Source organism: Streptomyces sp. CNQ329, assembly GCF_000482585.1.
Window position 1 is genome coordinate 1 of the sequence record NZ_AXVU01000041.1, and the last position, 51,617, is coordinate 51,617.

37 protein-coding genes and 3 pseudogenes are annotated in these 51,617 nt (G+C 71.2%); 23 read left to right on the forward strand and 17 right to left on the reverse strand.

Annotated features, from left to right (window positions below; genetic code table 11):
- The coding region (locus tag I003_RS0123705) for a non-reducing end alpha-L-arabinofuranosidase family hydrolase (RefSeq protein ID WP_106966331.1) at positions 1–1,205 on the reverse strand (1,205 nt) is incomplete at its 3' end.
- A gap of 548 nt (positions 1,206–1,753) precedes the next feature.
- Between I003_RS0123705 and I003_RS0123710 the strand changes: the two genes are divergently transcribed.
- The gene (locus I003_RS0123710) at positions 1,754–2,737 is read left to right on the forward strand and encodes a glycoside hydrolase family 11 protein (RefSeq protein WP_027773792.1); all 984 of its coding nucleotides are present in this window, start codon (positions 1,754–1,756) and stop codon (positions 2,735–2,737) included.
- Between the two features lie 406 nt (positions 2,738–3,143).
- On the opposite strand, the pseudogene I003_RS0123715 reads toward I003_RS0123710, so the two are convergent.
- From I003_RS0123715 to I003_RS0123730, 4 genes and pseudogenes are all read right to left on the reverse strand, one after another.
- Positions 3,144–4,172: pseudogene (locus I003_RS0123715) on the reverse strand (endo-1,4-beta-xylanase); the annotation flags it as partial.
- Positions 4,173–4,275: 103 nt separating this feature from the next.
- Positions 4,276–5,208, reverse strand: coding sequence for a poly(ethylene terephthalate) hydrolase family protein (locus I003_RS0123720; protein WP_486584352.1), 933 nt, complete (start codon positions 5,206–5,208; stop codon positions 4,276–4,278).
- Positions 5,209–5,255: 47 nt separating this feature from the next.
- Complete coding sequence (locus I003_RS0123725) at positions 5,256–6,371, reverse strand: glycoside hydrolase family 62 protein (RefSeq protein WP_051368412.1); 1,116 nt, start codon at positions 6,369–6,371, stop codon at positions 5,256–5,258.
- 249 nt (positions 6,372–6,620) lie between these two features.
- Positions 6,621–7,337 carry a FadR/GntR family transcriptional regulator gene (locus tag I003_RS0123730; protein ID WP_027773796.1) on the reverse strand — a complete coding sequence of 239 codons (717 nt, stop codon included), beginning with the start codon at positions 7,335–7,337 and terminating at the stop codon, positions 6,621–6,623.
- A 493-nt stretch (positions 7,338–7,830) separates the two neighbouring features.
- Between I003_RS0123730 and I003_RS32995 the strand changes: the two genes are divergently transcribed.
- Complete coding sequence (locus tag I003_RS32995; RefSeq protein WP_051368413.1) at positions 7,831–10,281, forward strand: glycoside hydrolase family 95 protein; 2,451 nt, start codon at positions 7,831–7,833, stop codon at positions 10,279–10,281.
- Positions 10,282–10,359: 78 nt separating this feature from the next.
- On the opposite strand, the gene I003_RS0123740 is transcribed toward I003_RS32995, so the two are convergent.
- The 3 genes from I003_RS0123740 to I003_RS0123750 form a co-directional block, all read right to left on the reverse strand.
- Positions 10,360–11,970 (reverse strand): glycoside hydrolase family 43 protein, encoded by a 1,611-nt coding sequence (locus I003_RS0123740; RefSeq protein ID WP_027773797.1) that lies wholly within the window; start codon positions 11,968–11,970, stop codon positions 10,360–10,362.
- 27 nt (positions 11,971–11,997) lie between these two features.
- On the reverse strand, positions 11,998–13,644 hold the full coding sequence (locus tag I003_RS0123745; RefSeq protein ID WP_027773798.1) for a ricin-type beta-trefoil lectin domain protein: 1,647 nt from the start codon (positions 13,642–13,644) through the stop codon (positions 11,998–12,000).
- 157 nt (positions 13,645–13,801) lie between these two features.
- Positions 13,802–14,770: a glycoside hydrolase family 6 protein gene (locus I003_RS0123750; protein ID WP_027773799.1), complete on the reverse strand. Its 969-nt coding sequence runs from the start codon at positions 14,768–14,770 to the stop codon at positions 13,802–13,804.
- Positions 14,771–15,095: 325 nt separating this feature from the next.
- On the opposite strand from I003_RS0123750, the gene I003_RS0123755 reads away from it, so the two are divergent.
- The 9 genes from I003_RS0123755 to I003_RS33010 all read left to right on the forward strand — a co-directional run bounded on the left by I003_RS0123755 (position 15,096) and on the right by I003_RS33010 (position 27,660).
- Positions 15,096–16,106 carry a LacI family DNA-binding transcriptional regulator gene (locus I003_RS0123755; protein ID WP_027773800.1) on the forward strand — a complete coding sequence of 337 codons (1,011 nt, stop codon included), beginning with the start codon at positions 15,096–15,098 and terminating at the stop codon, positions 16,104–16,106.
- 304 nt (positions 16,107–16,410) lie between these two features.
- The gene (locus I003_RS36170; RefSeq protein ID WP_158689012.1) at positions 16,411–16,875 is read left to right on the forward strand and encodes a DUF5980 family protein; all 465 of its coding nucleotides are present in this window, start codon (positions 16,411–16,413) and stop codon (positions 16,873–16,875) included.
- 248 nt (positions 16,876–17,123) lie between these two features.
- Positions 17,124–18,707 carry a serine/threonine-protein kinase gene (locus tag I003_RS0123765; RefSeq protein WP_078564306.1) on the forward strand — a complete coding sequence of 528 codons (1,584 nt, stop codon included), beginning with the start codon at positions 17,124–17,126 and terminating at the stop codon, positions 18,705–18,707.
- A 390-nt stretch (positions 18,708–19,097) separates the two neighbouring features.
- The gene (locus I003_RS33005; protein WP_037721546.1) at positions 19,098–19,526 is read left to right on the forward strand and encodes an SSI family serine proteinase inhibitor; all 429 of its coding nucleotides are present in this window, start codon (positions 19,098–19,100) and stop codon (positions 19,524–19,526) included.
- A 692-nt stretch (positions 19,527–20,218) separates the two neighbouring features.
- Entirely contained in the window at positions 20,219–21,235 is a 1,017-nt protein-coding gene (locus I003_RS0123775; RefSeq protein ID WP_106966333.1) for a formylglycine-generating enzyme family protein, read from the forward strand.
- Positions 21,236–21,417: 182 nt separating this feature from the next.
- Positions 21,418–23,184 carry a sulfatase gene (locus I003_RS0123780; protein ID WP_027773803.1) on the forward strand — a complete coding sequence of 589 codons (1,767 nt, stop codon included), beginning with the start codon at positions 21,418–21,420 and terminating at the stop codon, positions 23,182–23,184.
- 159 nt (positions 23,185–23,343) lie between these two features.
- Entirely contained in the window at positions 23,344–25,356 is a 2,013-nt protein-coding gene (locus I003_RS0123785) for a sulfatase (RefSeq protein ID WP_051368420.1), read from the forward strand.
- A 61-nt stretch (positions 25,357–25,417) separates the two neighbouring features.
- On the forward strand, positions 25,418–27,265 hold the full coding sequence (locus tag I003_RS0123790) for a sulfatase-like hydrolase/transferase (RefSeq protein ID WP_027773805.1): 1,848 nt from the start codon (positions 25,418–25,420) through the stop codon (positions 27,263–27,265).
- Between the two features lie 47 nt (positions 27,266–27,312).
- Positions 27,313–27,660 (forward strand): SAM-dependent methyltransferase, encoded by a 348-nt coding sequence (locus I003_RS33010; protein ID WP_158689013.1) that lies wholly within the window; start codon positions 27,313–27,315, stop codon positions 27,658–27,660.
- Between the two features lie 404 nt (positions 27,661–28,064).
- Here the strand turns inward: I003_RS33010 and I003_RS0123800 are convergent, their stop codons facing one another.
- The gene (locus tag I003_RS0123800; RefSeq protein ID WP_158689014.1) at positions 28,065–28,451 is read right to left on the reverse strand and encodes a hypothetical protein; all 387 of its coding nucleotides are present in this window, start codon (positions 28,449–28,451) and stop codon (positions 28,065–28,067) included.
- A 665-nt stretch (positions 28,452–29,116) separates the two neighbouring features.
- Here I003_RS0123800 and I003_RS0123805 point away from each other — a divergent pair.
- Positions 29,117–30,004 carry an aminoglycoside phosphotransferase family protein gene (locus I003_RS0123805; RefSeq protein ID WP_027773808.1) on the forward strand — a complete coding sequence of 296 codons (888 nt, stop codon included), beginning with the start codon at positions 29,117–29,119 and terminating at the stop codon, positions 30,002–30,004.
- A gap of 206 nt (positions 30,005–30,210) precedes the next feature.
- Here the strand turns inward: I003_RS0123805 and I003_RS0123810 are convergent, their stop codons facing one another.
- Both I003_RS0123810 and I003_RS0123815 read right to left on the reverse strand, forming a co-directional pair.
- The gene (locus tag I003_RS0123810) at positions 30,211–31,014 is read right to left on the reverse strand and encodes an IclR family transcriptional regulator (protein ID WP_078564310.1); all 804 of its coding nucleotides are present in this window, start codon (positions 31,012–31,014) and stop codon (positions 30,211–30,213) included.
- Between the two features lie 76 nt (positions 31,015–31,090).
- The gene (locus I003_RS0123815) at positions 31,091–31,900 is read right to left on the reverse strand and encodes a phosphorylase family protein (RefSeq protein WP_486584353.1); all 810 of its coding nucleotides are present in this window, start codon (positions 31,898–31,900) and stop codon (positions 31,091–31,093) included.
- Between the two features lie 413 nt (positions 31,901–32,313).
- On the opposite strand from I003_RS0123815, the gene I003_RS0123820 reads away from it, so the two are divergent.
- From I003_RS0123820 to I003_RS0123865, 10 genes are all read left to right on the forward strand, one after another.
- On the forward strand, positions 32,314–33,063 hold the full coding sequence (locus I003_RS0123820; RefSeq protein WP_027773811.1) for an ABC transporter ATP-binding protein: 750 nt from the start codon (positions 32,314–32,316) through the stop codon (positions 33,061–33,063).
- A complete protein-coding gene (locus I003_RS0123825) occupies positions 33,060–33,899 on the forward strand; it encodes an ABC transporter permease (protein ID WP_027773812.1) in 840 nt (279 codons plus the stop codon). The genes I003_RS0123820 and I003_RS0123825 overlap by 4 nt, the downstream gene beginning before the upstream one ends.
- 33 nt (positions 33,900–33,932) lie before the next feature.
- The gene (locus tag I003_RS0123830; RefSeq protein ID WP_027773813.1) at positions 33,933–34,961 is read left to right on the forward strand and encodes an ABC transporter substrate-binding protein; all 1,029 of its coding nucleotides are present in this window, start codon (positions 33,933–33,935) and stop codon (positions 34,959–34,961) included.
- Positions 34,948–35,742: an ABC transporter permease gene (locus I003_RS0123835; protein WP_027773814.1), complete on the forward strand. Its 795-nt coding sequence runs from the start codon at positions 34,948–34,950 to the stop codon at positions 35,740–35,742. The genes I003_RS0123830 and I003_RS0123835 overlap by 14 nt, the downstream gene beginning before the upstream one ends.
- 49 nt (positions 35,743–35,791) lie before the next feature.
- A complete protein-coding gene (locus tag I003_RS0123840) occupies positions 35,792–36,769 on the forward strand; it encodes a dihydroorotate dehydrogenase (RefSeq protein WP_027773815.1) in 978 nt (325 codons plus the stop codon).
- An 81-nt stretch (positions 36,770–36,850) separates the two neighbouring features.
- Positions 36,851–37,432 (forward strand): hypothetical protein, encoded by a 582-nt coding sequence (locus I003_RS0123845; RefSeq protein ID WP_027773816.1) that lies wholly within the window; start codon positions 36,851–36,853, stop codon positions 37,430–37,432.
- On the forward strand, positions 37,429–37,911 hold the full coding sequence (locus tag I003_RS0123850; protein WP_027773817.1) for a hypothetical protein: 483 nt from the start codon (positions 37,429–37,431) through the stop codon (positions 37,909–37,911). Before I003_RS0123845 ends, I003_RS0123850 begins: the two co-directional genes overlap by 4 nt.
- Entirely contained in the window at positions 37,908–39,206 is a 1,299-nt protein-coding gene (locus tag I003_RS0123855) for a Zn-dependent hydrolase (RefSeq protein WP_027773818.1), read from the forward strand. Before I003_RS0123850 ends, I003_RS0123855 begins: the two co-directional genes overlap by 4 nt.
- Entirely contained in the window at positions 39,203–40,081 is an 879-nt protein-coding gene (locus I003_RS0123860) for an iron-sulfur cluster-binding protein (RefSeq protein WP_027773819.1), read from the forward strand. Before I003_RS0123855 ends, I003_RS0123860 begins: the two co-directional genes overlap by 4 nt.
- Entirely contained in the window at positions 40,078–41,418 is a 1,341-nt protein-coding gene (locus I003_RS0123865; protein ID WP_027773820.1) for a dihydroorotase, read from the forward strand. The genes I003_RS0123860 and I003_RS0123865 overlap by 4 nt, the downstream gene beginning before the upstream one ends.
- 491 nt (positions 41,419–41,909) lie before the next feature.
- On the opposite strand, the gene I003_RS37020 is transcribed toward I003_RS0123865, so the two are convergent.
- The 3 genes and pseudogenes from I003_RS37020 to I003_RS35115 form a co-directional block, all read right to left on the reverse strand.
- Positions 41,910–43,703, reverse strand: coding sequence for a WD40 repeat domain-containing serine/threonine protein kinase (locus tag I003_RS37020; protein ID WP_486584354.1), 1,794 nt, complete (start codon positions 43,701–43,703; stop codon positions 41,910–41,912).
- 921 nt (positions 43,704–44,624) lie between these two features.
- Positions 44,625–45,419, reverse strand: a complete 795-nt coding sequence (locus tag I003_RS0123880; protein WP_027773822.1) for a hypothetical protein — start codon at positions 45,417–45,419, stop codon at positions 44,625–44,627.
- 220 nt (positions 45,420–45,639) lie between these two features.
- Positions 45,640–45,822 (reverse strand): annotated as a pseudogene (locus I003_RS35115) (helix-turn-helix domain-containing protein); the annotation flags it as partial.
- Positions 45,823–46,161: 339 nt separating this feature from the next.
- Between I003_RS35115 and I003_RS36175 the strand changes: the two are divergent.
- Complete coding sequence (locus I003_RS36175) at positions 46,162–46,314, forward strand: hypothetical protein (RefSeq protein WP_158689015.1); 153 nt, start codon at positions 46,162–46,164, stop codon at positions 46,312–46,314.
- 49 nt (positions 46,315–46,363) lie between these two features.
- Here the strand turns inward: I003_RS36175 and I003_RS0123885 are convergent, their stop codons facing one another.
- The 3 genes and pseudogenes from I003_RS0123885 to I003_RS0123900 all read right to left on the reverse strand — a co-directional run.
- Entirely contained in the window at positions 46,364–46,963 is a 600-nt protein-coding gene (locus I003_RS0123885; protein WP_027773823.1) for a hypothetical protein, read from the reverse strand.
- Entirely contained in the window at positions 46,960–50,445 is a 3,486-nt protein-coding gene (locus tag I003_RS33020) for an RHS repeat-associated core domain-containing protein (protein ID WP_051368422.1), read from the reverse strand. Before I003_RS33020 ends, I003_RS0123885 begins: the two co-directional genes overlap by 4 nt.
- A 938-nt stretch (positions 50,446–51,383) precedes the next feature.
- Positions 51,384–51,617 (reverse strand): annotated as a pseudogene (locus tag I003_RS0123900) (hypothetical protein); the annotation flags it as partial.

Sequence of the window (51,617 nt, forward strand, 5' to 3'; positions counted from 1 at the left end):
CTGGTGGCCTGCGGGGTCCACGAACCGTTCAGGCTGGAGGACGTGAACGACCGGTAGTAGCGGCCGTTCGAGCCGATGGCTTCGACGATCATGAGGTACTGGTTCTGGCCGTCGACTTTGTAGACCTGTACCCCCTCGAAGAGGTTGTTCGTCGAGTCGGTCATGATCGTGGTGTAGGAGGAGCCGAAGTTGCCGGGGAAGTTCCCCAGGGGCATGCTCGCCCGGTAGATCCGGCCGTTGTCACCGGCGAAGAACAGGTACATGTTCTGGTCGTCGGCGATCAGGGTCTGGTCGATCGGTCCGGTGCCGGAGTCGGAGATGCTGCCGGTGAACAGCGCCTGCGGCGAGGACCAGCCGTTGGGGTTGGTGGGGTCGCTCGACGTGCGGTAGATGAAGGGCCACTGGCCCCACTGGTACGCCAGCACCCAGATGTCCTTGGGCGCGAAGTAGAAGAGAGTGGGCGCCACCGCGCCTTGGTTCATCCGGTTCTGGCCGGCGGACGCCATGTCCGACCAGTTCGTGAACGGGGTGAACACCATCGACCCGTAAGAGTCCCCCGCGGTCGTCCCGTAGACCAGGTGCTTGCCGTTGTGCACCACGCTGGTGAAGTCCTTCAGCGCGGCCCACCCGTTCGCCGGCTGCGCCAGCACGCCCGTCGAGGACCACCGGTACGTGGACGGGAGCCCGCACTGGTCGCCCGGCGTTCCGGACAGGCCGGTCCACTTCTGGTTGCTGCCGCCGTTGCACGTCCAGAGCACCACCTCCGTGCCGTTGGCCGTGGCGCCGCCCGAGACGTCCAGGCACAGCCCGGATTCCACGCCGACGATGGTGCCGTCGGAGTTCACCCGCCACTGCTGGTTCGCCTCGCCGTGGCAGGTCCAGATCTGGAGCCGGGTACCGGGCGTGGTGGCATGGCCCGGAACGTCCAGGCACTTGTTGCCGTACACGGTGAGCTGGTTGTTGTCCGTCAACGTCCACTGCTGGTTGGACCCGCCGGAGCAGTCCCAGATCTGCAGGTACGCGCCGTCGTCCTCGCTGGCGTCCAGCACGTCGAGACACCGGTCGGCTGCGACGGCGCGCAGGGCGCCGCTGCTCGCCGCCTGAGCCGGGTGGGCGACGAGCGCCGGCGCCAGGGCGATCAGAACCGCAACCGCGGTGGCGAGAACCACGAGCGGATGTCTGCTGCTGAAACTTCGTCTGCGCATGGGGCCTCCTCCTTGGGCGAAACCCATGTGTTCGTGATACCGAACGTGGGTCGAAGTATCGGGCAACCCTGGATGATAGAGAGGCGGCGAGCGGCGTCAACACCTCCCGCGTACTTCGCTACGCACGCCGAAACGTGCGCGGCGTCGGCATGGCATGCGACGTCTCGAACGCCGTCGGCCCTTGCGGCGGCTGACCTGGCGGTCTGCGAAACTTTCGGATCTCCGATGGGTTGAATTCCTGCTTTGTCGTGTCTCCGATGGATCGCGCGTGGAGCGGGATCCGCCGAGGTCGGTGGCAAGTCCCCAGTTCACACGCTTGTTTGAAGGATCTTCGAAATTTGCGATCCATCTACGGAAACTCTTGACACCCCAGAGAGGGCTCTGGAAACTGTCATGGCATCGACAGGGTTTCGCCCCTGTCGATTCGCGTCACCGTCGGGACGGGGTTCACCGGTCCGGGCCGTACGACGACCGCCCCCCATCCCGCTGACGTGCGTCGCGCCCCATCACGCTGTCTGCCCCTCTCCAGCCCTTGTCGAGGAGGAAGCATGGACACGCACCACGAACCCGCTCGCTCGCTCAGTCGAAGACGATTCGTCGCCGGCGGCGCCGGCACCCTGGCCGTGGCCGCATCGCCGCTGCTGCTGCCGGGCACGGCACACGCGCAGACCGTCACCACCAACCAGACCGGCACCCACAACGGCTACTACTACTCCTTCTGGACCGACGCGCAGAACACGGTCTCCATGACCATGGGATCCGGCGGGCAGTACAGCACCTCGTGGCAGAACACCGGCAACTTCGTCTGCGGCAAGGGCTGGAGCAACGGCGGCCGCCGCAACGTCACCTACTCCGGCAGCTTCAACCCGTCCGGCAACGGCTACCTCTGCCTCTACGGCTGGACCTCGAACCCGCTCGTCGAGTACTACATCGTCGACAACTACGGCTCCTACCGGCCCACCGGCGACAACCGGGGCTCGGTGACCAGCGACGGCGTGACGTACGACATCTACCACACGATGCGCTACAACGCGCCGTCCGTCGAAGGCACCCAGACCTTCCCGCAGTACTGGAGCGTCAACCGCGGCAGGCGCACCGGCGGCACGATCAACACCGGCAACCACTTCGACGCCTGGTCCCGTGCCGGGATGAACCTGGGCAGCTTCGTCTACTACATGATCATGGCCACCGAGGGCTACCAGAGCAGCGGCAGCTCCAACATCACGGTGGACGGTACCGGCGGCGGCGACGACGACCCCGGCGAGCCGGGCGGGTGCACCGCGACCCTGTCCGCGGGGGAGCGGTGGAGCGACCGGTACAACCTCAACGTCGCGACGTCGGGCTCCAGCAACTGGACCGTCAGGATGAACGTCCCGTCGCCCGCGAAGATCATCGCGACGTGGAACATCAGCGCCAGCTACCCCGACAGCCAGACGCTCGTCGCCAGCCCCAACGGCAACGGCAACAACTGGGGCGTGACCATCCAGGCCAACGGCAACTGGAACTGGCCCACCATCTCCTGCAGCGGCTGACGCCGCACCTCTGAAGCGGAAGCAGCCGCGGCGCGGGGCCAACCACCCCCGCGCCGCGGCCTTCCCGCCACCCCCGGGACCCCGGGGCGCCGCACGGATCCGGGCACGGGCATCCGCCGGCTTCTCCGGGCGCCGCAGGGCGTCAACCGGTCCGGGCCGCAGCGGTACAGGACTCCGGCCGGAGTCCGGGCCGCTGCCGAACTCGGGCGTGGAACCGCCCCGTCGTGGATCCACGCCGGCGCCGCACTCCCGCGGGCCGGCGTCAACCCGGCCGAGGCGCGCGGGGAGGCCCCGGCGCGGACGGCCCGGCGTTCTCCCGTCGGGCGGGGCGCCCTGCACCTGCGCCCGGCAGGGCCCTCCCGGGCGCCCCGCCCCGGCCCTGACGTCCGTCGTACGCCGGACGTCAGGCGTTGTTCAGCGCTTCCAGCACCGCGTCGTACGCCTGCTTCTTCTGGTAGTTGTCGTCGAACAGCAGCGGGGTGTCCTGGCCGCGCCAGGAGTACCGGTCGGTGATGCCCCACGTGGTGATGCCGGTGCAGCGGGACACCGCCACGCATGCCTCGGTGACCGTGCGGTAGGCGTTCGCCTGGGCGCTGCCCGAGCCGCCGATGTCCAGCTCGGTGATCTGCACGTCGACGCCGAGGTCGGCGAAGCGCTGCAGGTTCTGCCGGTAGCTGCTCAGGTCGGAGTTCGAGTCGAGGTGGGACTGGAAGCCGACGCAGTCGATGGGCACGCCGCGGGCCAGGAAGTCCTGGACCATGCGGTAGATGCCGTCGCTCTTGGCGTTGACGCCGTCGGTGCCGTAGTCGTTGTAGCAGAGCTTGGCGTTCGGGTCGGCGCTGTCGGCGGCGCGGAAGGCGTCCTCGATCCAGCCGTCGCCGATCTGCTGCTGGAGGTTGGACTGGCGGCGGCTGCCGTCCCATTCGAACGCCTCGTTGACCACGTCCCAGGAGTGGATCTTCCCGGCGTAGTGGCCGGCGACTCCGTCGATGTGGTTGAGCATCGCCCGGCGCAGGTTGTCGCCGGTCAGCCCCTGGGCCCAGCCGGGCTGCTGGGCGTGCCAGACGAGGGTGTGTCCGCGTACGGACATGCCGTTGTTCTGGGCGTGGGCGACGAGTTGGTCGCCGCCCTGGAAGTTGAACTGGCCCTGGTTGGGCTCGGTGGCGTCCCACTTCATGACGTTCTCGGCGACGACGCTGTTGAACTCGCGGTTCAGCGTGCCGGCGTAGTCGCCCTGGCCGAGGAGGTTGGGGGCCACGGCGGCGCCGTAGTACCGGCCGCTCTCGGCCGCCGCGGCGCCGAGGGTGTCGGCCGCGTGCGCGGTGCCGGAGAACGCCAGCAGGCCGGCTGCCGCCAGACCGGCGGACGTCGTGGCCGCGACGACCGCGGACCAGGCCCGGCGGCGCGGGTGCCGCGTGCGTGAGGTGCTGGACATGATCTCTCCCTGTGTTCCGGTGGAGGGTGACAGATGCCGTCCGGCTTCTGTCCGGAAGGGTGCCGGGGGCCCGGTGCGCCGGGGGCGCACCGGGCCCGGTGGTTCAGTCGAGGGCGGCTTCCCAGGTGGTGCCGGGTGCGGTGGCGCCACCGGGGAGGCGGTCGCGGGCGGTCGTGTCGCCGTACAGGCTCCAGCGGAACCAGTCCACCAGGGTGTTCTGGGTCTGGTCGAAGGTCGGGAAGCCCGGGTTGAGATACGCGGCGTGGTCCGCGCCGACGTGGGTGAGGAACGCCTTGGGGGCGGAGAGCTCCCCGTACGCCTGGCGGGCCAGGTCGTACCGGCACGTGGGGTCCTGGTCGCCGTGGATGAACAGCACGTGGGCGTCCAGCCCCGCCGGGTCGCCCATGTCCACGCAGGCGACCGGGACGGCGGCCTTGATCCGGTCGTCCGGCCACTGGGTCAGCAGGCCGTGGGTGGTCATGCCGCCCATCGAGTGGCCGGAGACGCCGACGCCGGCCGCGGTGTCGATCTGGCCGGCGAAGGGGCTGTCCGAGGCGTCGTTCAGCGCCAGGGTGCGGGTGATGACCTCGGAGACGTCCTTGGACCATTCGCCCCCGTACACGGAACCGATGTTGGTGTTGTCGCTGATCGAGGGGGCGGGGCAGATGAAGCCGGCGGACGCTATCGCGTGGGTCTGCGAGGCGTAGGAGTCGGAGTTGCCGTACGCGCCGTGGTTCCAGTGGGCGATGGGGAACACGCCGTCGGCGAGCGGGGCGTCGGGCACGGGGCTGCCGCCGGGGGAGCCGGTGGCGGGGTAGAAGATCTTGGTGAAGAGCGAGCGGTTGCCGCGGCTCCAGTGGTACTCCCGCACTCCGATGGCGAAGTCCTGGGCCGGTGCCTGCCGGGGGAGGGCGAGCCGGCGGGCCGGGCTGCCGGCGGCGGCCGGTGCGGCACCGTGCAGGGCGGCGGCGCCCGTCGTTCCGGCGATACCCAGACCCAGCACGGCACCCAGAGCGGTGCGCCTGTTCATGGACATATGAAGACACTCCTGTGGGGGGAATCCTTGCGGTGGCCGCCCGGTGTTCAGCAGGCGGAGGTGGTGTTGGTGGCGAGAGCCAGGCGCCAGGGGAGCTGGGAGTAGTCGCCGCCGGCGGCGGGGTCCATGCCCTGGTAGAGGAGCTGGATGCGGCAGGGGTCGAGGGTCATGGTCTGGTCGGGTCCGGTGCGGATCAGTTCGCCGTGGCTGATGTCCCGGGTCCAGGCGTCGCCGCCTTCGAAGCTGACGTTGTTGCTGCGGGCGAAGGGGTGGCTCTCGGTGTCGGCGAGCGGCTGCCACTGGCCGTCCAGGCTCTGCGAGGTGAAGGAGCGGTACCACCGGCGGCCGTCACTGCCGATGGCCTCCCAGATCAGCAGGTAGGTGCCGGTGTCCTCGACGCGGTAGACGGCGCCGCCTTCGAAGAGGTTGTTCTTGGTGTCCGACAGCACGATCCGGGTGTTGCCGAAGCCCTCCGGGAACTCGGCCACGGTGGTCTCGGAGCGGTAGACGTGGCCGTTGTCGTCGGCGGAGAACAGATAGCAGTCGGTGTCGTCGCAGATGACGTAGAAGTCGAGCCAGTAGCCGTCGCCGATGTTCTCCTCGACGATGTCCGGCACGCTGTCCATGAAGTTCCGCGGCGCCGACCAGCTCGTCGGGTCGTCCGGGTCGGTGGTGGTGGAGAACGAGGGCAGGCCGGTCTGGTAGACGAGATACCACTCGTCCTTCGGGGCGAAGTAGAAGGCGTGGGGCGCGGCCCGGTAGCCGGTACCGATGGCGGAGGCGGTCTCCAGATGGGTCTGCGGGGCGTCGGCGGCCTGGGACCAGTCGTCGAAGCTGGTGTGGGCCAGGCTCCAGTCGCCCGAGGTGTCGGCCGTGGTCATGAAGACGTGCCAGGTGCCGTCCTGGTCCTGGAGCACCGAGGGGTCCTTCACCGCCACCGAGTCGCTGCCGTCCTGGTGCGGTGAGATCAGCGGGCCGGTGGACGACCACTGGAAGGTCTCGGGCAACTTCTGTGCGGCGGAGGGCTCATGGTCCGACGCCGACGCGGACGGGTGCAGGGAAGAGGACTCGGCGGGGACGGCGAACAGGGCCAGGACCAGACCGAGGAGGACGGCGGCGGCCCGTATCGGACGCGGGCGTGGAGGATGTTTCGACAGAGGCATGGGGGTTCTCCATCGCGGCTCGAACGGACTGTGCGCGTGCTGCCGTGCGGTGGCTTGCCCGGTCGGGCAGGCCGAGGAGGCCCCGAGCGTTCGATATATCGAACTTTGGTCGAACTCTCAGACAAGGATGATTGGGGGGCGGCGGTGGCGCGTCAACCCCTTCACGGGTTGATTTCGATGTCAGAGGCGAAATTCTCGGCCGGCCGACCGGCCGGCGACACCCCGGCGATCCCCCGACACCACTGCGTTTCACGTTCCGTCCCCCGGGTGCGCCGCGCCCTCCGCGGCCGGCGGGAGGTGCTTGCGGAGCCATTCCTCGGTGGTGGCGACGTGGACGAGCGCGGCGGCACGGGCGAGCGCCGCGTCTCCGGCGGCCAGTGCGTCGTAGATCTCCTGGTGCTGGGCCAGTGTCCGGTCGGCGACGTTCCCGGCGACCATCCCGCGCCACACCCGGGCGCGGACCGTCCGCCCGGAGATGCCCTCCAGCAGGCTTGTGAGCGTCTGGTTGCCGGTGGCGGCGACGACGGCCCGGTGGAAGGCCGCGTCGTGCTCGTTGAGCAGTTCGACGTCGTCCCTGGCCGCGCGCATGGCTTCCAGGTGTCCGGCCACCCCGGCGAGTTGGTCGGCCGAGATGCGGGTGGCGGCCAGACCGGTGGCGACCGGCTCGAAGAGCCGGCGCACCTCGGTCAGCTCCAGCAGCGTGTCGCCCCGGAGGAGTTCGACCGCGGAGCCCAGCCCTTCCAGCAGCACCCCCGGCTCCAGCGTGGTGACGTACGTGCCGTCCCCCCGGCGGATCTCCAGCACCCGCGCGACGACCAGCGCCTTGACCGCTTCGCGCATCAGTCCCCGGGACAGGCCCAGCTCCGCGGCCAGTTGCTGCTCGGGCGGCAGCTTCGCACCCGGCGGAAGCTCGCCCGAAGCGATCAGCTCCCGGATGCGCCTGATCGCCTTGTCGGTCAGTGACATCGCTCGGCCTCCAGCCCCGGCCGCGGACCCGGACTGCCCTGCGGTCACCGGCTTTTCAGGTGGTGCGCAGCACCATACATCTGATGTCCAGGTCATCGAACCCCTTCGATGAGGCGTGAGCTTCCGCCGTGAGAACGGGCGTACGCGTACAAAAGGGCGGCCATTCCTTCCGTTGCCGTCGAAGTTCGAGCGCGAGGTCTTGCGTTGGTGTATCGGGACATTTAATGTCTCCGGCGTATGACGGGCCGAACATGGTCCGGTCCACCAGACACCGCGGGAGCGGGCCGCTGATGCGGTCGGAGGTGCCCGCCGGGGCCGCGCTGGTCGTTCCTTTCGCCGCACCGAGCCTCGCCGGCCGTGGCGGGCGGTACCGCGCCCCTGCTCGCCGGCGCGGGTCATCCGGGCCATGAGGGCGGCGATTCGCAACGGGCCGACCGCGGCACCGGGCGCCGGCGCGACCGCCGGCTCCGCCGGGACTCATGGGAGGATCACGATGCGGAGACTGACCCGCAGGCACATGATCAGGCTCGGCGCGGCGGGCACGGGAGCCGTCGTGATGCCCGTCCCCTGGGCGGCGGCCGCACGCGCCGCATCCACCGCGCCTCCGGAGGTGCGGGCGGTCGACGACCTGGCGCTGTGGTACGACGAGCCGGCCGGCTCGGACTGGCTGCGCGCCCTGCCGGTCGGTGCCGGCCGCCTCGGCGCCATGGTCTTCGGCAACGTGGACACCGAGCGGCTCCAGCTCAACGAGGACACCCTCTGGGCGGGCGGGCCGTACGACCCGGCCAACCCGGGGGGCGCCGACGCCCTGCCGCAGATCCGGCAACTGGTCTTCGACGGCCAGTGGGAGCAGGCGCAGTCGCTGATCGACCGGACGATGCTCGGAAGGCCGGCCGGTGAGCTGGCCTACCAGCCCGTCGGCGACCTCGTCCTCACCCTCCCCGGCGCGGGCGGAACGTCCGAGTACCGGCGGTGGCTCGACCTCACCACCGCCACCACCGCGGTGACCTACGTGGCGAACGGGGTGCGCTTCCAGCGCGAGGTGATCGCCAGCGCACCGGATCAGGTGATTGTCATGCACCTGACCTCCGACACGCCTGGCTCGGTCTCGTTCACGGCCACGTTCGCCAGCCCGCAGAACGCCTCGGCCTCCAGCCCCGACGCGACGACGATCGCCTTGGACGGAGTCTCGGGCAGCATGGAGGGCATCGCCGGCTCGGTCCGGTTCCTCGCGCTGGCCAGGGCCGTCGCCGAGGGAGGCACGGTATCCGGCTCGGGCGGCACGCTCCGGGTGGAGAACGCCGACAGCGTGACACTGCTGATCTCCATCGGCACCAGCTACGTCGACTACCGGACCGTGGACGGCGACTACCGGGGCATCGCCTACGAGCACCTCGACGCCGCCCAGGGCAGCACGTACGACGACCTCCGCAGCCGGCACGTGGCCGACTACCGGGAGCTGTTCGGCCGGACCACCCTCGACCTCGGCCGTACGGGGGCCGCGGACCAGCCCACGGACGTCCGGATCGCCCAGCACGGCGGTGCCGACGACCCGCAGTTCTCCGCGCTGCTCTTCCAGTACGGCCGGTACCTGCTGATCTCCTCCTCGCGGCCGGGCACCCAGCCGGCCAACCTCCAGGGCATCTGGAACGACCAGATGGCCCCGCCGTGGGACTCGAAGTACACCCTCAACGCGAACCTGCCGATGAACTACTGGCCGGCCGGCTCGACGAACCTCTCCGAGTGCCACGAGCCGGTGTTCGACATGATCGACGACCTCACGGCGACCGGCGCCCGTACGGCACAGGTGCAGTACGGCGCCCGCGGCTGGGTCACGCACCACAACACCGACGCGTGGCGGGGGACCTCGGTCGTGGACGGGGCGTTCTGGGGCATGTGGCAGACCGGCGGAGCGTGGCTCGCCACCCTGATCTGGGACCACTACCAGTACACCGGTGACGTCGGCTTCCTGCGCGCCCACTACCCCGCGATGAAGGGCGCCGCGCAGTTCTTCCTCGACACGCTCGTGACGGAACCGGACCTGGGGTGGCTGGTCACCAACCCGTCGAACTCGCCGGAACTCGCCCACCACTCGAACGCCTCCGTCTGTGCGGGTCCCACCATGGACATGCAGATCCTGCGTGACCTGTTCGACGGCTGCGCCCGCGCCGGCGAGATCCTGGGCGAGGACGCCGACTTCCGCGGCCAGGTCCTGGCGGCCCGGGAGCGCCTGGCCCCGATGCGGATCGGCGCCCGCGGCAACATCCAGGAGTGGCTCTACGACTGGACGGAGACCGAGCAGTACCACCGGCACGTCTCGCACCTCTACGGTCTGCACCCCGGCAACCAGATCACCAGACGGGGCACACCCGAGCTGTTCGAGGCCGCCCGCCGGACGCTGGAGCTGCGTGGTGACGACGGGACGGGCTGGTCCCTGGCCTGGAAGATCAACTTCTGGGCGCGCATGGAAGAGGGCGGCAGGGCGCACGACCTGATCCGCGACCTCGTGACGCCGGACAGGCTCGCGCCCAACATGTTCGACCTGCACCCGCCGTTCCAGATCGACGGCAACTTCGGTGCGACGTCCGGCATCGCGGAGATGCTGCTGCACAGCCACAACGGCGAACTGCACCTGCTGCCCGCCCTGCCGTCGGCCTGGCCGAACGGGAGCGTCGCCGGCCTGCGCGGACGCGGCGGGTACACGGTCGGCGCCGCCTGGACCGGGGGCCGGGCCACCCAACTCTCTCTCACCCCCGATCGCGACGGAAACGTGAAGGTCCGCAGCCAGATGTTCCGCGGTGGTTACGAAGTCCTCGATATGACGAGCGGCGATCCCGTGCAGCCGCAACAGACCGAGTCGGATCTGATCGAGTTCACCGCGCTGTCCGGGCACCCGTACCGTGCGAACGCCCTGGGATCGCGGCGTAGCGGAGAAGGCGTGTGAACGCCCGCCCGTCCGCCGCCTGAGGGCCGGGCCCCACACCCGCGAGCGTGCTGCGCACGCTCGCGGGTGTGTCGCAGGCTAGTCCGCCGCGAGTTCGAACCGCGCCACCCGGACGCTGCCTCCGAGCGCCCTGGTCGCGTGGTTGAAGATCGCATAGCGGTAGCCCATGAAGAACTGCCAGGCGTTGTTGAGCGTGAAGGCCGGCCCGAACTCGCTGAAGCCGCTGCCGTCGGTGCTGTACGAGAACCGGGCCTGCCGTCCGCTCCCGGGCCGGATGTCGGCCTGGACGCGCAGCCAGATCCGGCTGCCCGAGAAGCTTGTGCTCGCGCGCTCGGTGCCGGTGCCCGTGGTGTTCCAGTTGCCGTCCATGGTCAGGCCGTCGACCATCACCACCCGCGTCGTGCCGCCGTCGCGCTTGAGCCCGATCCAGGCGGAGGCGTCGCGCAGCATGGCGAGACCAGCGCGGTCGCCGTCGGCCATCTGGGAGCAGTCGAGTTCGACGGTGGCGGTGGAGCCGGGTCCCTGGATGCGGTGGGTCAGCGTGTTGCGGGCGCTGTACAGGTCGTTTGTCACGGTCGCGGTGCTCAGCGTCAGCCCGTCGCCGACCGAGAACCTGCCGGTGTCGGGGTTGTGGTTCCACTCCCACTGCGGGCCGAGCGCGCTGCCCTCGAAGGTGTCGACACCGGTCATGGGGGCGACCGGGCGCAGCGGCAGCGGTGCGGTGTACGACTGTCCCCAGGCCCCGCCCACGAGCTGGAGGGTGGGCCAGCCGTCCCAGCTCCACGTGATCGGGGCGAGCGCCGGGACCCGGCCGCCGGGGTAGGCGTCGATGAAGGCCATGTAGTGCCACTGTCCGTCCGGGGTGCTCACCAGGCCGCCCTGGTGCGGCACTCCGCCGCCGGAGATCGGTCCCGGCAGGTCGAGGAGCACCTGGCGCATCTCGTACGGGCCGAACGGGCCGGAGCTGGACTTCAGGATGTACTGGCCGTTGGCCGGGCGGGTCAGGAAGATGTAGTAGTTCCCGTTGATCTTGTAGAAGCGGGCTCCCTCCAGGGTGCCGACGCTCGACGGGGTGCTGAACACCTGCTGGGAACGGACCTGGCTGCGTGCGTCCGGCGCGAGCTGGGCGACGTGGATGGCGGTGTTGCCGTAGGCCACGTACGGGGTGTCGTCATCGTCGAAGAGCAGTCCGGCGTCGTAGTAGACCTCGCCGAGTGAGGCGTGTCTGGTCCAGGGTCCCTCGACGGACGCGGCGGTGTAGAGGTACGTACGGGCGAAGTCGATCTGGCCCAGCCAGTAGAACGTGCCGTTGCTGGGACGGTAGCCCAGCGAGGACGCCCAGATGCCGCGGACGTAGCCGCGGCCGCCGTTCAGGTCGTACTTGTCCCCGAAGTCCAGCACCGGCACCGAGTGGCCGGCGAACTCCCAGTTGACCAGGTCGTAGGAGCGCAGGATGGGTGCGCCCGGGGAGTAGTGCATGGTGGAGGCGGAGTAGTAGAAGGTGTCGCCGACGCGGATGATGTCGATGTCCGCGAAGTCCTGCCACAGCACGGGGTTGGTGTAGGTGTCCTGCGCGGCGGCAGGCCGGGCTTGCGCGGTGTGCGCGAGGGGCAGCGTGGTCGCGGCGGCCAGGCCGGTGGCGGCCGTGAGCACCTTCCGCCGGCTCCAGGGGCTCTGTGGGTCGGACATGGGGGGTCCTCTCCTCGTTCGTAGGGGTCAGGTGCGGGTCCACTGCTGGCCGGCCTGTCCGTCGCAGGCGGCCAGGACCAGCCGGGAGCCGTTCGCGGTGGCCCCGCCTTCCGGCTCCAGGCACAGCCCGGCGTGCACGTTGCGGATCGATCCGTCGGCGGCCAGGGTCCACTTCTGGTTGTCCTGGCCGTTGCAGGACCACGTGATCACCGGGGTGCCGGCGGTGGTTCCCTCGTTCTCCGCGTCCAGGCACTTGTCGCCGAAGACGCGGATCTCTCCGCCCGCCCACGTCGTCCAGAGCTGGTTGGCGGCGGTGTGGCAGTCCCAGAGCAGGACGGTGGCGCCGGGGGCGGTGGCGGCTTCCTCCACGTCCAGGCAGCGGCCGGAGCCGGTGCCGCGGATCCCGGCGGTCTCGGCGGCGAGCGGCGTACCGCCGGTGACCCGGAACGCCGTCACGCCGTGCGCCGGTACGCTCGCGGTGATCTCGCCGTCGGTGTCCGACGTGGCGCCGGTCCACAGGTCGGTGAGGGTGAACGGCCCGCCGGTGAGCCCGATCTGTGCGGGCGAGGTGCTGAGCGTGGCGGTGCTGTCGCCGCGGTTGAACAGTCCCACGGCGACCGAGCCGTCGGCCAGGGGCTTGGCGAAGACCTCGGTGGCGCCGTCGTCGCGTACCCGCCGCCCGCCGGCGCCCAGGGAGTCCTGGTTCACCTCAAGCAGCCGCTCGTTGCGCAGCACGGCGCTGACGTCGGCGGACATGGTGCGGATGTCGTTGCCCGCCATCATCGGCGCGGCCATCAGCGCCCACAGAGTGAAGTGCGAACGGGACTCGGTGAGCGACAGCCCCGGCCGGCCGACGACCAGCATGTCCGGGTCGTTCCAGTGGCCCGGGCCGGCCTGGGCGGCGAGCGGGGCGTTGACGTCGACGACGTTGCCGACGCCCATCGGGTAGCTGTTGACGTTGCCGTTCTGCCAGATGTCGAGCAGGTCCTCGGTGGTGCGCCACAGGTCGGCGACCTCGCCCCAGTTGTACGTGGGGCCGGTGATCGCGTGGAAGCTGTTGGGGTTGATGCTGAAGACGATGGGCCGGCCGGTGTCCCGCAGCGCGTCGCGCATCAGGGAGAACCGGGCCACCTGCTCGTCGCGGGTGCCGTCGGGCGAGCACCAGTCGTACTTGAGGTAGTCCACGCCCCAGGAGGCGAAGGTGCGGGCGTCCTGCACCTCGTGGCCCATGCTCCCCGTCGAGCCTGGGAACGTGCCGACGCGCTGCGCGCAGGTGCGCTCGGTGGGTACCTGGTAGATGCCGAACTTCAGGCCGCGGTCGTGGATGTAGTCGCCCAGCGCCTTCATTCCGCTGGGAAACTTCGTGGGATGGGCGCGCAGGTTGCCCTGGTCGTCCCGCTGCGGGTCGAACCAGCAGTCGTCGACGACCACGTACTCGTAGCCCGCGTCGCGCATGCCCGAGCTGACCATGGCGTCCGCCGCCTGGCGGATCGTCTCCTCGGTGACGCCGCAGCCGAAGCTGTTCCAGCTGTTCCAGCCCAGCGGCGGGGTGACCGCGGGGCTGCCGGGCGCGGCCACGGCGGCCGGCTGGTACGGCGCGGTGGCGGACAGCGTCAGCGCCGCGGCCGTGACCGCGAGCAGACGGGCCAGGCGCCTTCGTGAGCGGGTGAGCATGGCGGCTCCTTTCGCCGCGCCCGTCCCGTGGGTGTCCCACTCGTCACGGGACGGGCGGTTCCTTGCGGCAGTGAGGTGGTGGCAGGCGGAGTCGGTCTGTGCGGGCACGACCGCCCGGTCCGTGTACGGACCGGGCGGTCGTGCCCTGTGCCGGCTGTCAGTAGCCGTAGATCATCTTGTAGGCGACCTCGGGCAGGAACTCCCCGGCCGAGGAGCCCGATCCGACACCGCAGTCGCCGTCGGACTCCCCGGGGGTCTTGAGCCACAGGAGCATCTCGGCGCCGCCGCCCTCCTGCGTCGGCGTGCCGATCTTGCGGCCGCCGGGGTTGCACCACTCGCCGTTCGAGCCGTTGCCGTTGCGGCTGGTGTCCACGACGAACGGGCGGCTGTAGCCGTAACGCTGGCTCAGTGCCTGGTTGACGCCGCCGGCGTAGGACACGTTCTCCGAAGTGGGGAAGTAGTTCGAGACGTTGAGGGAGAAGCCCCTGGCCAGGCTGAGGCCCGAGGCGTTCAGACGCTCGGCCATGGTCGAGGCGTCGACCCAGCCGGGGTTGCCCGCGTCGAGGTAGAGCCAGGCGTTCGGCGCGGCGGAGCGGAATGTCGAGAGGGCGTTGGTGAGCATGGTCTGCCGCTCGTTGATCTGCTCCGGGGACATGCAGTTGTAGTCGCCCAGGGCGTCGGGCTCCAGGACGACGACGGCCGGGCGGCTGCCTATGCCGCGGGCGAAGGCGTCGATCCACCCGGCGTACTCGGACGGGGAGGAGGCCCCGCCGCCGGAGTGTCCGCCGCAGGCGTCACGGCCGTACATGTTGTAGGCGACGAGGAGCGGCAGCTTGTCGGCGGACTGGGCGGCACCGGTGTAGGAGCTGACGGCGGAGGAGATGTCGCCGCTCCAGGAGCCGAACCAACGGGCCATGGGGACGTTGGCGATGGAGTCGCGGATCGCGGCTGCCCGGCCGTCCCCGGGGTTGGCGGCCGACCAGACCGCGGGGCTGGAGTTCGGGTCGACGTAGAAGCCGCTGGTCATGGCGAGCGGGCCGGGCGTCGCCTGCGCAGAGGGCGACGAGGTCAGGAACAGCGGCAGAGCGAGGAGCGCTGCCACCGCCCCGCGGATGAGTGTGCGCATCGGTGAACCTCATTCAGGAAGGGGGGTACGCCGCCTGGCCTTCGTCCTGGGCCCGCGGCATGGAGGTGCGACGACGTCGAGCTGCGGCACTCTGAGCACGAGTGGCGCGCGGGAGCGATGAACTGGGAGCGCTCCCATATTGCGGCGGAGCTTCGCGCGTACTGCTGCCCATCGTGTCCGTGCTGATGGGGACCTGTCAAGAGTTGCCGCAGCCGCGCCCTTCACCGGAGCACGGGGAGTCGTTATGGTCCTCAGACTGGAAGCGCTCCCGGAAGCCGAGGGGGAGGCGACTTGTCAGCCACGCTCGGAGAGGGGCCGGGGGTCCATGACGCAGGAGCCGCGCCGGCAGCCCACGCTCGACGAGGTGGCCGAGCGTGCCGGCGTCTCCCGCTCGGCAGCCTCCCGGGTGCTCAACAACGCGCCCCACGTCAGCCCCGAGAAGCGTGCCGCTGTCCAACGGGCCATCAGGGAACTCGACTACGTGCCGAACACGACGGCGCGGTCACTGGCCACCCGCCAGCGGGGCGCGGTCGCGCTCGTCATCTCGGGCGAGGCTCCGTCGATCTTCGCGGACCCGTTCTTCGCCAAGGTGATCGTCGGCGCGTCCGCCGCCCTGGAGGAGGCCGACCTGCACCTGATGCTCTGCCTCGCGGCGAGCGACCGCAGCCGGCAGCGCCTGGCGGGACTCCTGCGCGCCCGGGGCGTCGACGGCGCGATGCTCATGGCCGTCCGCGAGCACGACCCCGTGCTGACCATCGCCCGGGAGGCCGAGGTCCCGGTCGTCTTCGGCGGGCGTCCGCCGGGCTGCGAAGCACCGTCGTTCGTCGACGTCGACAACGCCGGCGGCGCCCGCGAGGCCACCGAGCATCTGCTCGCCCGCGGACGGCGGCGGGTGGGCATGATCTGCGGACTGCCCGACACCGAGGTGGGCCGGGCGCGCCACCGCGGCTACCGGGAGGCCATGCTCCTCGCCGGACTGCAGCCCCTCCCGCCGGAGTACGGAGACTTCACCGAATCCAGCGGCGCCGCGGCGATGGCGGCGCTGCTGGAGCGGCAGCCGGAGCTGGACGGGGTGTTCGCCGCCAACGACAACATGGCGGCCGGCGCCCTGCGCGCGCTGCGCGGCGCGGGCCGCGCGGTACCCCGGGATGTCGCGGTCGTGGGCTTCGACGACCTCGACATCGCCCGGATCGCCGAACCGTCGCTGACCACGGTCCACCAGCCCATCCAGGCCCTCGGCAACGAGATGGCCCGCGTGCTCGTCGGACGCCTCGCCGGCGAGGAACCCAGCTCCCTGATACTCCCCACCCACCTCGTCGCCCGCGCCAGCACGTGATCGGCGCCCCCGGCCACGGCGCCCCCGGTCACGACGGCCGCGAGGCCGGCGCGGGCCACGCGGGCCCGGAGCCGCGGGAGGGGGCCCGGCGGGCGCCGGCCGTCGGCTCTGCGCACCTCAACCGCCGTACGCGGAGGACATATCGCATATACGCCGCGTTGTCACCGGCCGAGGCCGCTCGGCGGCTCAATTCCGCCTTGGGTAAAGGTATGTACCTGAGCGAAACTCCTGACGGTCTGGTCTCCCAGCAGCATTCCGCCGGGGTCCGGGCGACTCCTCCGCAGCCCCCACTAGGAGACACTTCATGAAAAGTCCTTACTTCGGCGCCGGGGTTCTTCTCACGCTGACCGCGGCGGGTGCGCTGGCGCTGACCGGCGTCTCATCGGCTTCCGCAGCACCCCCGGCCTTGTCGTCCTCGTCTTCCCCGGCTACGTCGGTCGCGTCCGCCACCTGGACGCTGGAGCAGTCGGACCAGGAGGTGTGCAGTCGCCCGGACACCGGTCCCCACAACTTCTACTTCCTTGCCCCGGTCACCGGATCCACCACGAAGCCCATCAACCTCGAACTCCAGAACCTGCCCGCCAACGTGACCAGCAAGGGCGGCACGATCCACCCCGGCGAACTCAACGAGAACGGCGAGTTCAACGGCTTCGTCCATGTGGCCATCGGGCCGACCCCGGCCGGCGAGTACGACATCGAGCTGGTGGCCTCGGACGGCACGGAGACCCAGAGCAGCCCGGCGCGGATCTCCATCAGGGCCGCTTGCTGACACTTCGGCAGAACGCACTCACGTGGCGCCCGGCCGGTCACGCCGGGCGCCACGGCGTGACCGGACTCCCCCCGCCGTGCCGCCCCATCCACCCCTCCAACCTTCCGCACCGAGCCGCGTGTTGCGGAACTGTGCTGACGCCCCGTCGGATTCGCGTACGCCGGATCGGCGGGGGCCGGACGGCTATCGTGTCGAGGTCACGACACCGGTGACGGTTCTGTACACGGGCACAGGGTGAGGAGCATGGAGTGGGGGACGACACGGTGGCCGACGGGCCCGGGCGGCTGATAGCGGGGCGGTACCGCTTGGTGGAGCGGATCGGCCGCGGTGGCATGGGCACCGTCTGGCAGGCCGAGGACGAGGTTCTCGGCCGGCACGTGGCGCTGAAGAAGCTGCACCTGCCGCCGCACCTGAAGGACGCCGAGCGCGCCACCCTCTTCGAGCGCACGAGGCGCGAGGCGCGCAGCGCCGCCCGGATCACTCATCCCCACGTCGTGGTGGTGCATGACGTGGTGGACGACGCGGGGCTGCCCTGCATCGTCATGGAGCACGTGCCCGCCCCCGCGCTCGACGAGGTGTTGAAGAAGGACGGCCCGCTGGCCACCGCCGAAGCGGTGAGAATCGGTCTCGGCGTGATCGCGGCGCTGCGGGCCGCGCATGCCGCCGGCGTCCTCCATCGCGATGTGAAGCCCGCGAACGTCCTGCTCGCGGCCGACGGGCGGGTGGTCCTGACGGACTTCGGAATCGCGGTCACGGCCGACACCTCCACCCTCACGCGCACCGGGGAACTGGTCGGATCCGTCGACTTCTGCGCTCCGGAACGCCTCAGGGGTGCGGACCCGGCTCCCGCGTCCGACCTGTGGTCCCTGGGGGCGACCCTCTACCAGGCCGTGGAGGGGCGCCCGCCGTTCCGCCGGGTGACGCTCCTCGAAACCGCCTACTCGATCGCCGCCGACCCACTCGAACAGCCGACCGGCGCCCAGCCGTTGGCCCCGCTGATCACGGAGCTGCTCGCCAAGAAGCCGGAGGACCGCCCCTCGGCGGCGGAGGTGGAGCGGCGACTGCGGCAACTGGCGGACGCCGGGCCTGTCGCGGACACCCGCCCCACCGTTCCCGAGCACCCTGCCCCCGCGCCGCTGCCACCCCCGGCGGCGTACGAAGGGGAGGCCGCCACCACCGATCACCGGCGCGGCCGGGGACGGCGCATGGGCGTCTGGGCGGCCGTCCTGGCCGTCACGGTCCCGGCGGCCCTGGCCGGCGTCTACCTCGCGCTGCCCGACGACGACAAGACTCCCGGCAAGGCCGACGGTAAGAAACCGTCAGTGAGCGCCACCCCCGAAAAACCCGGTCCGTCCCCCGTGCCCGAGGGCTACCACCTGGTGCGGGAGGAGGAGTTCGGCATCTCCTTCCCGGTGCCCGAAGGATGGACCCGCAAGGATCTGGACGAGGAAGGCGAGGGCATCGCCTACATCGACCCGACCGGAATGGCCGGTCTGCGCGTCGTCGCGCTCGACTACGCGAGCAGCGATCCTCTGCAGAACATGAAGGACAACGAGGCGAAGTCCATCCAGGAGGGGAAGCTGCCCGGCTACCACCAACTGCGCATGCAGAGCACGACTTACCGGGACATCCCGGCGGCGATCTGGGAGTTCACCTGGCAGGGCCGGGCCCGCGAGTGGCGCGCCCGCAACCTCGGGTTCGGACGGCCGGGCGAGAAGGAGTACGCGATCTACCTCTCCACGCCCAGCACGGACTGGGACCGCCACGAGCCGGTGTTCGACCACGTGAGCGAGGGAATGCGCCTCGGCGGCGACGCCCGGCAGGCACGCTGACCCGGCGCCGGCCCGGTCACCGCGCCAGGCCGTGGCGCGCCGGGCGACCGCGTCTCCCCATCCGTCGTCGGGAACTGACCGGGCGGGAGCCCCGGACCTTCGACGAGTTCCTGGCCGCACGGGCCGGGAACCCTTGAAACCTCGGGCGGCACGGGGCCTCATCGATCCCCCCGAGGCGGCGTGACAGGTCGTCTGGACCGGCCGCCTGCCCGCCCGGACCCGGCCGGATCCGCCCGGACCCGGCCGGGCGTAGCCGTTCGGTCCCGGCGGGGAGGGGGAAGAGAGGTGGGGAGACACCGGTCCGGTCCGCGGCGGGGACAGGGACAGCGGCCGGCCCGCGTGGCTCGTACCTCTTCCGTGAGGGGCCTCTACCAAGGAGGAAACACCGCCATGTCACCGTTACGGTCATCGCGCGCGGGTGCCGTCGCCGCCGCTGCCGTCGCCGCGCTCACCCTGTCCGCCGCCGCGGCCGGGGCCGCGCCCCCCGCCTCCGGCTCCGCCGCCGCGGCGGAGTCCGAACTGACGCTGTCGGTCATCCCCGAGAACCCGACTGCCGAGAACCCGCGCTCCATCGTCGCCCTCGACTGCGACCCGGACGGGGGCAACCACCCCGATCCGGCCTACGCCTGCCGGATCCTGGCCGGGGCCGGAGGGGTCTTCGAAGACATCCCGCCGTCGTCCTCGGGGTGTCCGGACGTGTGGGATCCGGTGACGGTCACCGCCACCGGCACCTGGCGCGGCCGCACCGTCGACTACAGCGAGACCATCACCAACCGGCTGTGTGCAGAGGTCGAGACGAACGACGTGTTCGCGTTCTGACACCCGCTCGCCCGCTCCGGCCCGACGCCGGCGCATGACGAGCCCCCCTGCCGTCCTCCGTTTCCGGAGGGCGGCAGGGAACTGCCGGGCGTGGCCTCTGCTTCGCGGCGCCTTTTCCCCGGTAGATACGGCATCCCGGCACGACACCCGGCACGGTTCCCCGGATGCGGCCGGTGCAGACGGCACAGCCCGGCGGAAAAACCCATTCCGCCGCCACCCGAAGCCCGCATTCCATTGCCGCAGCATGAAATCCGTATGACGCCTCGCCCTCGCGCCCGGTCCACCCCGGACGGTAATCACCGCAGGTCGCAGGCTGAATCGGCGGCGCCAAAAGACCCGTATCGCCCCCTCCCGGAACGCGGCTCGCCCATTCCGGCGTCCGGACATCCCGTTGACCGCCCTTTCGCGGCGTGCTCGTATTTCAGGCATGAGGAATAACCGCTCAGCTCACACGGTGCTTCTGGAGCCGTTCTGGCCCGGCCGCCGTGGCAACCACTTCGACGAGATCTGTCACTGAGCCACTTCTTCCTTTCCCGCGCAGCCTGCACCCCCCTCCGCGGGCGACGACCCTGAGCTGCCGCCCCTGTTTTCCCGGCCCGTCACGACCGGAGCGCTCCGGTGTGACGCGTCCGGACGTGGCGGGAATCGCCGTGCCGCCGGCGGACCCGACCACCCCGACCGTGGAGTCCCCGATGTCGTGCTGCACCCCCTCCGCCACCGGAGGCCACCACTTCGGCCACGCCGCCGCCCCCGCGGGCGGTGACCGGCTCATCGCCACCATCCCCACCGGTCCGCCCGGGCCCTTCCGCCCGGCCGCCGGAGAACGCGTGACGCGGAATCAGGTGCCGGTGCCCGGCGGCACGTTCACGATGGGCGACGGCTTCGCCGAGGGCTACGCGGCCGACGGCGAGGGCCCCGTCCACCAGGTCTCCCTCGACCCGTTCCTCATCGACGCGACGACCGTCACGAACGCCGCGTTCGCCGCCTTCGTCAAGGACAGCGGGTACGTGACCGAGGCCGAACAGCTCGGCATGTCCGCCGTCTTCCACCTCTCGGTGCAGGCCGATCCCGCCGACGTGCTCGGACGCGCCACGGGAACGCCCTGGTGGCTCGTGGTCCGCGGCGCCTCCTGGCGCCGCCCCGCCGGGCCGCTCTCCTCGATCACCGCGCTGCAGAACCACCCGGTGGTCCAGGTGAGCTGGAACGACGCACAGGCGTACTGCGCCTGGGCCGGCAAGCGGCTGCCGACAGAGGCCGAGTGGGAGTACGCGGCCCGCGGCGGCCTGGAGGGCCGCCGCTTCCCGTGGGGCGACGAGCTCCGGCCCCGGGGCCAGTGGCGGTGCAACATCTTCCAGGGCACGTTCCCCACCCGCGACACCGCCGAGGACGGGCACGCGGGCACCGCGCCCGTGCGGTCGTACCGGCCCAACGGCCTCGGCCTGTGGAACACGGTCGGCAACGTCTGGGAGTGGTGCGCCGACACCTTCGCGGCCGACACCTACGCCGCGCGCGCCGGCCACGCCCCCGTGCACGACCCGCGCGGCCCGCTGCACGACCCGGGCCCCACGGCCCGCCGGGTCATGCGGGGCGGTTCGTTCCTGTGCCACGACTCCTACTGCTACCGCTACCGGGTCGCCGCCCGCAGCGGCAACACGGCCGAGTCGGCGGCGGCGAACATCGGCTTCCGCTGCGCCAACGACGCCGGCTGACGCCCGCGCCGCGCTCGTCCCGTCCCGCACCCCCGCGTCCCGCGCCCTCGCCTCCCGTACACCCGCCCCGCACCTGCCCACCCGAACCCGCCACGTCCGGGCCCCGCCGCGCCCCGGCCCGTCATCCATGCGTGCCGCACCCGCACCCCGACCGCACCCGATCCCACCGGAGGAACCTCCCGATGACCAAGACGACGACCGCGAGGAAGAGATCCGCACAGCTCGGACTGCTCGCCCTCCCCGCGATCCTCACCCTGACCACGCTCGGCGCCGCCCCCGCCGCCGACGCCGGCCCGCCCGGCGGCGACTCCGCACCCGGGGGACCCGGAGGCCAGAGGCCCAACATCGTCTACGTCCTCGCCGACGACTTCGGCTGGACGAACCTCAGCACCGGCCTGACCAACGGCGGCAACGCGAACGACTACTACGAAACCCCCGCGCTGGAGCGGATCGCCCAGGAGGGCGTGGCCTTCGACAACGCCTACACCGCGGTCAACTGCACCCCGACACGCAACGCCCTGCTCACCGGGCTCCACGCACCCCGCCCGCAGAACAACGTCTACCTCGTCGGCAACCTCAACCGCGGCGGCGACGACACCCTGCTGTACGGCCCGCCCCAGGGCCGCGAAGACGGCTCCAACGCCCTGGACCCCGCGGCCGTCACCGTCGGCGAACGCCTCCAGGGCGCCGGCTACCGCACCGGGTACATCGGAAAGTTCCACGTGACCCGCAGCGGCGCGGACGTCACCTCGCTGCACGGCTTCGACGAGAACCTCGGCGGCACCGGCGCGGGCGCACCCGGGGCCTACCACGCCGCCGACGGTGAGTTCGTGCAGAACGTCGGGCCCGAACTGGACGCGTACGCCGCCGACTACACCCGGGAGTACGTGGACGAGAACATCCGGCCCTACAGCCAGGGCGTCGACCCGGCCGACCTGGACGCGCTGGTCGGTACGGACAAGCACGTCTCCGACGCGCTGGCGGACGCCACCATCGACTTCATCGACCGCGCCGGCGAGGACGGCGGCGACCCCTTCTTCGCGTTCCTCAGCACCTATGCCGTCCACACCCCGGTCGGCGACCGGCAGGCCCGCGCCGACCTGCTGGCCAAGTACCGGGCGAAGGAGCCGGGCACGGGTCCGTCCGTCCCGGCGTACGGCGCCCTCACCGAGGGTCTCGACCAGAGCGTCGCCCGCGTGGTGGACCACCTGGAGACCACCCCCGACCCGGACAACCCCGGCCACCCGCTGGCCGACAACACCGTTCTGGTCTTCCTGGGGGACAACGGCGGCGTGGAGCGGTTCACCGACAACGGCCCGCTCCGCGGGAGCAAGGGCGAGTTGCGCGAGGGCGGCATCCGCGTCCCGCTCATCGCCTGGAGCGCCAACCCCGAGCTGGTGGACGGCGGCCGGGTCGACCACACCCCCGTCTACGCGACCGACCACCACGCCACGATCGCCTCGCTCGCCGGGGCCCGCATCCCCCGCCACCAGCCCCTCGACGGGCTCGACCTGAGCGGCCTGTTCAAGGACCCCGGCGCCCGGCTGCACCGCGACGCCCTCTACTGGCACCTGCCCGGATACCTCATCGACGAGCACCGGGACCAGCGCCCGCAGTCGGTGATCCGCTCCGGCCGCTGGAAGCTCACCTACTCCTACGAGGACCGCTCCTGGGAGCTGTACGACCTGCAGAAGGACATCGGGGAGGCGCACGACCTCGCCGCGGAGCGGCCCGAGCTGGCAGGGCGGCTGGGGCGCGACCTGATCCGCTGGCTCGACGACCTCGACGCGCCGCTGGCGACCCTCCGCGAGGGCCGCGACCCGCTGGAGTTCACCGTCTCCGGCACCGCCTACGCCGACGGCGAGGTCACCCGGCACCGCGGCGAGACCCTCGTGGTCCGGCCGGGTGAGGAGGTGCCGCTGGTGCTCCCGTCTGCGGACCGCCCCTGACGTAGGGCGCCGCTACCGCCCCCGTCACCACCCCCGGACCCGGGTCCCCGGACCCGGGTCCCCGGACCCGGGTTCCGGCCCTCTGCTCCCCGGCCGCCCCGCCGCACCGCACCGCGGTGGGGCGGCCCGTCCCGCGCACCACCCCCCGGAGGTACCACCATGCCCAGACCAGCCCCGACCCTGACCCGGCGCGGATTCGTCGGCGGCGCCGCGGGCGCCGCCGCCGCGGGTCTCGCCGCCGCCCCCGGCGTCGCGGCGGACACCCGCTCCACGGCGGCCGGCGCCCCCGGGCGCCGCCCCGCCAACGTCGTCTTCGTCTCCATCGACGACCTCGGCTGGGACGAGATCGGCGCGTACGGCAACACGTTCAACGAGACGCCCCACATCGACCGGCTGGCCCGCGAGGGCGTCCGCTTCACCCAGGCGTACGCCGCCGCCCCCCTGTGCTCCCCGACCCGCGCCGCGCTCGTGACCGGCCTCTACCCGGCCCGCACCGGCATCACCGACTTCCTGCGGGGCGAGAACGCCGCGAGCGACAAGCACCTGCCGACCGCGTTCCGTACGGTCCCCGACGTGCTCCGCCCGCACGGCTACACCACCGGCCTGATCGGCAAGTGGCACCTCACCGAGACCTACAGCGGCCCGTACGCGGAACGCCCCGGCAACCCGTACGCCCACGGCTTCGACGAGGTGATCGCCTCCGAGCAGCGGTACATCGGCGACGGCGACTACTTCCACCCCTACGCCCACATGCCCGACCTCCCGGCCCGCGAGCCCGGCGAGTACCTCACCGACCGGCTCGCCGACGAGGCGGTCGACTTCCTCACCCGCCACCGCGACGAGCCGTTCTTCCTGCACGTCTCCAACTACGCCGTGCACACCGCGCTCGACGCCAAGCCCGAACTCGTCGCCAAGTACCAGGCGAAGCCCGGCGCCGGCACCGCGCCCAACCGCCCCGTGCTGGCCGCCATGCTGGAGAGCATCGACGAGCAGGTGGGCCGCATCGCCGGCACCCTCGCCGCGCTCGGCCTCGACCGCGACACCCTGCTCCTGGTGACCTCCGACAACGGCGGACCCAACCGCGAGGCCAACAAACCGCTGCGCGGCGGCAAGGGCGAGCTGTACGAGGGCGGCATCCGTGTCCCGCTGATCGCCCACTGGCCGGGCCGGGTGCGCGCCGGACGGGTCGAGGACGCGCCGGTCAGCACCATCGACGTGCTGCCCACCGCCCTGGAGCTGGCGGGCGGCAGTCCCGGGCGCCGGCGCTTCGACGGCGTCAGCCTCGCCCCGCTGCTGACCCGCTCGGCGCCGCTCAGGCGCGAGGAGCTGTACTGGGTCTATCCGCACTTCATCGGTGCCACCCACCCGCACGCCGCGGTGCGCTCGGGCCGGCACAAGCTGGTGCGGTACCTGCGCGACGGCCGCGAGGAGCTGTACGACCTCGCCCGCGACCCGGGCGAGACCACCGACCTCTCCGCGCGCCGGCCCGGCCGGGTGCGCGCGCTGGGCGCCCGGCTCGACAGGCACCTGGCGGAGGTCGGTCTCCTGCCCGCCCCGCCGGGCCGCGCGGCGTACCCCGTCGCCGAGCTGGAGGAGACGTTCGACGGCGACCTGGCGCGGTGGGACGTCCTGAACGTGACCGCGCACACGGGTGACGTCCACCTGGCCGACGGGCAGCTCGCCGTCAGCACCCAGGAGATGACGCACCTGGTGTTCCGGTCCGACGTGACGCCCGGCTCCGCGGAGGCGGCGGCCGTTCTGACCCCGGGCACCTTCGCCGGGGCCGGCACGCAGGACACCGTGTTCGTCGGCGTCGCCCGGGACGCGGACAACTACCTCCTCTTCCGCTACCACAACGGCCTGCGCCGTGTCGGCTGGGACCTGCGCGTGGACGGCAAACTGATCACGGCGGGCGCCGAGCCGGTGCACAACCTCGACGGCAGCGTGGACCTCACCGGCCCCGGCGCCCGCTACGCCTTCGTGCTCCGCGGCACCAGGGCCACCGCCTTCGCCGACCAGGGCGGCGGCTGGGAGTTCCTGTTCACCGCCGACACCGGCGGCGCGCTCGACCTGAGCGACCCGTCGGTGCGCCGGCAGTATCGCTGGGCGGCAGGCGTACGCCTCGACGACGGCACCCTCACCCTCGACGGCCTCACCGCACACCGGGCCTGAGGGACACCGCGGCCCCGGGGGTGACCCCGGGGCGTCCCACCCACACCCCAGGAGTCCTCACATGCCAAGCCGCCGTCGCTTCCTCGCAGCGGCCACCTTCGGGCTCGCCGCCCTGCCGGCGTTCCCCGCCGCGCAGGCCGCCGCGCCCTCGGGCGCGACCGCCCACCCGGCCGCACCCCGCCCGCGCGCCGTGCCCGCCGCCCCCGCCGCGGACGGCGACGGCGCCGGCCGCGGCGGGCGCCGCCCGAACATCGTCCTGGTGCTGGCCGACGACCTCGGCTACGGGCAACTGGGCGCGTACGGGCAGCGGCTGATCCGCACCCCCGTGCTCGACGAGCTGGCCGCCGGGGGCCTGCGCTTCACCCAGGCGTACTCCGCCGGGCCGGTCTGCGCGCCCTCCCGCGCCTCGCTGCTGACGGGGCTGCACAGCGGCCACGCCCGGGTGCGGCGCAACGGCGACCCGCGGGGCGTCGCCCTCGGCGACGACGACACCACCTTCGCCGAGGTGCTGCGCGCCCGCGGGTACCGGACGGGCCTGTTCGGCAAGTGGGGCTTCGGTCCGCAGCGCGCCGACCAGCCGAGCCACCCCAACTGGCGCGGCTTCGAGGAGTTCTTCGGCTATATCACCCACCGGCACGCCCACGAGTACTTCCCGGAGTACCTGTGGCACAACGGCGAGCGGGTCCCCTTGCCGGAGAACGCCGGCGGGCGGAAGGGCACGTACGCCGTCGACCTGATCGAGGAGCACGCCACCGCGTTCGTCGACGCGCACGCCGACGAGCCGTTCCTGCTGCTGCTCACCCCGAACGTTCCGCACGCGCCGAGCGACATCCCCGCGTACGACGACTACGCCGACCGGCCGTGGCCGGAAGCGGACAGGAAGCACGCCGCCCAGGTGACCCGCCTCGACACCCTCGTCGGCTCCGTCATCGCCGCCCTGCGGCGGCACGGCGTCGAACAGGACACCCTGCTGCTCGTCAGCAGCGACAACGGCCCCCACGAGGAGGGCGGCGTCGACCCCGACCTCTTCGACGCGGCCGGCCCGTTCAAGGGCTACAAGCGGAACCTCTACGAGGGCGGCGTCCGCGTCCCGCTCATCGCCTCGTGGCCCGGCACCCTGCGGCCCGCCGTGACGGACCGCGTCACCCCGCTGACCGACGTCCTGCCGACCGTGGCGGAGCTGGCTGACGCCCCCGCGCCGCGCGACATCGACGGCCTGTCGGTGGCACCCCTCCTCGCGCGGCGCCCGCGTCCCGCGCCCGCGCACGGGCACCTCTACTGGCAGCGCCTCGACGGCCACCGGACCTCCCGGGCCGACGCCGCCGACCGCGGGCGGCTCGGCCGGCTCGCCGAGGCCGTGCGCCGCGACGACTGGAAGGCGGTGCGGTTCGCCCCCGCGACCGACCGCTCCGCGCCCGACGAGCAGTGGGAGTTCGAGCTCTACGACCTGGCGGCCGACCCCGGGGAGACCACCGACGTACACGCCGAGCACCCCGGGGTGGTGGCCGGGCTCACCGCGCTGCTGCGCGAGTCCTGGGTGGAGACGTACCGGCGCGAGGGCTTCGGCGTCCGCGTGGCGGCGCCGGAGCCGGCCCGGCCGGGGGAGCCGGTCGCCGTCACGGCCACGTTCACCAACGCCTCGGCGCACGCCTGGGACGGCCCACGGCTCGGGCTCACCGCCCCCGCCGGCTGGCGGATCCGGCGCACCACGCCGGCCGGCCGGGGGCGGCTGGCACCGGGGGAGTCGTACGAGACCCGCTGGGAGGTGACGCCGCCCCCGGACGCCGGCGACGCCCCCGCCGTGCTCGTGGCCCGGGCCACGGCCCGCCACCACGGCGGCCCCCTCCGCTTCGACGCCAGAACCCCCGTGGCACCACCCGCCCCGGCCACCGCGGCCGAAGCCGCGTGACCGGCGCCCGGCGCCCCGTCGCCGCCCCCGGGGCGCCGGGGCGCCACATGCGATGCCCGCGAGCCGGGGAGCGGCCGGGAACCGCCTCGGCCGGCCGTAGGCCGGAGACGGCCAACAGCCGCGCCCGCGACCCGGAGGCGATCCTCGCCGCCGCCTCCCGCACGCTGGACTTCACGCGCCCCGTCGGGCTGATGATGCTGGGAGACCCGGGCAGCATCTGGGACGACGAGGAGGCGTACGCGATCCGCGACCGGCTGGTCGAGGCGCTGGCGCCGGGCAGTTGCCTGGTCTTCGAGGACGGCACCAACGCGATCAACCGCGAAGCCGCGGACGCCGCCGAGAAACCCGCGCCGAAGGCGGAGACCCGTACCGGCTGCGGGACCGCGAGCAGATGACCCAATTCCTCACCGGCCTGGAAGTGCTGCACCCGGCTTGGTCTCGGTATCGCGCCGGCGCCCCGAAGACAGCCGCTGGGCACCGCCGGACGAGGTCAACGCCTTCTGCGCGGTCGCGCGCAAGAGCTGACGCCCGCCCGCTCCCGCGGCGCGTCTGCCGGGCACAGCCGGCCGATGACGAGCCCCCGCCGAGCCGGTCCCGCTCCTGCGCGGACCCCGGCACCTGCCTACCCCCCTCAGCCCTCGGTGGCGAACTCCACCACCTCGGCTCGGCCTTCGACGCCGCCCGCCTGAACCGCGTGCACGACGCCCTGCGCGACCCCGCCACCCGGCAGCTACGGCCGGGTGCCTCGTGGATCGGCCGTCCCCGCCTGCCGAGGGACGAACAAGGGAATGACGACCCGTCAGTCCAGGCCCGCATAGATCCACTGAAAGGTGGACCGGCAGGACAAGGAGTCGGCGCGCCGCGCGGTGAGCCGGACGAACCGGCCCCCGCGCGCCACACCGCCGGTGACCTCCTGGTCTCCGGTGCCCGCGGTGATCGTGCCCTTGGCGACGGGCTTGCCGTCCGCCAGCAGCGACCAGTCCACCACGGCCGGGCAGTCCCGGACCTCTTGCTGCTCCTCGATGAACGTCCCTGCCTCCAGGCGGAACCAGCCTCGCCATTCCGTCCGGTCGTCGAGGTCTTCGCGTGTGAACCGCGTCCGGACGACGCCGGATGCGGGGATGTCCCATTCGAAGCCGGTCGGCGGGCAGGGGCCGGAGTCGGAGAAGCACACGGACTGCTTCATTTCCACGGGCGTATCGCCGGAGGCGTAATCCAGCCCCTCGGTGGGGTCCGATGCAACGGTGAAGTAGGCGAGGAGCGCGCACAGAGCCAGGACAAGGACCACACAGCCGGTCCCGGACGACCCGCCGTAGTGATACGGACCGCTATGCCCGGACACGTGCCCTCCCTCGGTCGTGCTGCCGTTGCTGACATGCAAGGGGGCACGCCTATGCGAACCGAACACTCACGAGAACTCCCCGAATCCGCTTTTCGGTCCGGCCCTCTTCTCGGCAGCAGGAATGGCAATCTGCCACCGGAGTACTACAGACTCCCCGGCGGCCATGGCGAACTCCCGGGCCCGCCAGTGGCAAGCGTGACGATCGCCGTGATGAGGAGCGCAAGAAGGAACGACCACAAGACGATCGCGAAGAGCTTTCCCCTCACCGCCCCTCCCGCTGCTACCTCCCGCTCCGTACGTGCAACACCTGATGCTACAGCCGCACTTCAAAGGATGCGCCCGGCCCGGGGGAGCCGTCCGGAAGCGGAAAGGGCGCCTTGTGACCAGTCGCAGGGCGCGGGCTGAGCAGCCTGATCCGCCGATCGCGGTGAGCTTCACGATCACGCTCGCAGAGGGTGGTGTGGACGATGACCGGCGAACCCGTGCGATCACGGGACTACGTTGGCGGTATGAGCCTCGAAGTCCCCGACCAGGTCCGCCGGACGGCCCTCGCCGACGGAAACGAATCCTGGCTGCACGAACTGCCGGGCGTGGTCGACTCGCTGGCCCGGGAGTGGTCTTTGGTGATCGGGTCCGGCATCGCGGGCGGTCACGCCGCCCTGGTCGTCGAGGTGACGCTTGCCGACGGAACTCCGGCCGTCCTCAAAATCGGTGTGCCAGGTCGGGACATCGGACCAGAGGCCATCGCGCTGCGCCTGGCGAACGGCGAGGGATGCGCGAAGCTGTGGGGCGAAGACCCGGATCGACAGGCCCTTCTGCTGGAGCGCCTCGGGGCCCCGATGCACGACACCCTCGCCGACCCCGCAAGCCGCCACAACTTGCTGTGTGACGTGGCGCTTCGCCTGTGGCGTCCGATCGGTCCCGACGCCGGCCTTCCCACCGGCGCGACGTTGGCCGAGCAGTACGCCGACCGGCTGCCGGAACTATGGGAGCAGGCGGGGCGTCCGTGTTCACCGGCCACCGTGGCGGACGCGCTGCATTGCATGGATCGCCGTCGCCTTGCCCACGACGATCGGTCCGCGGTTCTGGTCCACGGCGACATCCACGAGAGGAACGCCCTGCAGGCGACCGACGGCAGCTACAAGCTCATCGACCCGGCCGGGCTGCGGGCCGAACCGGCATGTGATCTCGGCACCATCGTCCGCTGCACCCCGGACCTCGGCGATGACCTCTGGGCACGGACTCAGCGACTTGCGTCTCGCACCGGCGTGGATGCCACCGCCATCTGGGAATGGCGAACCATCCACCGAGTCGTCAGCGGCGTCTACGCCTGCAGCATCGGCTTCCAGCCCTTCGGCGATCTGCTGCTGACCGAAGCGGACCGCCTCACGGCGTAGTCCCGCTTGGTCGTTCACCATAGACCTCAAAGCCGTGACGAAGATCGGCAAGCAGATGAGCGACGGATACCGGAGAAGATCATCACGTACTCATGGAACCGCAACCGGCGGCCTTCGTCGCCGACAACGTGTGAGACGGGAAAAGAACCCGCAGCCGTCGGTCGCCGGGTATGGGCTGCCCCCGCCTCGAAGGGTGGTCGCCGGTGCTATCCGGCGGGTTCGGGTGAGGAGCGATGCCGGGCGGGGGAGGCGGCGCCGGTGTAGCCCTGTTCCAACGAGAGTGCGCGGGCGGCCCGCAGGGCGGTCTCGGTGGCGCGGGTGCGGGCCAGGGGGTCCCGCACCCGCTGGCCCGCGGCGGCGAGGGTGATGCTGGACGTGGCCTGGCCGGTGGACCGGAACACGGGGGCGGACACTGCCCAGACGTCGTCGTCCAGTTCGTTCTCGCACACGTCGAAACCCTGCATCCGGACCTGGGCGAGATGGGCGGTCACCTGCTCCTCCGTGTGCGGGGTGTCCGCGGTGTAGGCCGTCAGCTCCTGTGCACGCAGCACCATGGCGACGGTCTCGGGAGTCTGGTACGCGAGGATGCTGCGTGCCGAGGCCGCCGCGTGCGGCGGCATGACCTGGCCCACCCGGACGAACAGGCGCAGCGGGTGCACACCCTCGACCAGGGCCACGCAGAGCAGGCGGGTGCCGGTCAGTTCGGTGAGGAATACGGTCTCGCCGCATTCCTTGGCGGCGTCCTGCATGGGGCGCGGTGGGCTGACCGCCGTGCCCTGGGAGGCGATGGCCATCGTGGACAGCTCGGTGAAGGCGGGTCCGAGGAAGTAGCGGCGGTTGCTGGGGGAGCGGGTGACGTAGCGTTCTTCGACGAGCGCGGCCATCACCCGGTGCAGGCTGCCTATCGGGATGCCCAGCTCTTCGTGTAGCTGTTGCAACGACATACCGCGCACGTGGGCCGCGATGACTCGCAGGACGCGCAGCGTTCTGGTGTAACTGTCGGTACTCAGCGGTCTGTCCGTTCGTTGAGGCCAAAGGACTGCCGGGCGGGGACAGCGGGACCGTACTGAGGCGCTGGCCACCTGTTCATGTCGTGACCGCGGTGCCCGCCGGGGGAGGGTCCTCGTCCGAGAGTAGCGCCGCGGCGCGCACCGCCACTTTCAGCATGGCGAGTTGAGCAGGGCGGTAGTCCTCCAGCCAGTCGTCGGTGGCGCGGTTGGCGTGCGCGACCAGAACGGCGCCTGCTCGCAGGCCGAGGGCCGCGGCCACGGCCAGCACCGTCTCGGTCTCCATCTCCAGTCCGTCGACGCCCAGTCCGCGCAGGACGCCCATCCTCGCGGCCGCGCGTTCTTCGTGTCCCGGAAGCGGTCGTCCCTGCCCGAGGTAGTACGAGTCGACCGTGGCGAGGGTGATCTCCGTGAGCGGTTCGTCCAGGTCGCGTGCCGCACGCCGGACGGCGGTCAGGACGGCTGGATGGGCCGCTGGTCCGGCCGCGTCGGCGGGATAGTGCGAGGCGGCGCCGCTGCCCGGCACCGCCCGGGTGGCCGAGCAGAGGGTGCCGGGGGCTATGCGGCTGGTCAGGGCGCCCATGCCGCCGGTGCGCAGCACGCTCCTGACTCCGAGCCGGGCGAGTTCGACGACGGCGATCTCGGTGGAAGGTCCTCCGATGCCGGTCGAGCAGACCGCGATTCGCCGGCCGCCGGGTGCGCGGCCGGTACCGATCCTGAACTCCCGGTTCTGGCCGAGGACGTGGAAGCCGTCGAGCACCTCGGCGGCCAGGTCGACTCGCGCGGGGTCTCCCGGGAGCAGGCAGACCGGTGGGAGGGCTTCTGCGGCGCCGACCGGGAGATGGGGCGGTGCCCCCCTGTGCCATGGATCCTGCGCGCTTCTCGCCATCGGCGACAACCTCCGTATGAGTCCCTAGGTTCCATATATGGAAACACCATGTCGCGGGAGCGTAACTTTTCGCCGTCCGGATCGCGGCTCGCGTGGCCGTCCGTGCCGCGAGAGATCGAGTGCACGTCACGGTATACACCGAATTGACGACCAGATCCAGGGCTTGACTGTCGCCGGGAAAGGGTCCAACCTCTGAACAACATTCTTGGAGGCATGTTTTCCAGATACGGAAGTCGTGCTGCGATGCCGTGCCGGTGGTTCGGAACGATGCCGCTGAGCTCCGTACGGACACCGAGCCGCCGTGACGATGAGGAGGGCTTCATGCCACACCGCTCCATACGCGCCGCTCACGGGCGTCACCGTGGCGCGTACGCCCCGGGCCCCGGACGTGCGCCTTCGGGAGTGAGGGCCGCATGAACCCCCTTCTGTCGGTGCAAGGTGTCCACAAGGCCTACGCCGCTGCCAAGCGCTCGAAGGTGGTGGCTCTGGAGGACGTCGACCTGGAGGTGGGCGAGGGCGAGATCGTCGCGCTCATCGGCCCCTCGGGGTGCGGCAAGTCGACACTGCTGAGGATGATGGCCGGCCTGGACACGGACTTCGAAGGCGACCTGACCTGGAGCGTTCAACCGCGTCCGGGCAAGGACATCGGCTTCGTCTTCCAGGAACCCGCGCTGCTTCCCTGGCGCACGGTGAGGCGCAACGTCTCCCTGGGGCTGGAGGCGCAGCGCGACACCTCGCAGCAGGGGCGCGACCGGGTGTCGGAGCTGCTCGACCTGGTCGGTCTCACCGACTTCGCCGAGTCGTTCCCCAAGGAGCTGTCCGGGGGTATGCGCCAGCGCACCGCCATCGCCCGGGCCTTGGCCTACAGCCCCCGGATCCTTCTCATGGACGAGCCCTTCGGGGCGCTGGACGCGATCACCAGGGACCGGCTCCACGACGACCTGCTGCGTATCTGGGAGTCGACCCACAAGACCATCGTTCTGGTCACCCACAGTGTCGAGGAGGCCACCTACCTCGCCGACCGGGTGGCCGTGATGTCGGCGCGGCCGGGGCGTATCAAGGCCGTGCACACCGTGCCTCTCCCGCGTGAGCGCACCCCCGAGACGAGGCAGCTCCCCGAGTTCGCGATGTTCGCCGGCATGCTCCGCCGGGAGCTGGCGTGAGCAGGGACACACTCACGCGCCGGGGCCGCCCCGAGCGAGCCGTGAAACGTCCCGCCGCGTCCGGGCTCCGCGACAGCGCCCTCCTCGGCGCGGTCGTACGGGTCCTGACGCCGGCCGCCTACGTGGCAGCGGTGCTGGCCGCCTGGAGCGCCTACGTCGCGCTGGCCGACGTACCGTCCTATCTGCTGCCCGCTCCCGGTGAGGTGCTGGACGGCGGGCTGAACCTGGTACGCGACGGCACGCTGTGGCCCAACCTCACGTACACCCTGCGCAACATCGTGCTGGGCTTCGTCGGCGGGTCTCTGATCGGGATCGCCCTGGGCTGGGCCCTGTGGGCCTCCCGCACCGTCCGGGAGATCCTCGCGCCCTACATGGTGCTGCTCCAGGCGGCTCCCAAGATCGCCGTCGCACCGCTGCTGGTGCTCTGGTTCGGGCTCAGCCCGACGTCGCAGTACGGGCTCATCCTGCTGCTGGTCTTCTTCCCGATGGCCATGGCCACGATGCTCGGGCTGAAGGATGTGCCCGCGGACATCAGCTCCCTGGGCCGGCTGCTGCACCTGTCCCGGTGGCAGTACCTGTGGAAGATCCAGCTCCCCGCCGCCCTGCCCGCGCTGCTGGCCGGCGCCAAGATCGCCGTCATCGACGCGATGACCGGCGCGTTCCTGGCGGAGTACCTCGCCTCCGAACGCGGCCTGGGCTACCTCATGGTGCTCGGTAACACCTCCAGTGACACCCCCCTGCTGATGGCCGCAGTCCTCATCACGGTCGCGGTCGGGCTCCTCGGTTTCGGTCTTGTCTCCCTGGCCGAACGCAGGCTCCTGCGCGGACGCCGCTGAGTTCTCCCTCCCTCTTCGCCCTAAGGAAAGATCATGAACAGAAGGCCCCTGAAGCTGGCCGGTATCCCCGCCCTCGTGGCCGCCGCGGCACTCCTCGCCGCCTGCAGCCCCGGCTCCTCCGATTCGACGCAGACGTCGTCCGACGGCAGCAAGAAGGTCACCATCCAGATCGACGGCGCCGCGGTGCCGTACTACGCCCCGCTGTACGAGGCCAAGGAGCAGGGCTACTTCGCCGACGCCGGCCTGGACGTCGAGTTCACCTACGCCCAGGGCTCCGACATCGTGAAGAACGTGGCATCGGGCAACGTCGACTTCGGCTTCCCGAACGGCGACTCGGTCGTCACCGCGTACGGCAAGGGCATCAAGACCAAGGTCGTGCACACCACGTACCAGGAGGGCATCGGCGCCCTGCTGTCGCAGCCTTCGGCGGACATCACGTCCCCGGCCGACCTCAAGGGCAAGACCGTCGCCGTCACCGACCTCGGCAGCCCGAACTACATCCAGCTCCAGGCGATGCTGGAGAGCGCCGGACTGGAGCTGTCCGACGTGAAGGTCCGCACCCTGGGCACCGGCGTCATCGTCGACGCGCTGAAGAACGGGCAGGTCGACGCGATCGTCTTCTCGCGCCTGCGCTACTACGCGCTCCAGTCCGCCGGGGTCGAGGTGAACCAGATCCTGAGTGACAAGTACCTGCCCTCCTTCGGCAACGTGGTCATCGCCGGCGAGGACAAGGTGAAGAACGACCCGGAGACGGTCAAGGCGTTCGACAAGGCGCTGAACAGCGGCATCGAGTACACCGTCAAGAACCCGCGCGCCGCGGTCGACATGTCGGTGAAGAAGTACGCCTCCTCCTTCAAGGGCCAGGAGGACGAGATCACCACCATCGTCGAGGACCTCTTCGCCAAGAGCCTGTGGCAGTCGGACAACACCGAGAAGAACGGCCTGGGCTCCCCGGACCTCGCGCGCTGGCAGCAGGCCATCGACTCCCAGAAGCAGTTCGAACTCCTCGACACCTCCTTCGACGCGGGTGATCTGGTGGTGAAGCCGGATGACCTCGGCTGAGACGGCCGCTCGCACCGGCCGGACGGCCGACGCCGTCCGGCCGGTGGCCATCGGCACGTTGTCCCTGCTGGCCGGCGTCGCGCTCTGGTGGCTGATCACGGCGGCGTTCGGCATACCGGCCTACAAGCTGCCGACCCCGGCGGCGGTGGCCGGCCACGCCTGGCAGCTCACCGGGGACGACGTGCTCACGGTGCACATCCAGCAGACGCTGGCCGAGGTGGTCCAGGGTGTCCTGATCGGCGCGGTGGCAGGGATCGTCCTGGCGATCCTCTTCACCCGCTGGCCGCTTGCCGAACGCTTGCTGATGCCCCTCGTCATCGTGGCGCAGGTGACCCCGAAGATCTCGATCGCCCCCTTGATCGTGCTCTGGCTGGGGCTCGGTGTCGGCTCCAAGATCGCCCTCGTGGCCCTGGTGTCGTTCTACCCCGTCATGATCAACATGGTGACGCGGCTGCGGTCCGTGCCCAGGGGGGTCGACGACCTGGCCCGCCTGCTGCGCATCGGACCGGTCGCCCGGGCCCTCAAGATCGACCTGCCGTACAGCCTGCCGGCCATCGCCGTGGGGCTGCGCCTGGGGGTTCTGCAGGCGGTGACCGCGGCGGTCATCGGCGAGTTCATCGGAGCACAGTCAGGGCTCGGCTACCTGGAGAAGCAGGCCCAGGACAACGACGACATCAAGCTGGTGATCATCTGTCTGGGGCTGCTCTGCCTCATGGCATGGGCCATGTACGCCCTCATCGGCTGGGTCGAGCGCGTGCTCACCGAGCGATTCGGCGGCTGACACCCCGCGCCCCCTCTCCCCCGATCCCCTGACGCGGAAGGCAGGCACCATGACGGAGGTTCACGACCACGATCCCGCGACGTTCGACGACCGCGACCGGCATTTCGCGGACCACGCCGCGTTCCGGACCGATCTCGCGGTCTCGCTCGGCTCCCTGCGTCTGGCCAACCCCGTGATGCCCGCGTCGGGCTGCTTCGGCCCTGAACTCGCCGCTCTCCTGCCCGTACACGAGCTCGGCGCCGTGGTCACCAAGACCCTCTTCTCGCAACGGCGTTCCGGCAACCCCTCGCACCGGCTCACCGAGAGCGCGCAGGGCATGCTGAACAGCGTGGGAATCCCCAGCCCCGGCTCGGCGGAGTTCATCCGCACGGTGCTGCCCCGCTACCGGTCGTTCGGGGTACCCGTCGTGGTGAGTGTCGGGGGCCTCACCCCGGACGAGTACCTGCGGATCACCGAGGAACTCGCCGACGCTCCCTGCGAGGCGCTGGAGGTGAACGTCTCCTGCCCGAACCTCGAGCACGGCGGGCTCACCATCGGAACGGACGCGTCGACCGTGGAGCGTGTCGTCTCCGGCGTCGTGGCGCGTACCCCGCTGCCCGTCATCGTCAAACTCACCCCGAACGTGACATCGATCGGGGACATCGCGCGCGCCTCCGAACAGGCGGGCGCCACCGCCGTGACAGTCGCCAACACCTTCCCCGGCATGGCCATCGACCTGGACGGGCGGAGCGCGGTGCTGGGCAACGGGGTGGGAGGACTGTCCGGGCCCGCGGTCCGGCCCATGGTGCTGCGCCTGGTGTGGCAGGCCGCAGCGGCCGTCGCCATACCCGTCGTGGGGTGCGGCGGCATCAGCACTGCGCGGGACGTCCTGGAGTTCGTGCTGGCCGGAGCCACCGCCGTACAGATGGGTACCGCGACGTTCACCCGCCCGTACGCCATGACCCAGGTCCTGCGGGACCTTGAGGCCCTCTGCCGCGAACTCGGCATCACCCGTCTCGCCGACGAACGCGGCACGGTGCGGACCTGACTCTCCCGTACGGCCGGACCACACCCCCCGGCGTCCCGCCGGCCTCGCGGTCACCCAAGACCGTCCCCTCCCGGAGCCCTCATGAACCTTGACCACGTCCTCCACACGGCACCTGACACCCCCCGCGCCTTCCAGAGCGCCCGGCAACGAAGCGCCGAACTGTACGCCGACATACTCGCGGTGGCGTCCACCGGCGACGGCCGGGTCGACATCGAAGCCGTCCAGTGCCGGCCGTCCATCCTGCGCCGCACCGCGGCGCTCTTCGCCGAGGTGCTCCCGCACGGAACCGACCGGTTGGTGTGCACACCCCGGGGCATCGCCGCCACCACCGCCCTGGCACTGCACACAGGGCTGCCGTTCGCGACGGTGACCGGTGCCGGGGACGACGCCCGTCTGACCGGCGAGGCCCATGCGGGCGAACACACCGTCGTCGTCATGCCGCTGACGGGCACGGCGCAGGACGCCGCGCCGCCGGTGCACGCCGCGCTGACGGCAGGGATGCGGGTCTCCTGCGTACTGAGCGTGCTCGGTCCCGGTGACAGCAGCGTGGTGGACATGCTCCTGGAGCGGTACGGAGTACGGTTCCATGCGCTCTTCCCCGCCACCCCGTCGCCGGCCCCGCCCAGACCCGCGACCGACACGAAAGAGGAGGGTCCCCGATGACCGACAACACCTCCGCGATCCTTTCCGGCGTCCGTGAGCTCGGCGCGGCCACCGACGCCTACGGCCTCACCCTGAACACCCAGGTGTCCCCGGCCGCGACCGACCTCATCGGCCGCGCCCTCGCCGACGCCGTGCGGCACCTGGAGCCGGACCGCATCTCGGTGTGGGAGAGCAGCGACGAAGCCGTGCTCGCCCACATCGTGGCCCTGGCGACGGACGCGACCGTCCTCCGGGTCACCGACGAGTCCGGCATCACCTCCGTCAGCCCGGCGGTCACCCCCGGCGACCGAGTCGTACCGCTGGCGACGGCCTGGGAGCCGCAACCCCTCCAGGTGATGCTCGGCCTGCTGCGCGGCGCCTCCGCCGAAGTGGCCGCGGTGGCCGCTGTCCTGCACACGCCGACGCTCGCAGCCGTGGACTCCCCGCCTGTGGTGTCACTGCTCTCCGAGGCGGAAGCCTCATCGGCCGGGCTCCGATGACCGCACCGACGCTCGCCGCTCTCCCGCACGCCGACGCGGACCGGCTCCAGACGTACCTGGACACCTTCGCCGGACTGTCGGAGCCCGGCAGGGGCCCCGGCATCACCCGGCTGGCCTACACCCCACTGGAGCGCCAGGCCCACGACGTCTTCGCGGCGCACATGCGTGCGCTCGGCCTGGACGTACGTACGGACACAGCCGGCAACACGCTCGCCGAACTGCCCGGCACGACCCCCGGACTGCCGGGCCTGGGCACCGGCTCCCATCTCGACAGCGTGCCGGACGCCGGCGCGTACGACGGCATAGCCGGCGTGGTCGCGGCGATGGAGGTGGCACGACTGTTCGTCTCGGCCGACATCCGGCTCACCCGGCCCGTCCGCTTCGTGGCGTTCGCCGCCGAGGAGGGAGCCCGCTTCGGACAGGCCTGCACGGGCAGCCGGATCGCCGCGGGACTGACCGGCCCGGCCGACCTGAGGACCAAGCAGGACGCCGAGGGCGTCTCGCTGGCGCAGGCCATGACAGCCGTCGGCCTCGACCCGGACGCCACCGAGACGGCCCGCTGGCGCGAAGAGGACTGGGCCGCCTTCCTGGAGCTGCACATCGAGCAGGGCTCCCTGCTGGAATCCGAGTCCGTTCCCGTCGGACTGGTCGACCTGATCTCGGGCAGTACCCGGCTGCGCCTCGACCTCACCGGACGGGCCTCGCACACCGGGGGGACCCCGATGCGGATGAGGGCCGACGCGATGGCCGCGGCGGCGGAGATCATCCTGATGATCGAGACCCTTGCCAACGACAGCCGTCATCACGGCACCCGTGCGACCGTCGGACGCATGGATGTCTCCCCCGGGTCCCTCACCACGATCGCCGGGAGCACCGAGGTGTATGTCGACGTCCGGGACGTCGACAACGACCGGCAGCGGCTGACCGCGGCGGAGATCGTCGAAAGTGCACAGCGCATCTGCTCCCGCCGCGGGATCGGGTGCGCATCCCGGCTGCTGGCCGACGCCTCTCCCGTCATCCTCCCCAGATGGCTCCGCGACACCGTCGCCGAGGCCGCGACGGAGGCCGGGATCACGCACCGGGTGATGCCCAGCGGGGCCAGCCACGACGCACAGATGATCAACCATGTGGTGCCCACCGGCATGATCTTCGTCCCCAGTCACCACGGCGGGGTCAGCCACAGTCCCGAGGAGCTGACCCTCCCGGCCGAACTCGCGGTCGGCACCGACCTCCTGGCTTCGGGTCTCCTGCGGCTCGATGCCCGGCTGTCCGCACAGGAGACCCCAGCAGCATGAACACCCTCGACACGGACGCCGTCATACCGGTCACGGACAGCGTGACACCGCTGCCCGGGTCCGGGACCGGCCGTCCCGCCGCGACCTGGCACCGTGCCCGGGTCCTCGCCTCCACGCCGCACGGACGCGGCCACCACTTCCTGCGCCTGGAAGCACCGAGTATCGCCCGGACATGCCAGGCAGGACAGTTCGTGATGCTGACCGCCGCCCGGGACGAGGACACGGGTCCCGTTCTGCCCCGCCCCATGGCCGTATACGCCCGGGACCCGCAGGCCGGCACCATCGACATCCTGCTCGGAGTGGTCGGTGACGGCACCCGTCGCCTGGCCTCCTTCCGGCCGGGCGAGCGCATGCTGGTCGTAGGACCGCTGGGCCGGGGATTCCGGATCACCCGGGGAACGCGGCGCGTCCTTCTGGTCGGACGAGGCATCGGCACCTGTTCGCTGACCACCGTCGCCCAGGAATGCACGGGCACCGAGGTCGAGATCGTCGCCGTGGCCAGCGGCAGAAGCGCGGACCGAGTCGTAGGAGCCGACGTCTACCGGGCCGCCGGTGTGACACGACTGCACGAAGTCACCGACGACACCGGCAGCAGCGAGGTCACCCGCCTCCGGGACATGCTGACCGCAGACCTCGATCAGGCCCCTCCCCAGCAGATCATGACGTGCGGATCGGAGCGGCTGGCCCGGCTCTGCGAAGAACTCGGCCGACGCTGGGCGGCGGACGTCCAGGTATCGCTGGAAGCCCACATGGCCTGCGGCCTCGGCTACTGCCACGGCTGCGCCACCGGCACCAGGAGCGGCCCCGAGGAGTCCCCGCTGATCTGCGCGGACGGACCGGTCTTCCGCCTCACCCACCCGGACACGGACAGGTGAACGGCCCCCGGGCCGCCGGCTCCGCGGGCACGACGATCCTGCGGGGGGTCCGCCCCCTCGGCGGCGCACCCCGGGACGTGACCGTACGGGGCAGCCGGATCGCCGCCGTGACGGCCCCCGGCAGCGGGGACGGCACCGGCCCCGCGCACGTGACGACAGCCGACTGCGACGGGCTGATCATGCTGCCGGCCCTGGTGGACCTCCATACCCACCTGCGTGAACCCGGTGACACCGCCGCGGAGACCATCGCCAGCGGCACGAGGGCGGCGGCGCACGGCGGGTACTCCGACGTGCTCGCCATGGCCAACTGCATGCCGGTGACCGACACCCCCGAGCGGGTACGGCACCTCATCGAGCGGGCGGCGCGCACGGCATCCTGCCGGGTGCACCCGGTGGGAGCCGTCACCGACGGGCTCGCCGGCCGCCGGCTCGCACCCCTCGACGCCATGGCGGCGGCCGGCGCCCCGATGTTCTCCGACGACGGGGTGTGCGTCGACGACCCCGGGCTCCTGCTGCGGGCGCTGGAGGCGGCCCGCCGCACCGGAACCCTCGTCGCCCAGCACGCCCAGTGCCCCCGTCTCGTGCAGGGAGGCCAGGTCAACGCCGGCGCGGCGGCACAGGCCACCGGCCTGCCGCCCTGGCCGGCGACGGGCGAGGAAACGATCGTCGCGCGGGACGTGGTACTCGCCGGGGCCACCGGCGGACGCCTGCACATCTGTCACGTCTCCACGGCGGGGACCGTCGACATCGTCAGGTGGGCCAAGTCGCGCGGCTGGCCCGTCACAGCCGAAGTGACCCCCCACCATCTGCTGCTCACCGATCTCATGACCCGCGAAGCCGGCCCTCTGTACAAGGTGAACCCGCCCCTGCGCAGCGCCGAGGACGTGGCGGCGCTGCGCGCGGCCCTGCGTGACGGAACCATCGACGCCGTCGCCACCGACCACGCTCCGCACACCGCGTCGAGCAAGGACAACCACTGGTGCGAGGCGCCCTTCGGCATGCTGGGCCTGGAGACCGCGCTCCCCGTGGTCGCGGAGGCCCTGGGCGCCGGGGGCGCCCCGGACTGGGGCCTCGTGGCCACGGTGATGTCCACACGCCCCGCCCGCATCGCGGGGCTGGCCGACATGGCGGGCCGCCCGCCGGTCGCGGGGGAGCACGCGACGTTCACCCTGGTGGACCCCCGGGCCGACTGGCGGGTGGACCGGACCGAATCGGCCAGCGCGTCGGACAACACCCCGTTTCACGGCATGACGTTCCGCCATCGCGTCGTCGCCACCATGGTCGAGGGTCGGGTCACCGCCGACATCGACGGCAGACTGGCGGCGAGGCCGGCGTGACGTCCTGAACGACCTGCTGCACGGCCCACCCCCGGAAGACCGTGGGCCGTCCTGATCAGTTGTCCACCGAGGACACCCTCACGCTGATCCACGACCTCCCGCGGGGCTGCCCGCGGGTATTCCCACCACCTCTCCCCGCAGGCCCTGGTCGCCTCCTGCCGTGTTCCCACGTTGCTCCGCGCCTCACTCGCGCGACATGCCGCGACGGCTCTGGGACGCTGCGGGCCTGGCCCTGGCACATGGACACGAACGATCGTGCTGACACTCGATGGGTGGACGATGAGTTTCACACTTGAGGGGCCGGCTCCGTGACTCTGCGATCTCCTCCATCACCGCGGCGGAGCGGCCGGAGTGCCGGGCAGGACTCGAACGGCGCCTCGCACGCGCTCTGGCACGGATGCCCGATCCACCCCCGAGGCGACCGTCCGCGGTGTGACCGGGGAAGGGGGCGGTCACCCTGAACGGCCCGCACGGCGGCGGCCGGTGGCGGGTCAGTGCGTGCGGTGCCGGAGGCGGGGGGAGAGCTGGAAGTACATCGAGCCGGTGGTGTGTGTGTTCAGGGGCTCACCGAAAGGCCGCCCGGTCGCGGCGTCCAGGAGTCGGACCGTTCCCTCCTCGCTGATCTCCACCGCCAGCAGCGGGCCGTCGGACGATCCCGCCACGGCCATGCCCCCGTTGGCCGGGGCGGTGAAGGGCGGACGGGCGAGCTGTCCGGTCGCCGTGTCCCACACCAGTGTCGTGTCGTCTTCGCTGTTCGCGGCCACCAGGGAGCCGTCCGCGGAGAACGCCGCCTCCCAGGTGACGTTGGTGTGGCCGGTCAGGGGGGTACCCACGGCCTGGCCGGTGGCCGGGTCCCAGAGCCGTACCGTCCAGTCTCTGCTGCACGTGGCGATGAGACGGCCGTCGGGGGAGAACGCCAGCCGTAGCACCGCGTCGGTGTGGCCGGTCATCGGTTCGCCGAGGGGCTCGCCGGTGACGGGGTCCCACAGCCGTACCGTGCCGTCCACGCTGCTCGTGGCGAGAAGCCGTCCGTCGGGCGAGAAGTCCACCCCCGCCACGCAGTTGGTGTGGCCGGTCAGGGGGTCGCCGACGGGCTCGCCGGTGGCCGTGTCCCACAGCCGTACCGTCGCGTCCAGGCCGCTCGTGGCGAGAAGGCGGCCGTCGGGGGAGAACGCCACATCCTCCACCGTGCCGCTGTGGCCCGTGAGCGGTTCACAGACGAGCAGCCCGCTGGCCGTGTCCCACAACCGCGCCGTTTCGTCCGTGCTGCCGGTCGCGAGAAGCCGGCCGTCGGGGGAGAACGCCATCCGGAACGCCGAGCCGGTGTGGCCGGCCAGCGGCTGGGTGACGGGCCTGCCGGTGGCGGGGTCCCACAGCCGCACCGTACCGCTGGTGCCGAGGCTGGTGGCGAAAAGGAACTCGCCGGGCGCGGGCGCGGCGGAGAGGTCCGGCTCGGTGGGCGGAGGGAAGCCGCGGGAGTGTGCGGACCCCCCGGACTCGGACGCGGTGTCCAGTCGCCGCAGTATCCGCGCGAGGGCGGCGGCGTCTCCGTACCGCCGGCGGGGCTCCTTGTGCAGGAGCGAGCGTACGAGTTCGTCCCAGTCGTCGGGGATTCCGGCCCGTATCGCACTGGGGGCGGGCGCCTCCTGAGTGAGGTGCGCGGAGAGGTAGCCCATGGAGTCGGGAGCCTCGAACGGCAGGCGGCCCGTGAGCAGTTCGAAGAGGAGGCAGCCGAGGGCGTAGAGGTCGCTGCGCGGTTCGGGCATTCCGCGGGCCTGCTCCGGAGCCATGTACTGCGGTGTGCCGACGATGAGGCCGGTCCGGGTGAGGCGGTCCGCGGTCACGCTGCCGTCGGCCGCGCGCGCGATGCCGAAGTCGAGGACCTTCACGCTGCCGGAGGGCGTGATGAAGATGTTGGAGGGCTTCACGTCCCGGTGCATGATCCCGTTGGCGTGCGCGTCGGCGAGCGCGTCACATATCTGCGCCCCCCACCGCGCGGCCTCCCCGAGAGTGACGGCACGCCGCGCCAGCTTCGCGTCCAGACCTTCGCCCCGGACCAGCTCCATCACCAGGAACGGCACCCTGTCGCCGTCGGTGTCCGCTTCGCCGAGGTCGTGCATGGTGACGATGTGGGGATGCTGCAGCCGGGCGGTTATCCGCGCTTCGCGCAGAAACCTCGCGCGGGCCTGGTCACCGCGGCTCCCACCGCCGGCGAGCAGGGAGACCAGCTTGACCGCGACGGGCCGGCCCAACGTCTCGTCCCGCGCCTCCCATACCTGCCCCATGCCCCCTTCACCCAGTTCCCGCACCAGCCGGTAACGGCCCCCAACGAGCTGGTCTCGCACGGCTCTGCCCCTCTCCCGATGCTGACGCGCCCCACAGCGCCCGAAGCCCGTCGGCTGCTGGTCCAGCAGCGGGCCACGAGCCTAGCCTGCCGTCACACACCCGCCGCCGTACGCGATCCGGGAGCCGCACCGCACGGCGGTGACCCCCGCCGCGGCATTCACCGGGGGCAGGCCCTCGCACCCACGACGTACGCGCGAGGAACGGCACGGCCCCGCGGTCCGACGGAGGCGCTGCGCGAAGAGTTCCCCACCGGAACGAAGCCGCCCCACCGGGTGGACGATGAGGCTTGCCGAGGGTGGATGCCGTCCCTGCGGAAGGTCACCTTCTGCGTGCGTCCTCCGATGCCTCCGCGATGACCACATCCAGGAGGCCGGGGAACCTGTCGTCGAATGCGGCGAACCGGAGACGGTTGAGTCGTCGCGCCCCCTCGTCCCGCTGTTCGATGACGCCCGCATTGCGCAGGACGGCGAACGGAGAAGCCCCACTCGTCGACGCCGCGGCGACGGCTTCCTGACCACTTCACTCGCGGTCCCGGTCCGCATCGTGATGGAAACCGCGAAAGTGCCCTGCGCGCAGGGACGATGAGGCTGTCTCAGGTCTCTGAGCGGAAGCGCTGCCACCGGCGAGCACCGGTCGCGACGCCTGCGGCCCCCCGTCGGCAGCATGCACCAGGCCGTAACCCGGAGGAATGTCCTCCTGATCGCGGGGAGGCGGCTCGTCGAGGAAGCGCTCAGGAGAGACACTCGGGCGGCGGAGCAGGGCCTTTGTGTGTGCGGCGGATCCGGAGGACGAGCTCACCCGACGCTGGGAGTGGTGCGGGTACAGGACTGCTCGCTGGCCGGTGCGGCCGGAGGCGGGGGTCAGGGGCGCGGGTACGCCTCGCGCCACCCTTGCCGGAGGACGCGGCCCACTGCCCGGTCAAGCATGGCTCTGCCCTCCCCGGGCTCCCACCAGAAGGACCAGTGGACGTGGATGTCCATGTGGATGAACTCGTCGTACCCCGCCCCGTCGGGGTACTCCGTGCCCCAGGACCTGGTCAGCCTCAGCATGAACGGATCCCACGCACCGAGTCCCGGGGCGGACACCCACAGGTGGCCGTCTGCACGCTCGATGGGGATCCGCGGGCATCCCCCGTTGTCGTCATCGTCGATGCGCAGCTCCCCTCCCTCCAGGTGCCGGTCGGGTTCGGGCAGCCGGGCCCAGGTGTGGTTGACGAGCAGCTCCTCCCACGCCAGGTGATCGCCGTCGGGAACAGGGCCCGGGTCGTCAAGGGCGCGGTCGACGGCGGCGAGCATCTCCGGTTCGCCCAGTGTCTCCGCCACCGTGACCTGCGCATCCACGTACGCCGAGCTGACCCTGGACGGGGCCTGGCGAGTCTTCACGAACCAGTTCCACCACGGCGGCCGCCCGCTGCAGAAGACGCCGTACTCGTCGTCCAGCCACTGATTGGTCACGTCGAACGACATGGGCCTGATCAGCCCCTCGCAGAGCGCGGACATCGCCCGGACCGCGCAGTGGGCGGTCGTGCGCTCCAACTCGACCGGATCCCGCCGTGGCGCGGCATCCCACCGGAACCCGCGCTCCAGCACGATCACCCTGCCACTCTTGAAGATGTAGTGCTCGGTCCGCTCCGGAAGCCTCCCGCCCTCGGCCAAGTCCCCGCCTCCCGCTCATTCGTCACGGCACCGATGGCTAGCTGCCCCACACCATGTTGGCCAGGGCCACGCACAACACGAGGACGATCCCCATGTTCTGGGCAGCCTTAACGGGGCAGGGCCATGTCCTCCCAGAGCGTTTTCGGCGATGGCGTGCATGAGGCGTGCGTCCAGGCGGAGCGTGATGGTGCGGCCCGTCAGGGCGAACCCGGCCTGGCAGCGGCCGCCGAGAGCGATCCAGCAGACCGGGCATGCCCTGCTGCTCGAACCGCCGTCGCCAGCTGTGGAGAGTCTGACGCGAGGTGCCATGCCGGGCTGCGACCTCACCGACGGGAGACCCGCCGAGCACCTCGCGGACAGCCCGGTAGCGGTACTCGGCCAGCTGCTGTATATCCACGATCACCGAGCGCAGCACCCCGGGCCTCAACCGAGGTCAGGAGTTGACGGACGTTCAACCGAACGTGTCAACCATGTCCAGAGCACAAACGGTCAAGCATCTCCTGAGACCTCACACCGACAGGCTTCTTCGGCGAGCGGGCCGATGATGGCCGGGGAAAGGAAACGGTAGGTAATCAGGCGTCGGCCGCTTGATGTACGGGTCCGGTGAGCGCATCTCGTGTGCGGGGTGACTACACCGGCGCGGTACCGCTCGGTGAGCGGCCATCAGGGCTGCTGGACACCCAGAGCATCCACGCCGCTGCCGGGGACCCCGCGGCCACGACCTGCAAGGATCCCGGAACGAGTGCCTGGCCGCAAGCGTGGTCTGGCAGTGAACGTCCCCGGCCTGGTCATCGTCGAAGCAAAAGCGATCTGCTTCCTCAATCTGCCCTTCCACACACGCAGTTCGTCATCGGGCAACACCACCGGCGACGGCTTCGGACCAGCCGTCCCCTAGACGGGCTTTTGTCCGGCGCACGACTCGGCGCGCGGCCCACGGCACGGCGCTACATGAGGCCCCACGGATTCGGGTGTGGGGTCGCCGCGGGGTCGGCCGACCAGATCAGGCGGCGTTCAAGACCGTCACCCAGAAGGGCGCTCAGGCGGTCCGCGGCCCAGGCGGTCCAGTGGACGTTCCACGGTGACTGCGGCACGCGGAACGCCGGGAGGCGGAGCGGCAGGGCGTCGGGGAGGAAGACGGTCTTCTTGATGTCGGCCGTGCCCGACTTCGGCTTCGACGAGCGTCTGGTGTCTACGCAGTCGACGACCTCCTCCACGAGGAGGAACACGTAGTCCGGCGCCTCGGAGCCGTCGATGAGCACGGGCAGCAGGCTGCCCGCGGCGTGCAGCCCGGCGCCCAGGGCGTCGGCGGCCCGACGGCTCAGGATCGGCACGCCAGGGGCGCTGCACGCGAACTCCGCGGGCGGGCCCTCGTCTTCGCCTGTCCAGCGGGTGTCGAGTTGCTCGGGACGATCTGCCGGGCTGCCACTGCGCTGCCAGCGGGCGACCTTCACACCGGATGGCCGGTGCGGCACGAGCGTCCGGAGGTCCTGCAGGCTGGGCAGCAGACGGTAGACGGCCGGAGATGTGCTGGCGGGGTGAGTCATGGCCGGGTCCAGGGTCGCTCGTGAGGTGGTGCCAGGTTGTTCGGCCAACCTGACAGCTCCCCCTCGATTTGCCTTCCGATACTGCGCAGTTCCCGGCGCAGCGCGGTGCGTATCGCGCGGTGGCCGGCACCGCCCGCCTCCAGGCGGTTGACCAGATCGTGCAGGTGGGTGTCGAGGCGGCCGAGGAAGGTGTCGTAGTGGGTGAAGTTGTGTGGCTTGGGGTGGCCGAGAGGGATGCCGTTGGCCGCGTCGTTGATGCCCACATTGTACTTCGCGAGCAGTGCGCGCATCGCGGGCCCGCCGCCCCGTTTGAACCCGGAGGGCACGATGTGGGCGGCGGCCTGACCTGGGCCGACAGGACGGCCCTCGCGGGCCATGTTCTTGCCGAGTATCTTTGAGCACTGCACCAGGCCCAGGTAGTCGACCCACTTGAGCGGGTTGGACACGTACGCCCGCGGGTTGGGACCGGCGTCCAGCCCCAGGGGGTCAGGGCTGACGTACGCGGCGGTGGTGGGATCGTAGTGCCGGAAGCAGTTGTAGTGCAGCTGCGTCTCCGGGTCGAAGTATTGCCCGGGGAAGCGGAGTGGGGTGTCGGCGGCGGCGTCCGTACCAGGCGCGGTGAGCCCCCAGAGCGTGGCGTGGCCGCGCCAGGCGATCTCGCCGGAGAGGGCGACCAGCTCGACGGGGGTGCCCACCAGGTCCGTCACGATGGCGAAGAACTGCTCGTCGACGGCATTCTGTGGGGTCTCGGCGACGATGCTGCGCCTGGACTGCGCCACGGGGCGCATCTCGTCGTGCTCCCAGGTGAGGACGACGTCCTCGCTCTCGCCCAGAACGTGGGTGATCTGCTCCACCAGGTGCGGGCCGTCCCAGCAGAAGCGGGTCTCCTCGACGACCGTGTCGCCGTCGGCGGCCAGCCGCTGCTTCGCGACCCGGCGGCCGACCGCATCGTAGAGGTACCGCCACACCGTGCCGTCCGGGGTGGTGACGGCGGTTAGCCGGTCGTCGGCGTCCCAGGTGTACCGCCAGACGTCCGGCTTGCGCGACAGCCGTTTATGCCGGCGCTGCACGACCCGGCCGGCGGCGTCGTAGTCGTACCGCACGGCTCCGGCGCGGGTGACCCGTCCACCCTCGAAGCTCCGTGCCCCCCTGGCCTCCGGGAGGAGGTGGCGCTCCGGCCAGTCGGCATGGGTCGTGTTGCCCGCCGAGTCGTAGGTGTAGGTCTCGGTCCAGCCGTCGGCGCGGACTGCGGTGACGTGCCCCGATGGGTCCAGGTCGAACGTGCGCCGGCCGGTACGCCGGTCGTCGACGGCGACGACGTGGCCGTCCGTGCCGTACGCGAACGTGCGGTGCACCACCCGGCGGTCGGCCGGTCCCGTGAGGGTCTGTCCTGCGAGACGGTCGTGCTGGTCCCAGACGTGGGTGAGGGTGAGGCCCTGGCTGATGCGGCGAGTGACCTCGCGGCCGAGGGCGTCGTACGAGGAGGCCAGCACGTGGCCGTCCACGGTGAGCGCCGTGCGGTTTCCGGCGGCGTCGTAGTCGTACGCGGTCATCGACCCGGCGGGGGTGGTGCGACGCCGCCGGCGGCCCAGCGCGTCGTACTCGGTGATCAGGCTTCGGCCGTCCACGGACTCGGCGGTGACGCGGCCAACCGGGTCGTACGCGTAGGTGAGGGTGGCGTCGGTGCCGGCGGCCGTCAGGATCCTGCCTGCCGCGTCATAGGTGTAGTGGGTGGTGCGGCCGTCGGCGTCCCTGGCGACCTGGCGTCCGGCGTCGTCGTAGCCGAACGTCGCCGTCTGGCCGAGCGCGTTGGTGCGGCTGGTTAGCTGGCCGAGGGGGTTGTAGGCGTAGCCGATGGTGCGGCCGTCGAAGTCGGTCTCGGAGACGAGCCGGCCCGCGGCGTCGTAGTCGTACACCCAGTCGCGGCCGAGCGCGTTGGTAACCCGGATCAGGCGCAGCTCGGTGTCGTGGGCGAACTCCTGCCGCGCGCCGTCGGGGGTGGTGACGGAGGAAAGCTGGTCGAAGGCTCCGTAGGTGAAACGGGTGATCCTTCCGGCGACGTCGGTGTAGGCGACGCGGTTGCCCTCGCCGTCGTACGTCCAGGACTCGGTGGCGCCGTCCGGCCCGGTAAGAGAGGCCACCAGTCCTTCGGGAGTCCAGGTCAGGCGGCTGGTGTGGCCGAGGGGATCCGTGACGGTGCTGGTGCGGCCGAAGGCGTCGTAGGTGATGCGGGTGACGGCGCCGAGCGGGTCCGTGATCCGCACGGCGAGCCCGGCGGTGTCGCATTGGATGCGGGTGGTGTTCCCGAGGGCGTCGATGGCGGTCGCGAGGTGGCCGTGTTCGTCGTACGTGTAGTGGGTGGTGGCACCGGTCGGGTCGGTGAAGCTGGTGCATTGGCCGTGCGCGTCGTAGGTCTGGTGCCACGTGGTGCCGTCAGGAGTGGTGACGGAGGTCGGCAGTCCGAACGGGCCGGGTGTGACGAGCGTGCGGGTGTCGTCCGGGTAGGTGATCGAGGTGAGATTGCCGGCGCCGTCGTAGGTGAAGGCGGTGGTGTGACTGAGCGGGTCGGTATGGGAGAGCAGCTGATCGTGGTTATCGCGTACGAAGTGGCTGGTGTGCCCGAGGGGATCGGTCTCGGTGACGATTTGCAGCGCGGTGTTGATCGTGTAGCGGGTGGTGTGCCCCTGCGAGTCGGTGACCGCAGTGATTCGGTGGCCGGTCTCCGGCTCTCTGCCGTCGTAGGCGTAGCGGTAGGCGAGGTGTCCCTCTGCTCCGCCCTGCTCGACGCAGCGGTCCAGGTGGTCGTAGCGGTAGGCGTACTGGCTACCGTTGCGGTCGGTCCACGACAGCATTCGGCCCTCGTGGTCGTACGCGAACCGTACGGGCTGCCCGGAGGAGTTGATGACATCGGTGAGGTGTCCGTCGGTGTAGCCGAAACGCATGAGTTGCCGGTCAGCGCTGCCGGGGCCGGCGCTCGCCAGGCTCAGGGCGGTGATCCTGTCGCCTTGCACTTCTATCTGTATCTGCCGGCCGGAGCTGTGGCGTATGGCCAGGGGCGTGCCAAGGTCGTCGTGGTCGTAGACGATGCACCGGCCAGCGCGGTCGCGGACTTCGGCGATCTGGGCCAGTCCCGGGTTGTGTGGCTCGACGACGAAGGTCGTCAACAGTCCCGTGTCGGGGTCTGTCGCGGTGTACGTGCCGTGGGCGTCGATGGTCAGCGGGCGGCGCGCTCCGGTGACGGGCAGCACGGGCACGCCCGGCTCGGGGTGGGGATAGGCCAGCAGTACACCGTCGGCGCCCACCAGTACGACTCCCTCGGCGTCGATCTCCAGGCGTTGATCAGCGGTGCAGATCCACGAGGGGCCCATCCAGCGGCCGGCGCGGAAACTGGAGTCGTGGGTGCGGCTGAAGAGCAGAGGAAGCGAGCCGGGTAAGTCCACGTCGGTCTGCGTGAGGGTGACATGTCCGGTGGCGACATCCACAGGGTCACCGCGGTGCTTGCGGCTCTGCGGGGGCCTGCCGTTGATCCGGGGAGCCGACACCGCCGCGCGGGCTGAGCTCCCGGTGTGACCGAGATGTGGCGAGCCGTGGACCGGCGCTTGTGTCGCTCTGCCGCCTGGGGCGGACGCACCGGCGCCGATAGGTTGCGCCTTACTCTGGGGTGCTGCCGCGCGGATGGCCCGGGCGCACTGGCCCTCGGCTGCGCGTAGGGTCTGGTCGGCTTGGCGGGCGAGCCGGATGGCGCGTTGGCGTTCCTGTTCGGCTTGCTCTGCGTGGGCGCCTATGCGAGCGGCGGCCTCGCGGATGTGGGGTCGCTGATGCTGGCTGTAGGCGAGTGCCGTGAGCTGGTTGAGCCCTCGCCAGATGCCGGTCGCCGGGGGTGCCACCGGTACGAGCGCGTAGAACTGCCGTAGTGCGGCCCTGTATTGGGCATCCGCCTGCCGGCCGATGTTCAGGGCGGCTGCGGACTGGAGCTTGGCCTGGTGGAGCTGGTCCGCGAACTGTGTGAGTGCGTTGGCACAGGCCTGCTGCGCGGACCCCAGGGGCACGGACTGCCCGGGAAGTGCTGTCAGGGCTCGTCTGAATCTTGGTGCGTAGTCACCCTGCATGCGCAGACCGTCCCCGTGAGCAGCGACCTGTCGGAGTCGTTCGGTGCGCTGGTCGGCGTGCTCGGCTTCGCGGAGCAGACGGGTGGCCATCTCCCTGAAATGCCCGGGATCTCCCGGGGTGGGGTCCTCAACCAGGTCCAGGACGTGCCAGATGTTCGCCACAGCTTGGTCGTCAGACGTTGGGGCCCCCTGCGAGGCGTGCGTCCAGCTCCTGGTGCCCGCTCACCACGTCATTGAGAGGGCGGTTCGTGATCTGATGTCCGTTTCCTGGTGAGGTTGGGGCAGGGCTGGTGGTCGCGGGGCTTGGTCGGCTATTGCTTCCTGGCGAAGCTGCCCGTGTCGATCTCGGTGATGATGCCGAGCTTGACCAGGCGTTTCAGCTTGGCGCGGGTGCCCTCGATGTTCTTCGGCAGCAGTTCGTGATCGAGGGCTTCGCAGACATCCCGGGCCCGTAGCGGTCCGGTCGCACCGTTGAAGACGGCGAGGATGCGGGGGTAGTCCGGGTGCTCGGGCAGGTCTGGTGGGACGGCCGGGAGCCGGTCGGC

What these genes read in the sequence shown, in the direction of transcription:
- I003_RS0123710 (WP_027773792.1), top strand. Translation starts at nt 1,754, where the DNA reads ATGGACACGCACCACGAACCCGCTCGCTCGCTCAGTCGAAGACGATTC.
- I003_RS0123720 (WP_486584352.1), bottom strand. Translation starts at nt 5,208, where the DNA reads ATGTCCATGAACAGGCGCACCGCTCTGGGTGCCGTGCTGGGTCTGGGT.
- I003_RS0123725 (WP_051368412.1), bottom strand. Translation starts at nt 6,371, where the DNA reads ATGCCTCTGTCGAAACATCCTCCACGCCCGCGTCCGATACGGGCCGCC.
- I003_RS0123730 (WP_027773796.1), bottom strand. Translation starts at nt 7,337, where the DNA reads ATGTCACTGACCGACAAGGCGATCAGGCGCATCCGGGAGCTGATCGCT.
- I003_RS32995 (WP_051368413.1), top strand. Translation starts at nt 7,831, where the DNA reads ATGCGGAGACTGACCCGCAGGCACATGATCAGGCTCGGCGCGGCGGGC.
- I003_RS0123740 (WP_027773797.1), bottom strand. Translation starts at nt 11,970, where the DNA reads ATGTCCGACCCACAGAGCCCCTGGAGCCGGCGGAAGGTGCTCACGGCC.
- I003_RS0123745 (WP_027773798.1), bottom strand. Translation starts at nt 13,644, where the DNA reads ATGCTCACCCGCTCACGAAGGCGCCTGGCCCGTCTGCTCGCGGTCACG.
- I003_RS0123750 (WP_027773799.1), bottom strand. Translation starts at nt 14,770, where the DNA reads ATGCGCACACTCATCCGCGGGGCGGTGGCAGCGCTCCTCGCTCTGCCG.
- I003_RS0123755 (WP_027773800.1), top strand. Translation starts at nt 15,096, where the DNA reads ATGACGCAGGAGCCGCGCCGGCAGCCCACGCTCGACGAGGTGGCCGAG.
- I003_RS36170 (WP_158689012.1), top strand. Translation starts at nt 16,411, where the DNA reads ATGAAAAGTCCTTACTTCGGCGCCGGGGTTCTTCTCACGCTGACCGCG.
- I003_RS33005 (WP_037721546.1), top strand. Translation starts at nt 19,098, where the DNA reads ATGTCACCGTTACGGTCATCGCGCGCGGGTGCCGTCGCCGCCGCTGCC.
- I003_RS0123775 (WP_106966333.1), top strand. Translation starts at nt 20,219, where the DNA reads ATGTCGTGCTGCACCCCCTCCGCCACCGGAGGCCACCACTTCGGCCAC.
- I003_RS0123780 (WP_027773803.1), top strand. Translation starts at nt 21,418, where the DNA reads ATGACCAAGACGACGACCGCGAGGAAGAGATCCGCACAGCTCGGACTG.
- I003_RS0123785 (WP_051368420.1), top strand. Translation starts at nt 23,344, where the DNA reads ATGCCCAGACCAGCCCCGACCCTGACCCGGCGCGGATTCGTCGGCGGC.
- I003_RS0123790 (WP_027773805.1), top strand. Translation starts at nt 25,418, where the DNA reads ATGCCAAGCCGCCGTCGCTTCCTCGCAGCGGCCACCTTCGGGCTCGCC.
- I003_RS33010 (WP_158689013.1), top strand. Translation starts at nt 27,313, where the DNA reads ATGCGATGCCCGCGAGCCGGGGAGCGGCCGGGAACCGCCTCGGCCGGC.
- I003_RS0123800 (WP_158689014.1), bottom strand. Translation starts at nt 28,451, where the DNA reads ATGAAGCAGTCCGTGTGCTTCTCCGACTCCGGCCCCTGCCCGCCGACC.
- I003_RS0123805 (WP_027773808.1), top strand. Translation starts at nt 29,117, where the DNA reads ATGAGCCTCGAAGTCCCCGACCAGGTCCGCCGGACGGCCCTCGCCGAC.
- I003_RS0123815 (WP_486584353.1), bottom strand. Translation starts at nt 31,900, where the DNA reads ATGGCGAGAAGCGCGCAGGATCCATGGCACAGGGGGGCACCGCCCCAT.
- I003_RS0123820 (WP_027773811.1), top strand. Translation starts at nt 32,314, where the DNA reads ATGAACCCCCTTCTGTCGGTGCAAGGTGTCCACAAGGCCTACGCCGCT.
- I003_RS0123830 (WP_027773813.1), top strand. Translation starts at nt 33,933, where the DNA reads ATGAACAGAAGGCCCCTGAAGCTGGCCGGTATCCCCGCCCTCGTGGCC.
- I003_RS0123835 (WP_027773814.1), top strand. Translation starts at nt 34,948, where the DNA reads ATGACCTCGGCTGAGACGGCCGCTCGCACCGGCCGGACGGCCGACGCC.
- I003_RS0123840 (WP_027773815.1), top strand. Translation starts at nt 35,792, where the DNA reads ATGACGGAGGTTCACGACCACGATCCCGCGACGTTCGACGACCGCGAC.
- I003_RS0123845 (WP_027773816.1), top strand. Translation starts at nt 36,851, where the DNA reads ATGAACCTTGACCACGTCCTCCACACGGCACCTGACACCCCCCGCGCC.
- I003_RS0123850 (WP_027773817.1), top strand. Translation starts at nt 37,429, where the DNA reads ATGACCGACAACACCTCCGCGATCCTTTCCGGCGTCCGTGAGCTCGGC.
- I003_RS0123855 (WP_027773818.1), top strand. Translation starts at nt 37,908, where the DNA reads ATGACCGCACCGACGCTCGCCGCTCTCCCGCACGCCGACGCGGACCGG.
- I003_RS0123860 (WP_027773819.1), top strand. Translation starts at nt 39,203, where the DNA reads ATGAACACCCTCGACACGGACGCCGTCATACCGGTCACGGACAGCGTG.
- I003_RS37020 (WP_486584354.1), bottom strand. Translation starts at nt 43,703, where the DNA reads ATGGGGCAGGTATGGGAGGCGCGGGACGAGACGTTGGGCCGGCCCGTC.
- I003_RS0123885 (WP_027773823.1), bottom strand. Translation starts at nt 46,963, where the DNA reads ATGACTCACCCCGCCAGCACATCTCCGGCCGTCTACCGTCTGCTGCCC.